Origin of the sequence: Agromyces sp. GXS1127, assembly GCF_050565425.1 — a bacterium.
Taxonomy (GTDB): Bacteria; Actinomycetota; Actinomycetes; order Actinomycetales; family Microbacteriaceae; genus Agromyces.
In genome coordinates this window covers 385341-440598 of sequence record NZ_JBOCIG010000001.1, presented here as the reverse complement: position 1 = coordinate 440598, position 55258 = coordinate 385341, and the positions used below count along the sequence as shown (strand labels likewise).

Here is a 55258-nt window from a genome sequence, read left to right as displayed (position 1 = left end):
CGCTCCTCCCGCCGAACGGGTCGACGAGGACGACCCCGCCCTCCTGCCCGGGGAACGGGCCGACGGTGAACGACGGAATCGTCGCGTCGAGCGCGTGCACCGAGTCGAGGATCAGCGCCGACGTTCCCCGGTAGAGCTCCGCCGCGAAGCCGGGCGATCCGTCGCGCGCCGGCGGCAGGTCGCGCACCTCCACGCGCCAGCTCCCATCGGCTTCGATTGCTGCGTCTACTCGGGGCGCGCGTCCGCGAAGCTCCAGCCACGCCGGGGCACCGACGGGTCCCCAAGGCGCTCGCATGGCGGACCCTGCGGAAGCCGGTCCGGGCGCGATGAGGTCTCCGGGCGATGCCACCGCACCGGGCGCGAGCAGCGGCTCGGCCGGGAACCGCACGCTCGCGGCGAGTCCGACGCGCGCCCACTCGACGGCCGGCAGTGTGAGGCGCCCGGTCCACTCGTCACCGCGACGAGCGAGCACGAGCGCGGCGACCTCCGGCCAGAACGCCGGCGGCATGTCCTCCACGACCTGCACGATGCGCGCCTCCGGCGGGCCACCCCCGAAGCGAGCGGTGGACACGTGAGGCGCCGCGACGTCGACCGTGATCCGTCCGCTGGGTGTGGCACTGGCGCTGATCCGCGGCAGGGCGGGCGCGTCGCTCGTGGGCACCGCGACGAAGGCGGGCTGGGTCGCCGCGAACGGCGTGGATGCCGTCTCCTTCACGATGCCCGCGGCGTCCGTCGTCGTCGCCACCGGCAGCGCACGCACCAGGATCAGGTCGTTCGACCCCGCCGGGAAGCGCAGCGTTGCCGTAGCGCGTCCGCCGACGGCGCGCACCGGGTCGGGCAGCGCGGCCGAGTACGCGCGCTGCGGGCCTCCGCCGGCCTGACGCAGCGTCTCGGCCCGCTCGTACCGGGGCGTGGTGCGGAACCCCTGCGTCGGCAGGCCGAGCGCGGCGCGCACGGCCGTCTCGTTCGCGAACAGGAATCGCACCGCACCGCCCTCGGGCACCCCGCTCGCCGTGAGCGTGATCGAGACCTCGGGGTCGGCGGTCGGACGCGAGGTCGGCATGAGTCTCGGGCCGATGCGCAGCGCGGGCAGCGGTCGCGGGTCGGCGACGACGACGGTGACGGATGCCTCGCTCGACCGTCCACCGTCCAGGTCGATGGCGACCGCGGTGAACCGGATGGTCTTCGATTCGCCGGGGCTGGTCTCGGGAGCGGGGACGTCGCGGAAGGCGCGCAGTCCGTCGACCTGGTGCATCGCCGTCAGTTCGATCGGATCCTCGGACACGCCGTCGACCGTCCACTGGATCCGGTCGACCGGCACGCTGCCGGGCAGGCCGGTCGGCTCGAACCTGATCGAGAGGCGCACGTCCCCCGTCGACGCGAGTCCCGTCGGCGGTGACGAGCCCGGCGTGTACCACGCCTCGAGCGTGCAGCCTCCGGGGGTGGGGCGCGGCGGGGGGCCGCCGGTCAGCTCGACCGGGTCGCTCCAGCGGCCGGTCCAGTCTCCGGCGTGCACGCGCCAGGTGACCTCGGATGCCTCGTCGCCGGCTGCGACCGGCACGGTCGCCGTCACCGTGGGGGCGCCCTGCTTCGGCGGCCACGCGGCGCTCATGGGCGCCGCGACGTCGCTGTCATCGCCGACGAGCGGATGCAGCGTCCGCCGCTGGTCGGGACCGACCTGTTCGAGCGACACCGGTCCGACCGGCGCCGCGACGCCGCGCAGCGCGATCGACTGCCGCCAGCCGGTCTCGCCCGCGGCGGCATCGGCGTACCAGCTCGGGTCGCCCGACCGCGTGAGCTCGAGCGGGGCGGGCCGCGCGGCGGGCGTGGCGAGCGAGATCGCGATGGGCACGTTCAGGAGCTTCGCCTGCAGCGTTCGTTCGCCGCTCGGATCGGGGATGTCCTCGATGTTGTCGAGGAGCTCGCGCCATCCCCTATCGAGCGCCTCGTTGTAGAGACGACCGGGCTCGCCGCCGAAATCGGATCGCTCACCGGGCGGACCGTGGAACAGGCCCGGCGCCTGCGCCACGAGGAGCGCGAGGTCGTCGGGTCCCCCGCTCAGGTCGACCCGCACCGTGCCGGTGCGGGCGAGCCAGCGGCTCACGCCCGGGTCGATCGCGGCCATCGCGAGCGATTCCGAGGCGCGATGCCGCCCTCGCACCGGGTGCGGGCCGAGCTCGGGCTCAGCGACGATGACGAGGTCGTCCCGCGACGCATCGGCGGCGTCGTAGGCGCGTCGCACCCAGGCGTCCACCGAGGCCTCGGCACGCACGAGGCGATTGACGCGCGCCAGTTCGAAATCGGGACGGTATGGGGCATCGGGCGGGACCGGGGCGTACGGCACCGCTGCGGCGGGCGCCGCGGCCAGGATCCGGTCCTTCCAGCTCTCCTGGTCTCCGCCGTTGGGCAGGGCGTAAGCCGTGAACGCCCCCAGGTAGTCGTCGGGCAGCGCGTCGATGCCGACGCGGGTGGTCTCGACGACGGTGTCGGGATCGAGGAACCAGACGCGGATGTCGTCGACGCGCCCCTCGCCCGTGACGAGCACGCCGCCCATGGCGAACGATCCCACCCGGTAGGGCGGCTCGTCGACGGCGGCGAGTTCCACCGGCTGGCGGCTCGGCCCCATCGACGGCGCCGTGATGGCGACGCGCAGCCGTCCGTCGCCGACGACTTCGACCCAGCACGGTCGACGTCCCGACCAGCGGATCGGAAAGAGCGCCAGCGGGCTCCGCGGCGTGACCTCCGCCGGCAAGGGGCGGCTGCTCACCGCGGCCGTGTCGCCGTGCAGCTCGCCCGCCTCGAAGAGGCAGCGATGCAGCACGACGGGGCCGGCCGGGAGCAGGAACCCCCGTCCCAGGCTCGCCCGCCATTGCACGCCATCGGGGATGCGGTCGTCGCCGACCACGTTCGCACCCTGGCCCACGGCCTGCACCGGGTTCGCGAACTCCGAGACCAGCATCAGCGCACCGCCTCCGACATCAGGGCGCTCGCGAAGCGCGGCACGGGCTCCACGGTGAGTCGCCGGGTGAATGGTGCGCCCCGATCGGTCGCGGTGAGGCTGACGACCGTCGGACCGGCGAGCGCGATGGGCGCCGTCGAGAGCCACAACGCCCGGGTTCCCACCGTATTGGCGCGCCGGATCGTCAACTCGGTCGAGCCGATACGCGCCCCCTGCAGCGCCATCCGCCGCCCGCCGTCGCGGATCAGGGGCTCGGCGGACTCGACGAGGAGCCCTCGCGCCGCCCAGCCGCCGCCGTCGAGCCGGCTCCACAGCACCGCCGAGCGGGCGCCGCCGCCGAACCCGTCGAGCTGGATGCCGAGCTGGTCCAGCATCGACTCGAGCGCCGCGTCGCCGACCACCGTGCCCGGGCCGGCATCGGCGACGGTGCCCCGGATGGGCAGGTCGCCGGTCGCCCTGGCGCGCGCGACCGCCTCGCCCGACGGGGCGCCCACGAAGCCGAGCGACCCGATCAGCTGCGGCGGCCCCTCGTACGACGACGTCGAGAACGTGATGCCGGCGAGCTCGGGGTCGCCGGTCTTCGCGCGCTTGCCCTCCTCCGGGAAGGCGACCGAGAGCTCGTACGAGGCGTCGCAGGCGAGGGTGCCCGGCCATGCGAACTCGAGGCCATGCGGCGGCACGGCGCACCCGGCATCCGCATCGGTCTCGGCCACGAGCATGCCGAGCGAGGCCGCGACCTTGAGGATCACGCCCGTGATGACGGGCTCGGCGTCAACCGGTTCATCGGGCACCCGCGGCCGGTCGATTCGGCGCAGCACGAGCACGGGTTGCCGGCCGTAGGCATCGGCGAGCGCGGCGACGTGCACGGCGAAGAACGACGCGGTCGGGACATCCGCGGTGAACACGAACGACTCGCCCTCGGCGACGCTGTACCGGTGGAAGTACCGCTGGATGGAGCTGACGTCGAAGGTCGGCCGCGCGAGCACCTGGATCGCCGCGCTGACGGGTGAGCCGATCCCCTTCCACGGCGCGATCGCCGCCGAGACGCCCGCGCGTGCGGGTGCGGTGCGGAAGAACCAGTGCATCGTCCGCTCGGTGCCGGGCGGAGGCACGAACGCGCTGGGCACGCCGTCCTGCAGACGCTCCCAGCGCAGGGTGGCGCGGATACGGTACTTCGTGCCCGCCTTCAGGACGGTGCGCGTGGTCCAGGGCGTCAGGATCGCGACCTGATCCTTGGCGACCGCCTCGTCGGTCGCGGCCTGCGCCGCGTCGACCGCGTCCCTGGTGGCGTAGGCCAGGGCATGCAGGCCGAGCACGTCCGGCGACACCTGCCACGGCGGCTTCCACGTGACGGTCTCGGTGCCTTTCGGCAGGTCGAGGCGCAGCACGAGGAGCACGCCATCGTCGCCGAGCTCGTCGATGATCTCGACGGCGGCCACGTCCCGGCCGCCGAGCCCGGTGGTCTCCGGTGCGTCGATGCCCTCGACGAGTTCGCGCGACGGAGTGCGTACGAGCAGGTAGAGCGCCCCCTCTTGGAGGGGCTCGTCGAGCACCACCTCCAGCTCCTGCATGACCTGCAGCCGGTCGGGATGCGTCGGCGCGACGCCCATGGGCGCGCCGACCGACAGCGCTCCCGTCATCGTTGTGCCCTCGACCTCGATCGCGTCGAAGCGGTAGGGGCCGGATGGCGCGGCGATGCCGGGGATGTCCGCGTCGTGTCCGTCGACCCAGGTTCGCCAGCACGCCCGGAAGCCGACGGGCGACGAGAAGATGCGGAAGGAGAGCGGGGTGAGCGGGCCGTGGCGGCCGGGAACGTGCCATTCGCCATCGCCGTCGACCGTGGCATCCACCCCGAAGCTCCACGCCCGTGCCATGAGCGGCTTCCAGTTGCAGAGGCCCGTGATCGACTTGAGCGGATGGCGATCGGGCTTCTGGTACGTGGGGCTCTGGTGGATGAGCGAGACGCCGCGGCTCGTGGTGAGCAGTGCGAGTTGGCGCAGGCCAGAGGTCACGACGACGTCCTCGGCGGCGGCCTGCCACGCGGAGTTGTCGAGGCTGATGGTGTCGGCCACCACGCCCCCGTCGCCGATCTCCTCGAGCGCGAGGTCGGCGAGCACCCAGCGGAAGCGGTAGGTGCCCGACCCCGTGATGCCGCCGTTCTGGGTGCCGCCCGGCAGCGGCACGCCCGGCGCCTCGACCACGGGTGCCACCGGGAAGGTCAGGAGCGGGATGGCGTCGGGCCACACGGTCTCGACGTTCGACCAGCTGGGCGGCGCGGGATCCGGATCGGGTGCGGGCGGTTCGTGCTCGTCGACGCCGTCGACGTGCAGGCGGCCGATGCCGTCGGCGAGCGCGAAGACCGGGAACGGCCACTCGTCGTCGGCGGGGACGGGCGGCTCGGCGGGGTCGGTGTCGAGCGTGCCGATCTCGAGGCATCCGCGCAGGGTCGTCAGCCACAGGTCGATCGAGACGCAGACCTTGAACGCGACATCCACCCGCTCGTCCGGCCCGATCTGGATCGTGAGCTTCGTGTCGACGCCGACGCTGAATGGGCCGATGCCGGCGCGGCCGCGCAGGTCGGCGGTGACCCACATCATGAACGGGCGCGTGCCGATCCCCGCGACGAACGAGGCGCTCACCTCGGCCCAGAGCACGGGCCGCACGCCGAACGTCTTCGTGAAGCCGGCGCCCACGGCGACGGCGAAGCCCGTGAGGTCGCGTCCGCTGCCGCCGACGTTCGGGATGCCGTCGCCCCGGATCATGACGTAGCCCCAACCTCTGACCTCCAGGGGGCCGAGCCCCGGGAACACCTCCGCGCTGAGCGGTGCGGGGATGCGGTCGTTCAGCTGGTCGCTGCCAGCGTGCAGGAACCAGTTCTCGGGCCGATCGAAGCGGAACACGCCGACCACGGGCAGCGTGATCGACACGACCTTGGGGATGTGGTAGCTGCCGACGACGCCCACGACGATCTCACGGTCGGAGACGGCGAGCCCGCCGAACAGGGCGAGGCCGGCGCCGCCGCCGGCATGCTGCTCGAGCAGCGGCAGTTGGGCGGCGCGGTACCGTGCCACGAGGAAGTGGGCGTCGAGCGCGATCCGCAGCGCCGGGTCGGGCAGCGTGATGCCGAAGACGCCGAGCGCGTTGAAGGCGAACCCCGCGTCGGGTGCGGTGCCGACGACGACGCCGGCTCCGAGGGTGGTCGCCCCTGAGCGGGTCTCGAGCCCGTCCCACGGCTGCCACGTGCGCAGGTCGCCGAGCGGGTCCGCCGTGCCGAGCGGAGGCATCGCCGAGTTGGTGCCGAACGTCGCGGCGATCGTGTAGAGCGAGAGGCCGGTGGGGCCGAGCAGGATCGGCACGGGCAGGTCGACGCCGAGCGTGAACTCGTACCGGGTGACCCCGCCCTCGGTCGCCGTCCGGAACACGAGGAACCCGCTCACGCCGAGCGGGACGAGTTCGGCCCAGAGCACGACCTCGACCCCGTCGGCGAGCGAGATCGACCCGCCCGCCTCGACGAGGCCGGGCACCTGGACCGAGGCCTGCAGGCCCCGGATCCCGTACCGGACCGCACCGCCGTCCCAGGTCGCCCGCACGGTCGCCCCGCTGACGCGCACGGGGCCCAGCTCGTACGTGAAGCGCAGGTCGATCTCGAACCAGGTCGAGCCGCTGCCCGATCGGGTGCCGACGATCTCGAACAGGTTCGCGGCGGTCTCGACCGTCCAGCCGCCCGGGTCGAGGATCTCGGCGCGTGCGCTCGCGAAGTCGAGCCGCAACGCCTCCGCGCCGGGCTTCGACGGGTCGATGGTCGCGCGCAGGTCGCGCCACCGCACGCGCATCGGCCGGTTCTCATCCATGCCGATGCGCAGGAAGTTCGAGACGCCCCACGACCCGACCGACACCGAGCCCGAGACGTCGAGCCGAAGCGAGACGCCCTCCGAGGTCGCGGCCTCGATCACGGCCGAGTGCACGGTGTACCCACCTCGAGTCGTGACGGCCTGCGCGAACGCGGCCGCGGCGAGCAGTGCCGCGACGGATGCAGCGGTGCCGCCGATCTCGGCGAGTACCCCGGGTGCGAGGGCGACCATCGCCCCCGGCACCTTCGCGGAAGGGGAATGTGGCACGTGCACGAGGCCCTCCGCGGCATCCGATTCGACGCCGACGGCGAGCCGGAGCTCATCGGGCGCGTCGACCGGGCGCGTCGCATCGAGCCGGAGCCGGATGGACGCATCGCCCGTCGGCAGCGGGCCGAGCGGGCCGTCGGGCAGGTCGAAGGACAACGAGATCGAAACCGGCACGAGGTCGATGAGTTCGGGGCCCGGGCCGGTGCGCCAACTGATCGTGCCGGAGACCTCCGGATCGGGAGCGCGGAGCCGCACGGGCACCTCTGCGGTGATCGTCTGCCCGCCGAGCGCGAGGTCGGCCGGGATCACGAGTCCGCCGAAGAGCGGCACGTCACCGGGGAGCACGAACTCGACGTGCTGGTTCGGCCCGAGGGTGAAGCCTGTCGGCGCGGTCAGCCCGATGCCGCCCGGAAGCAGCATGCTCGGGCTGCTCGGCACGAGCCGCAGGCCGTTCGCGGTGATCGTCGTCACCCGTTGCGGCCGGCCCTCGATGACGACCGCACCGGTGAGCTGCACGGTGAGCGCTCCGGCGCCGGCTTGGGTGAGGCGCGCCCGTCGGCGAACGCCCGTGCCCGACTCGGTACGGGATGCTGCGGCGACGCCCGGCACCGGCTGGGATGCCGCACCCTCGAGCGTGAGCGTCATCCGGAAGCCGTTGCCCGCGCGGACGAGCGCCCACCGGACGGTGGTCCCGGACGGCAGCGTCGCCCCGAGCGCGCCCGGGATCGCCGCATCGGCCGTGAGGCGGGCACGCCCCGCCGGATTCGCGAGCTCGTCCAGCGAATCGAGCAGCAGTCGCGCGTCGTCGCCGAGCACGACACCGCCCGCCCAGCCGCTGCCGAGGACCTCATCCAGGAGCGTCATGGCGTCACGCAGGGCCGAAGAAGCTGAACACGAACTTCACCCGACGGTTCCGCCGGCGCTCCGCCTCGCTCGTCGGCGGATCGTGTTCGAGGATCGCCGCGCCGGTCGGGACGATGAACCACGTGACGGCGCCCGAGGAGTCCCACCAGTCGGGGCGGGGCGTCACGAGCTGGTCGGCCACCGCCTGCTGCAGCCATTGCCAGGCGAAGCCCGCCCGGTCGAACGACGCGCTCGATTCGCTCGCACGTCGCTGGTCGCAGCTGAGGCCGGGCGTGTCGTTGCGGTCGGAGAACCCGACCACCGTGAGCCCGGCGAACTGTCCGAATGCGCCGTCGGCCTCGACCGTCGATGCGATGCGCTGCACTGCCTCATCGAGCTGGTCCCGCACGGTTCCGGGCCCGACGGGATGCCGGTCGCGGACAGGGCCGAAGTCGACCTCGCCCGCGAGGTATCCGGCGAACTCGAGCGAGATGACGTTCATGGTGCGCTCCCCCCGGTCGAGCACCTGAATGATCCTCAGGATTCTCTCGTCCGCCAACCAACGCAATGCCCTCGTTCGCGGGGGATTTCGGTCATCCGCTTCGCCGGGCGTTCGTCGTCAGGCTGCGCCGCCCGGCCCTAGCGGGAGGCTCCCCGCGCGTCGGGTGGCGTCGCCGGTCGCGCGCGATACGTTCTCGCGCCGGAACGGTGCCCACTGCCGCACGCCGCATTCGGGTACGACGAAGGCCCGGCGCCTGATGTCAGGTACCGGGCCTTCACGCGGCGTTGGACGAAATTGGGCGGCCAAGGCGGATGCCGGGCGCCCAATGTCGTCCAAACGCCGAGGTGGCGCGCGGGCGTGGGAGTCCTACGCCGCCGACGCCAGGTCGACCGTCGCGTTCGGCACGGATGCCACGACGAACTCGCCATCGGCGGCATCCACCCGCACGCCCTCGCCGTCGCCGAGGGCGCCGGTCACGAAGAGGTCGGCGATGCGGTCGTCGATCTCGCGCTGGATCAGGCGACGCAGCGGACGGGCACCGTACTCGGGCTCGTAGCCGCGCTCCGCGAGGAGCGCCACCGCGGCATCCGTCACCTCGAAGCCGATCTCGCGCGCGGCCAGCCGCGACGACGTCGCGCCCAGCATGAGGCGCACGATCTGCGCGATCTCGTCAGACGAGAGCTTCTGGAACAGCACGATCTCGTCGATGCGGTTCAGGAACTCCGGCCGCATGGCCTCGCGCACCTTGCCCATCACCCGGGCACGCACGTCATCCGACGACGAGAACCCCGATCCATCCGCCGACGCCACGAAGCCGAGCGCACCCGACCGCGACGCGAGGAACTCCGAACCGAGGTTGGAGGTCATGATGACCACCGTGTTGCGGAAGTCGACCGTGCGACCCTGGCCATCGGTCAGGCGTCCGTCGTCGAGCACCTGCAGCAGCAGGTTGAACACGTCGGGGTGCGCCTTCTCGATCTCGTCGAACAGCACGATCGAGTACGGGTTGCGCCGCACGCGCTCGGTGAGCTGCCCGGCCTCGTCGTAGCCGACGTATCCGGGAGGGGCGCCGACGAGCCGCGACACCGTGTGCCGCTCGCCGAACTCGCTCATGTCGAAGCGGATGATCGCGCCCTCGTCGTCGAACAGCGACGACGCCAGCGCCCGCGCCAGCTCGGTCTTGCCGACGCCAGTCGGCCCGAGGAACAGGAACGACCCGACGGGACGGCGCGCGTCGCCCATGCCGGTGCGGTTGCGGCGCACCGAGCGGGAGACGGCGGTGACCGCGTCGTCCTGCCCGATGACCCGGGCGTGCAGCTCGCCCTCGAGGTTCGCGAGGCGCTCGCGCTCGCCCTCGGTGACGCGGTTGACCGGGATGCCGGTGGCCCGCGAGATCACGGCGGCGATCTGCGCCTCGTCGATGACGGTGCTGGTCGCGGCCGCGCCATCCGCCGAAGACGAAGCGGATGCCACGGCACGACCCTGCGCGGCCGCCTTCTCGGTCGCCTCGTCGAGCCGCTCCTGCACCTTCTCGATCTCGTCGCGGATGCGCGACGCCTCCTCGTAGTGCTCGGCGCGGACGGCCGCGTTCTTGTCGGCCTCGAGGTCGGCGAGGCGCTCGATGAGGGCGGAGACATCCACCTTCACGCCCAGCTTGAGGCGCAGGCGCGCGCCGGCCTGGTCGATGAGGTCGATGGCCTTGTCGGGCAGCACGCGGTCGGTGAGGTACCGCGCGGAGAGTTCGACGGCGGCGCGCAGCGCGTCGTCGGTGTAGGTGACGCCGTGGTGCTCCTCGTACGCGGGGCGCAGGCCCTGCAGGATCAGCACGGAGTCCTCGATCGAGGGCTCCGCCACGCGAACCGGCTGGAACCGGCGCTCGAGCGCGGGGTCCTTCTCGATCGTGCGGTACTCCTTGAGTGTGGTCGCACCCACGAGGTGCAGCTCGCCGCGGGCGAGGCGGGGCTTCAGGATGTTCCCCGCGTCCATGCCCTCACCGGCGCCGCCGGCGCCGACGACGGAGTGCACCTCGTCGACGAACACGATCAGCTCGCCCTTGTGCTCGGCGATCTCCTCCATCGTCCTGGTGAGGCGCTCCTCGAAGTCGCCGCGATAGCGGGTGCCGGCGAGCATGGCGGGCAGGTCGAGGGCGACGACGCGCTTGCCGAGCAGCTGCTCGGGCACGTTCTCCTCGACGATCGCGCGGGCGAGGCCCTCGACGATCGCGGTCTTGCCGACGCCGGCCTCGCCGATCAGCACGGGGTTGTTCTTCGTGCGGCGGCTGAGGATCTCGATGGTCTGCTCGATCTCGTCGGTGCGCCCGATCACGGGGTCGAGCTCGCCGTTCGCGGCGCGCTCGGTGAGGTCGAGGCCGAACTTGTCGAGCATGGGCGTGGCGGATGCCGCGGCATCCGTCTGCTCGCCCATGCCGCCCATCTCGGGGCCGGCGGACGGGTCGGATGCCACGTGCTCCCCCAGCCCGGCCGCGAGCGCCTCGGCGGTGACGCCGGCGCGCGCGAGCACCTGCCCGGCGGGGGCGTCCTGCCCGAGCACGAGCGCGAAGAAGAGGTGCTCGGGGTCGATGTACGTCGACCCGCTCGAGCGTGCGACCTGGTACGCGTGGAACAGCGCGCGGCTGGCCGACGGGGTGATGGTCGCCGCGTTCGCGTCGGCGGTGACGGATGCCGCGGGCAGCCGCGCCTCGGTCGCCGTGATGATGCGCTCGGGCGACGCGCCCACGCGCGTGATCGCCTGCGCGACGGACTCGTCCTCGACGATGACGCGCAGGATGTGCAGCGCGTCGAGCTCGGTCTGCCCGCGCTCGAGCGCGAAGCGTCCGGCACGCTGCAGGATGCTCTGGGTGCGCGAGGTCAGGAACCGGCTGAGATCGATCGACCGCGCCTGCCTGGCCTGCTCACCCGCGAGGTAGCGGCTCAGGAACTCGTCGAACGAGCTCGAGCCGGCCTCGTTGAAGTCGTCTGGCACCTAGGTCCTCCTGGGGAACTTGAGTTGGGTACGCTCAAGTTCAACGCGGGTCAAGCGCATCTATTCCTTATAGAAGGGATGCGTTGGAGGTCCCTCCGGGCACTCATGCCCTTCGAAGCAGATAGGCTCCACCCAGCGACCGGAAGGAAGACGTTGCTCAATCGCCAGAATCTTGAGTTGTTCAAAGGTGCGATCTCGTCAGCGACCCGTACAACTTCTGCCGCTGACGAAGCGCTCGTTAAGCGATTCATCGAACTGAGGCCCGGCCTGCTCGCTACGCTCGGATCACCTGTGAATCACCTCGTCACAGGCCGAAGGGGCGTAGGAAAATCAACGACGCTCGCGCTGCTCCAACAGCGAGTCGAGAAGCAGGGCGACTGGGTGATCTTCGTCGACGTTGAGACGCACAAGGACAGGGCCTATCCGGACGTTCTCGTGGAGATCATCCTCGAGATCCTGGAGGCTGTGAAGCCCCGGCCGACCAGCCTTGAGAAGATCCGCACGCTTCGAGACATCGGAAAGCTCAAGAAGGTACTCCGATTCCTTCGGGACGCTCCCGAAGAGGTGACCGAGACGTCCCAGACCGAGGAACGCGCGAAGACAGCTCGCGGGATCCGCCTCAGTGGGTCCGTTCAGCGCAGCTACCTGTCACTGGCCGGATCGTTGGGCGCTTCCAAGGAGGCATTCCGGTCTACGAGCCGGACTTCAAGTATCGTTAGACGCAAAGATGCATATCTGCGCGACATTGCCCCAGCCATCTCGCGCGTACTTGAGTCTGCCACTTCTATCGCAGGCAAGAAGAAGCTTCTGCTCGTCTTGGATGACTTTTACTTCATCGGCACCGAAACTCAGCCCCTCGTGCTTGATCACCTGCATGGCATCACAAAGAGGAGCAATGTCTGGCTAAAGATCGGCAGCGTGCACTCTCGTACGCGTTCCTATGTGGAGGGGGACCCGCCGCGTGGCATGCAGCCGCCGAACGATCTGCAACACCTTTCGCTAGATGTTGGGTTGGCCGACTTCTCGACCGCTAAAGCCTTCCTGGAGGACGTGACAAACGGAGTCTTGGCGGAATCCGGGCTCACGATTCGCGAGACACTCACCGACACGGCACGCGAACGCGCCGTGCTCGTTGCCGGAGGCGCAGTTTCACGCGACTACTTTGACCTACTTATCGCCGCCGCGGATGCCGAGTGGGAACGCGCGCAACGCAGGTCTGACAAGAATCGCGAATTTCGGATCGGCGCGGAGAGCGTTCAAGCCGCTGCAGGGCGAATGCTTGAGCGGAAGCAAACGGACCTTCGAAACGACGCAGGTCGAGATGTGGGGCGCTTGGAGTCTCGTTTCGCCGACCTGATCGGATTCGCTCGTGATCGTGACACATACTTCTTCCTAGTGAAGCGTTCGGACATCGATTCCGAATGGGGACGCGAAATTGTCCAACTTGAGGATCTACGCTTCGTGCACCGGATTATGGTGACGCGGCCAAACACCGGATCTATGCGTCGAGTCGACACGATCGTGTTCATGATGGACATTCCTGCACTCGTTGATACGCGAATGCAGAAGCTCCCCGTCGAATTCTGGAAGCCTCGACAAGCCGATGAACTTCGCAAATCCAGCTGGGTCTATTCTCCGGGGTGGACCTCCAGGGCCGGCCAATCGACGCGCCCAAAGCGATCGGCCGGAGACCACATTGAGGTCGGTGACGAACAGGTCGCGAACCACTCGCCAGAGGCATGATTGCTCGGCGGGAATCGACTTCGAGTTGGGGATTTCCGCAGGCACCCGAGACGAGATAGGTTGGAATTGATACTTTCAAGGATCGCCCGCTCGGCCGGGCTATCGGTCTGCGCCGGCTTCCTCAGCAGCGCTCCGCTTCGCCTCCGGTATCAGCTCATAAAGCGCCCTTGCCTTTCGGGGCTGCGTGATTAGCTCCTCGACGAGGGCATTCACTGCCCCGAAGATGGCCTCCACGATCTCAGCATCGTTACCGTCAAGATAGAGAACAACCAGGTCATCCTCGCCACCGTGGAGAGAATCATTTCCAAGGATTCTTGGCGCTGTTAGCACTTGCCACAGCGGCTCATTCACCTTTCCTTTTAGCTCCCCGATGCGTGTCTGGAGATTCTTCTTTCTCCCGCTCTGATCCGTCTCTAGGAGAAGCGATTCCAAGGCGGCGCGCGCCAGCGCTGCTGAGGCGCGCCTAGAATCTGGGAATACCTGCCGAGCCTCGTCGTACAAAGATCGCGCAGCTTGCGGCATTTCGGGGTGGGACGCTGGAATCGTTGACGAACGAGGATAGAGCAACTGCTCGCCGCGCCAGACGGACGGCAGATTGCAGGACGCACACACCGTGACATCCCAGTCGGAGCCTGTGCCTGGCCCGGCCGATTTGACCCCTGTACCATCAACCCGAAATGCCCCTGGCCCGTCGTTGAACATGAACGAGGTCTTGTAGGTTCCACTCCAAGCCGCCACCGTCAATGACTCACGAACGTGGTGGCTGTATGCGCGACATCTAGGGCACGTGAATCGCTCGGTGGATTCAATCACCTCTTCTACGGCTTCTGACATGGTCGCATCGTACAGCGATCGATCACGGCTTCGGGATGGCCTCCGACCAAGCCCGCCTTGCGTCGCGACCCTTGAGAATCTTGGGCGAACGTCCGGCTGCGCGATCGCGTTGTGTCCACTGGACCACTCGGCGAAGACGCATCCATGGGATGATCGGATTCTGCCAGCGGACGTCAATGATGACGCCTGCGGTCCGCGGGATTGGCATCCGCAACTCGTTCGTCTGCTGTGCAGATCCGAAATGAACAGTCTCAGGGTCGTACACAGTAATGGTCCACCCCCGGCCGGGATCGATCGAGGGAACCCAAGGTCCAGGCGAGTCGCCTGAACGCGCTACCCCCCGCCAATCCAGCCGCCCCTGACCCAGATATACGTTCCTGAGTGGACTCCAGCCCTTCGCATGAAAGACGTTCACGTCGGCCGAATCCGGGGTTGAGGCATGCGCTGTTATCCCCAGTCGTGGCCGGGTCAACCAGGTCGACAGAACTCCGTAGAAGGCAATAGAGGCGGCCAAGACGGTGAGGACGTCCGCTAGACGCCCGAGTCCCGTCCAGACTTCCAAGTTGCTCCGTTCACTCCGGACCAAACCTCGACAGTGGTGCCACCGACACGTTCAGCATGCAGCTTATCGCGCGCAGAAGAGGGTCGAGCAGGCCGCACGCGGGTGCCGTGCACCTACGCGATTACAGACAAGATCGACGCGACCGAGCTGGCTACGGCATGGCAGAGCGCGGCGTTCCAGAATCGCGCATCCGGAGTGCTCACCGACGTGGCACCCGCTGGCGCGATGTTCCCGCAGGGCGAGCTGGTGCCCGACATGTTCGACGCCTCAACCGCTCGGTTGACGCGTCGCGATCACTGATCCCGACACTCCGAACTCTCCGACGTATCAGAAGCTCACGTGTTGTTAGCCATCGCGGTCAGCCGACGGCGCAAATGCGCGTGTTACACGTCCGATCGCGGAGGGCAAGAGGCCCGCGACGACACCAAGAAACATCCAGATGAACGGCTCGCCAGCTCCTGCGACACCTCGGATCCAAGTGTTTGCCATGCGTACCAACATTCCGTCGCCCGGTTCAAGGACTGCCTTGGCGTATTGGCGAATGCCGAATTCGACGTTGTCTGGCGCCGCTGCGACGATCTCCTCTCCTGGTCCTGCATGCACGGCCACTTCATAGTCCGACGGCCCAACCGTAACGACCCGATCCTCCTGCAAGCCCTCCCCTGGAACGTTCAGGAGCAAGCCGCTGGTTCCACTATTCAGGACTAGCAATGACGAGTTCCCAGCGATGTTGGCCGCAGCATCCGCCTCACGCCACGAGAACTCAGTCATGAGGTGAATGGATTCGATCGGTTCGCCCTCGTCTACCGTGCAAGTGAGTTTGCCGGTATCCGGCGCCAACCAGTCTGCATCGAGCGTCGGAACACTTGTCTCGCTGCGCCCACTGATCGTTGTCCAGTGCGCGCAGTCCTCGGCGACGAGTCCGGAAGATGACGATGAAAAGGGGCCGAGGATCTCGTACGACAGCGGACCCATGAGTTGGAGGGGCTCTACTAGGCCATTCTCGGCAGGGGTGCAATCAGGCGAGGCAGTGGAGGCATCGACAAGTTCAGTCTGCACACCGTCGAACGATGTAGCGTCCAGCGCCCCAAGAGCCACAGTCGCCGCCCATCGGTCACCGGCGTCCCGTTCGATCGAAGCTTTCCACCCGGGGGTTCCGATGACGTGGAGGGCGTCGCTACCTGACTCATCTGCCTTCGTGATCACGCAGTCTTCGATTGCCGACGCGAAAGCTGCCAACGCCGTCTGGTCTGCGGTGCGCATGAAGATGGCCATCTCCACCGCCGGCTGGTCTGGCCAGTGCGCGCTCTCGACGGCTTGACTCCGCCCCGACGCGATACCGAACGCGATCATCGGCAACAACAGAAGGAGGATGACCGCGCCGCCGAGAATAACCAATGAGTTCGCACGGGAATGACGGATCTGTTCGCCACGCACCGGATCAGTTGTGGCCTTATCGGAGGTCCAAGTGGCTTCTCTGTTTCGCTCGTTGGTGTGAGCCTTGCGCGTGGTGGGGCGCGATCGCGCGGCGATCCAAGCGGTAACCCCCAATGCAACCGCAATCCCGGCCACTGTCCTCCGTCTTCCCAAAGGGTCCCCAATCGCCGCGTACTGCTCGTCTCGATACGAGACTGTCGTCGACTATGACAGGTTCGCGGCACGGGGGCCGTACGCGCGTTCCGCTATCTGCAGAGGGATGAGCACCGCCTCGACAAGCAGCGCCCCTGACTGGCCCACACGCCGCTACCGCCCCGGGGCAATGCTCTTCGACCGTGCCCCCGACGTCAGCGCCCCGGCGCCGCCGTCGACGCCCGCGGAATGAGCGTCGGCAACGCCATCCGGATGCCGCGATCCCCCTCCTCAGGCGACAGCAGCAACTGCAGCGCCGTCGAGGCGATCTGCTCGAACGGCGTGCGCACCGAGGAGAGCGCCACCGGCAGCCGCGAGACCAGCGGGATGTCGTTGTAGCCGACGATCGAGAGGTCGGATCCGATGCGGAGGCCGAGGCCGCTCGCCGCGGTGAGCACGCCCATCGCGAGGTTGTCGTTCGCGGCGAAGACCGCCGTGGGGCGGTCGGGGCGGTCGAGCAGGCGCATGCCCGCCTCGATGCCGTCGTCGACGCCGTAGCCGACCGAGAGCATGCGGGCGTCGTCGATCGGGAGCCCGGCCTCGCGGAGGGCGCGCTCCGCGCCGGCGCGGCGGTCACGGGCGCTCGAGGTGAACCACGGGCCGGTCACCATCGCGATGTCGCGGTGGCCGAGGTCGATCAGGTGGCGCGTCGCGAGGTATCCCCCGGTCTCGTCGTCGCCGAGCGATGAGGGGCTGATGCGGTCGGTGCGGAGCACGAGGACGTGGGGGATGTCGCGGGCGCGCAGTGAGGCCGGGAGCTCGTCGTCGAGGCGGGCGGTCGCGAGGATCACGCCGTCGACGTTGCGGTCGAGCAGGGTCTCGGTGGCGCGGCGCTCGTCGTCGGGGTCGTCGCCGCAGGTCGCGACGACGGCGAAGTAGCCGCGGCGGCCGGCGGCCTCCTCGATCGCCTGGAACATGAGGGCCATCACGGTGTCGGTCAGGCGCGGCACGAGCACGCCGATCGTCGCCGTCGCGCCGCGCCGGAGGCTCGACGCGAACATGTTGCGGCGGTAGCCGAGCTCCTCCGCGACGCGGCGCACGCGTTGCGCGGTCTCGCTGCGGGAGGCCGGCGTGCGGTCGTCCAGGATGCGGCTGACCGTCGAGATGCTCACGCCGGATGCCTGCGCGACATCCTTCAGCGTGACCGGCCCACCGGCGTGCGTGCGCTCCACTCTCGACCTCCTGCCACCGCGAGTCTACGGGCGAGCGGATGCCGCGATCGGGCGCCATGCGACGGCGCGCGCCACGCGGCATCCGGAATCGGGTGTTGACAGTCGCTCACGTCGTGAAGCATACTTGCAAACGTTCCCGCAAACGTTCCCGGTATCGTTTCCACACCGCGGGTCTCGACGAAGAGAAAGACAAGGAGTCGGACGATGGCACTCGACCTTCGCGGACTGAACCCCGCCCCCGTGACCCCGTTCACCACCGACGGCGACATCGACTTCGCCGCCATCCAGCGCCTGGGCTCGTGGCTCGGCTCGATCGACGGCGTGAAGAGCCTCGTCGTGCTCGGCCACGCCGGTGAGGGCACCTTCCTGACGGTCGAGGAGCAGCTCGACGTGATCCGCGCGTTCGTCGACTCGACCGAGGGCCGCGTGCCGGTCATCGCCGGCATCACGGGCGAGGGCAACAAGGTCGCCGCGCTCGAGGCCGAGCGCGCGAAGGCCGCCGGCGCCGCCGCCGGCCTGGTCTACCCCTCGCACGGCTGGCTGCGCTTCGGCTACCAGCAGGGCGCCCCGCAGAGCCGCTACCGCGAGATCTGGGAGACGAGCGGTCTGCCGTCGATCCTGTTCCAGTACCCCGACAACACCAAGGCCACCTACGACCTCGACACGCAGCTCGAGATCGCCGGTCAGGAGGGCGTGTTCGCGACCAAGAACGGCGTCCGCAACATGCGCCGCTGGTACACCGAGATCCCGGCCCTGCGCGCCGCGTACCCCGAGCTGCAGATCCTCTCGTGCCACGACGAGTACCTGCTGCCGACCATGTTCGACGTCGACGGCCTGCTCGTCGGCTACGGCAACATCGCCCCCGAGGCGCTCATCGAGCTCATCGAGGCCGGCAAGGCGCAGGACTACCCGCGCGCCCACGCCATCCACGAGCGCCTGCTGCCCGTCACGAAGAACGTGTACCACCGCGGCTCGCACATGGAGGGCACCGTCGCCCTCAAGTGGGGCCTCGTGCACCGCGGCATCCTCGACCACGCCACCGTGCGCACCCCGCTGCTGCCATTGCCGGATGGCGCGGACGCCGAGATCGCGGCGGCGTTCGCGTCGGCCGGCCTCGAGAAGGTCGGCGTCACCGTCTGATCCATGCGGCGGGGGCCCGAGGCATCCGGCCCCCGCCCAGCCCCACCCGGCCCCCCTCACCGATCTCGCCGCCCAGGCGTAGGATCGTCGCCGTCGAAGTGCGGCACCCGAGTCAATGACGACTGCGCGGCCAGGCGCCGCACTCCGAAGAAGGAGGCTCGCCATGAGTGAGCGAACCAAGACCCGCCACACCTCCACCACCCCGGGCACCGGGTACGGCCGCGTCTCGACCGAGTCGATGCGCGCCATCGTCGAATCGAGCGGCCGGCGCCGATCGTTCTGGCAGCAGCTCGCGCTGATCGGCCCCGCGTTCGTCGCCGGCGCCTGGCAGTTCGGCCCGGCAACCTCACCACCGCCGTGCAGGCCGGCAGCGGCTACCAGTACACGCTGATCTGGGTCGTCGTCGTGTCGACGGTCCTCATGATCTTCCTCACCGACATGAGCGTGCGGCTCGGCATCAAGTCGCCCGTGTCGCTCATCTCGTCGATCAAGGACCACCTGGGCACGCCCGTCGGCGTGCTCGCCGGCATCGGCGTGTTCCTCATCACGCTCATGTTCTCGGTCGGCAACGCGGTCGGCGCGGGGCTCGGCCTCTCGATGCTGCTCGGCGGCGCCCCGATCATGTGGACCGTGATCTGCACCGTCGCCGTCGCCGCGCTGCTGCTGTTCCGCAACGTCTACCGCGTGATCGAGAAGGTGCTCGTCGTCGCCGTCGCCGCCATGTCGGTCGCGTTCATCCTCAGCGCGTTCATCGCGAACCCCGACTGGGCCTCGGCTGCGTCGGGTCTCATCCCGACCGCGCCCGACGGCGCCTGGCTGCTGATCGTCGCGCTCGTCGGCACCAACTTCAGCGTCAACGCCGCGTTCTACACCTCCTACGGCACCAAGGAGCGCGGCCGCACCGAGGAGCAGTACCGCGACGTCACCATCGTCGACACCATCCCCGGCATCGTCGCCCCCGGCATCATGACCTCGCTCGTCATCGTCGTCGCGGCCGCCGTGCTCGGCTCGACCGGCGAGTCGGCGGCGACCATCGTCGCCCTCGCGGGGATCTTCGAGCCGCTCGCCGGGCCGGTCGGCTCCACGCTCTTCGCGCTCGGCTTCTTCGGCGCCGCGTTCTCGTCGATGATCGCCAACGCGACCGCGGGCGGCACCATGCTCTCCGACGGGCTCGGTCGCGGGGCCTCGTCGGGCTCGCGGACCGCGAAGATCGTGAGCGGCGCCATCCTCGCCTTCGGCGTCACCGTCGCGCTCGTCTTCCAGCAGGCGCCGGTGCAGCTCATCGTGATCGCCCAGGCACTGACGGTGCTCGTCGCGCCGGTGCTCGCGGTGCTCATCATCGTGATGGCGAACCGGCGTTCGCTGATGGGCGAGATGCGCAATCGGTGGTGGCAGAACGTGCTCGGGGTCGTCGGGCTGGTGTCGGTCGTGGCGCTGTCGGTGCGGCTGGTGATCAGCCTGGTCGGCGGGTAGGCGCGGGCGGATGTCGCCGCTGGGCGGCCGGGGGTGACCCCGGTCGCCCTGTTGCGTGGGCCGTGGTCGTGGGCGCGGGGGCGGGGGCGGGGGCGGGGCGGGGCGTGTCGGAGTCAGCCCCGGAGTCGGGCCCGAACCGCTCGCAGAGGCATCAGCGCCGTGCGGGTGCATGACGCCGCACGTCGGGCACTCCTCCTCCACAGGGGCTGATCGACGGTATTCATCCACAGGCAGAATCCCCGATCGTGGCAGATTTCCGGCGCGATCGGATGTCGGTGGGTGCCGGCAGGATGGAGTCATGGAACAGCCCCAGCGACTCGAGCCCGATGCCCCTCCGGCGTCGCGTGCGCTCCTGGCGTTGGAGCGAGATCTGGCGGAGCTTCGCGACGCGTGGCTCGGAGCGATGCCGGCGTGGGGGGCGATCCGCGGGTCGGCTCAGTTCGAGGCCGAGCAGATGGGCGATGCCGGGCTCATGCAGGTCGTCGACGGGCTCGCGAAGCTCCGGCGCGAGGTCGACGCACTGTTCGCGAGACTCGCCGCCGAGGTGACGAAGCGATCGGGCCCGGAGTTCGGGGAGATCGGGCTCGCGAAGGCGCAGGGCTTCCACAATCCGGTGCGACTGATCGCGGCAGCCACCGGCGGCTCGCGAGCCGACGCGCACCGGCTGATCGCGGTCGGCACCGCGACGGCCGAGCGGCAGGCGTTCAGCGGCGACCGGATGCCGGCGCGGCACCCGCACGTCGCCGCGGCCCTCGAGGCGACGACGATCAGTCTCGAGGCGGCATTCGCGATCACGACCATGCTCGAGCGGGTGTGGATGCGAAGCGACCCCGACCGGGCGCAGGTCGTGGAGCGCGCCCTCGTCGACCTGGCCGGGCGGGTGCCGCTCGAGACGCTCGCGCGCGGCGTCCGCGAGGCCGAGGCCCGGCTCGATCCAGACGGCGTGGAGCCTCGGGAAGACGAACTCCGGGCGGAGCGGTCGTTGACCATGCGGGAAGACCGGCGGGGTGTGGTGCACCTGCACGCCCGACTCGACCCCGAGAGCGCGGCGCCGGTCAAGGCGGCGATCGAAGCGCTCGTCAGCGACGCGCTGCGACGGCGCCGACCCGGTGAAGCCGCGGGCGGTCCTGATGGAACCGGAATCGGCGCCGGGGAGCTGCGCCCGGAAGGAGCTGCGATGGGCGCCGGGGAGCTGCGCCCGGTCGTCGACGATCACCGCACGATCCCGCAGATCCAGGCCGATGCGCTCGCCGCGCTCGCCCGTCACACCCTCGGCTGCGCGCAGACCGCGGCGCCACTCGCGAAGACCACCATGATCGTGCGCGTCGACCTCGACGCGATCATCGACGGGCTCGGCCACGCCAGTATCGACGGCCTCGAGCAGCCGATCTCCGCCGCCACCGCCCGCCGAATGGCCGCCGACGCCGAGATCATCCCCGCCGTCCTCGGCGGCGAGAGCCTCCCCCTCGACCTCGGCCGCGCCGCCCGCCTCTTCACGAAAGCGCAACGGCTCGCCCTCGGCGAACGCGACGGCGGCTGCGCCTCCTGCGGGCAGAACATCGGCTACGTCGAAGCGCACCACATCGACTGGTGGGAACGCGACACCGGCCCGACCGACCTCTCGAACGGAGTCCTTCTCTGCTCCTTCTGCCACCACATGATCCACCGCGACGGATGGCACATCCACGCAAGCCCGACCGACGTGTGGTTCATCCCACCACCCCACATCGACCCAGCCCAAGTCCCACGGCTCGGAGGCAAGGCGCGCTTCGCGCTGCGCGAAGATCGGGCGGCATGAGCGGCAGCAGCTCGAGCCCATGATCCTCGGCGACGTCGGCGTCACCGCTTGAGCCGGCGGTTTCGTCGCGCACGCCCGAGTCGGCGAGACGCTCGCCGTGGCTCGGACGCTGTGCGGGTGCATCATGGCGCGGCTGACGGGTTCCGTTCGGCGCGACTCGTGGAGGAGATCCGGCGACTAGCGTCGGAGCCGCGAGGCCGAACGGCACACGAACGTCGCCGGCCCACGAAGGGCGTCACCGCAGCGCATGCGTGCGATCGCGAACCCAGGCGGCGACCTCGTCCAGATCAGCCTCGCCCGACGCGACCCGCCGCAGGAACCGATCGGCCCCGACGGCGTCGCCGACCACGAGATCGACGCCGTTCAGTTCGAGGATGGCGACGGTCACGAACCACGACAGTCGCTTGTTGCCGTCGGCGAGCGGATGGTTGCGCATCACCGCGAGCAGGAGTGCCGCGGCCTTCTCGTTGAGCGTGGGGTGCACCTCTTCACCGAAGACCGGCATCGGCGCGGCCAGGGCCGAGAGCAACAGTCTGCGGCCGCGGGCGCCGTCCTTGAAACGGAACCCTTCGTCGTCGATGAGCGCCTCGACGTCGTCGGGATCGAGGTAGTCGACCTCGGGGGTCGGCGTCACCGGGAGAGACGCTCGAGCAGGTCCGCGTCACGAACGCGGACACGGTCGAACGCCGCCCTCGTCCGTGCCGACTTGTCGGTACGAGCCGCGAGGTCTTCGAGCGCGATCTGCACGACCTCGGTCTTCGAACGCCCGAACTTCACGGCCAGAGCTTCGAGGAGTTCATCGTGGGACTCGTCGAGCCGCAGGGTCATCGCCATGGCACGGTCCTGTCGTCCGACGCCGATGGTAGCGCGCGGTATCACGCTGATACCAGCCTCGCTCTCCAAGTGGCTGACAGTATTGGGTAGATCGAATATTCAGAGGTCGTCGTGACCGCAGGAACCCTCATCCGAGCCGCAAGCTCACCCAGCAGGCGCTCGGCCGGCGCGCCCGGCTGTCGCAGTCGCACCTGTCCCTGATCGAGCGCGGGCACCAGAACCCCTCGTTCGAGGCGGTCGAGCGTGCCCTCCGCGCTGCCGGGCACCGGCTCGTGTCGGTGCCGACCGTCCGCGACGACGCGGCGGCGATCGCCGCAGACATCCGCTTCGCCGTCGCCGACGCCGACGGTCGCCAGAGCACGGCACTGCGCCGATTCATCCAGCTCAACGACAATCTCACTGCGGAGCACGGCGCGGCCCGCTTCGCCCTGGCCATCTCACCGCCCGGGCCGACCGGCAGTCGCCAGTGGGATGCCGCGCTCGCCGCGCACCGCCTCGTCGCCGACAGCTGCCCGTGCCCGACTGGGCGGTGAGCTCCGAGCGCACGCTTCGACGCCCGTGGGTGCTCGGCGAAGGCCCCTACACGCTGACGCCGCCGCCCGACCGGGTGCCGCCCGAGTTCGCTCGGCGCCGGGTCCTCGTCGACGCCGACACGCTGGTCAGCGCATGACCCGCTTCGAACGCGATGACCTCGTCGTCGGACTCCGCCGACTGGTCAGCACGCTCACCGAACGCGGAGAACGCAGCGGCATCGGGATCGTGGGCGGCGCCGCGCTCGCACTCCGGTACTTCGATCGCGAGTCCACCGTCGACATCGACGCACACCTCATCGGCGCCCGCGAGGAGGTCCTCGATGCCGGTCGCGCCATCGCCGAAGCCAACGGATGGCCCGACGACTGGCTGGACGACCAGGCCGGGGGCTTCATCCCGAGCTACGGCCGCCCCGTCGCCGAATGGGAGACGCTCGACGACGACGGTGTGGTCGTCGAGCGAGGTCGCCTCCGCCGACGCGCAGCCGGCGATGACGCTCCGGGCGAACCGGCCCGGCCGAGATGACACCGACATCGCCAACCTCATGGTGATCTGCGGCGTCCGCTCGATCGACGCCGCCGAGGAACTGTACGAGGACGTCTCCTCCGGCGAGGTGCTGCCCGATCGAGCGGTGCGCATGGTGACGCGGATCATCGAAGTCGGCCTGCCGCCGACGCCGGTGCGGCCGTCGGCGCCCGAGATCGGCTGACCGCCGCACGGGAATAGGCCGGCCTCGCGCCCCGGGCCAGCGTGCCACTCGTGCACGAGAGAAAGCGCGTTCGAACCGTCGCCGAGGAGGCGCCGTAGCCACCCGCTGAGCCGCGGCATCCGCCCGCCGCCCGATACGCTCGGCGCATGCTCCCCGCGATCCTGCTGACCGTCATCCTCGCCGCACTCGCGGTGTTCCAGCTCGCGCTCGCGCTGGGCGCGCCGATCGGCCGGTTCGCCTGGGGCGGACAGCATCGGGTGCTGCCGACGAGGCTGCGCATCGGCAGCCTCGTGTCGATCGTGATCTACGCGGGCATCGTCCTGCTGGCGTTCGACCGGGTGGGCGCGATCGACGTCGTCCCGGACGTCGTGTCGCAGGTCGGCATGTGGGTCGTCTTCGGCTACTTCGTGCTCGGCATCCCCATGAACGCGATCTCGCGCAGCCGCCCCGAGCGGCTCACGATGACCCCGGTAGTCACCGCACTCGCGGTCCTCAGCCTGATCATCGCGCTGGGCTGACGCCCTCGGCGAACGTGAGGCGGCTGTCTCTCCTGCGGACAGGCCATCGGCTTCGTCGAAGCCCCCCATATCGACTGTGGGAACGCGACACCGGCCCCACCGATGAGCTGCCAGCGCCGGGTGCCGAACGCCGAGCCGCTCGGCCTCGTGCAGGAGGACGGTCGCTGGATCGGTGCCGACCGACGACGGCACGACTCTGCGACATCCAGCTCTGCAATCGAGCGGTTCGGGTGCCGCCGCCTGAAATGCATGAACGGGCCGCGCGACACATGCCGCACAGCCCGTTCGATCGTCCAGCATGCTGGACGGTGCAGGATCAGCCGACGCCCTCGAGCGTGTCGGTCTCGGTGTTGCCGATGTTCGCGATGACCTCAGGGCGGCTCTTCGCGAGGCGGAGATACCAGGCGATCGCGGCGATCATCGTGATGAGGAAGACGTACGGGATGACGTTGAGCGGCCACGCCGGCACCGGCCACACGTTCGCGAAGAACACGTAGCCCATGGCGACGACGGCGACGATCGCGCTGAGCCACACGAGACCGTTGCGCATCTTCTCGCGACGCGTGTAGACGACGCAGGCGATCGCGACGAGCGCGTACGCGACCATGTAGCCGTACGTGCCGTAGGTGTCGACCCAGACGACGATCTCCATGGGGTCCGCGCCGACCGCGAGCAGCACGAGGTCGAGCGCGATCGCCGCAGGACCGGCGACGAGCAGCACGCGGTGCGGCGTGAGGTGGCGGTCGTGGGTGCGGCCGAATCGTTCGGCGACGACGCCCTCCTTGCCCATGACGTAGATGATGCGCCCGACGACGTTGAGCGGAGCCACGACGACGGCGAAGAACGAAGCGCCGACGCCGAACGTGAGGATCGGGGCGAACCACGCGGGCATGCCGATCCTCTCGGCGATCGCCTCCAGCGGACTGGCGACCGTCGCGAGGTCCTCGTGGAGGATCGCGATCTGCGTGTAGGCCGAGAACACGTACAGGATGCCGACGGTGACGGCGCTCCACATGATGGCCCGCGGGATCGCGGTGTACGGGTTCTTCGCCTCGCGGCCGAGCGCGTCGGCCGACGAGAAGCCCACGAAGCCGAGGATGCCGAGCACCATGCCCGCGGCGACACCCTGGAACGGCACGCCCGCCAACGAGAACTGCGCAGGATCCCACGCCGCCGGCCCGGCCCAGACCAGGGCGAGGACGAGCAGGATGACGATGATCGTGACCGAGACGAGTTCGAGCACGAGCGAGACGCGTGCAGAGAGGCGGATGCCGCGGATCGTGAACAGGGTCGCGAGGCCGCCGAGCACGACCGCGAGCGCCATCGACCAGCCGAGGCCCTCGGCGGGGATGCCGATCAGTCGGAGGAACTGGTTCATGTAGGAAACCGCGCCGCCGAGCGAACCGGCGGCGATGCCCCAGCAACCGACGAGCAGCGCGATGCCGGCCAGATAGGCGCCGAACGGACCGAGGCCCTTCGCGACGTACGTGTAGAGCGACCCGGCCGAAGCGTGACGACGCGCGAAGACGGCAACGGTGTAGCCGACCGCGAGGATCACGATCGTGGCGAGCACGAACGAGAGGATGGTGCCGTTGCCGGCGCCGATGTAGATGCCGGCGGCGGTGAAGGCGATGACGGCGCTCGGCGCGATGTTGGCGGTCGCCTGGGCGGCCAGCTCAGGGCCGCTCATGACGCCGCGGCGGAGCCCGGCGTCGACGGGCGCCGCGGGGGCGCTGCCGGCCGGGACCGACGTGCTGGTGGGTGCAGACATGGTGGGGCTCTCCAGTGAGTCGAGGTCGGAGGTCAGGGGATGAGGAGCGTGCGGAGCGCTTCGCCGGATTCGAGATCGTCGAATGCCTGCGCAGCCTCGTCGAGCGGTCGGCGCGACGAGATCAGCGGATCGAGCTTGAGCTGGCCGTCCATGTAGCGGTCGACGAGCGCGGGGATGTCGATCGAGGGGCGCACCGAGCCGTAGTTCGACCCGAGGATGCGCTGATCGGCCTCGGCGAGTACGAGCGGCTCGAATGAAGCCGTGGCGCCGGTGGGGGGCAAGCCGACGATGACGGCGGCGCCGCCGAGTCCGAGCATGCGGATTGCCTGCTCGGTGGTCACGGTGCGCCCGATGGCATCGAACGCGTAGTCGACGCCGTCGGGGATGAGCTCGTAGAGCTGCTCGACGGCGTCGCCCTGGGAGGCGTCGATTCGGTCGGTGGCACCGAACTGCAGGGCGAGTTGCGTCTTCTCAGGCAGGACGTCGATCGCGATGATGCGCTCGGCGCCGGCGAGCTTGGCCCCCTGCACGACGTTCAGTCCCACGCCGCCGCAGCCGATCACGGCGACGGTCGAGCCGGGCTCGACGGCGGCGGTGTTCAGCACCGCGCCGACGCCGGTCGCGACGGCGCAGCCCACGACCGCGATGACGTCGAGGGGCGCATCGTCGCGCACCTTGACGGCGCCGGACGCCGGCACGACGACCTCCTCGGCGAACGACGAGACGCCCAGGTAGTGGTGCACGGGCTCGCCGTCGAGTGACAGGCGCGAGGTGCCGTCGAAGAGGACGCCCTTCGGTGCGACGACCGTGGCGACCCTCTGGCAGCGGGCCTCGTGCCCGGAGCGACAGTAGCGGCACTCGTTGCACGGCGGGACCCAGCTCAGTACGACGTGGTCGCCGACCGCGAGCGACGTGACGCCCTCGCCGAGCTCGACGACGACACCGGAGCCCTCGTGCCCGACCACGAGAGGTGCGGGCGCATCCCACTCGCCGCGCTTGACGTGCAGGTCGGAGTGGCAGACTCCGGCGGCGGCGATCTTCACGCGGACCTCGCCCGCCTTCGGCGCGGCGAGTTCGACGTCGGCGACCTCGACGGGGGTCTCCGGCTGGCGGAAGACGATGGCCTTCATGATGCTCCCTTGGATCGTTGTTGGGCATGGTGATGATAGGCAGCACCTCGACATCCGCTCATTGCGAGAAAGTGTGAATCGGATGCCTCGTGTTCGACACTTCGTACAATCGTCGGGTGGCACGACGACTCGACTCGGTCGCCGAACGACTCGGCGGAACACTGATCGCCGGACGGCTCGACGGTTCGGTACCGGTCGACGCGGCCGTGCCGCTCGACCGGTTCGCGGTCGTCGGGCATCCGGCGTTCGCGACCCTCGTAGTGGGCTCGGGGGCGTCGCTCGCAGAGGCGCTGCTGGCCGGCGATGCACGCGCGAGCGAGCTTGCTGACGCGGTGCCCGTGACGGTGCACGACTCCCCCGAGCTGCGCTCGACCCTCGCCGGCCAGCGTGTCACGGCGGTCGTCGGCGCGGATGTCTCGCCCGACGCCCTGCTGCCGACGCTCGTCGCGACGCTCGCCGGAGATCAGGCCGCTGAGGACCGCCTCGTCACGAGTGGGACGAAGGTGCTCACCCAGGTCGCCCGCCGCGGCGGAGCGAAGGCCGTGATCGCCGAGCTCGCGCGTCGCATCGACGGCTGGGCCGTGCTGGTGGACGTGCACGGTCAGGTCATCACGACGGCCGGCGCCGGCGGACTCCACGTGCAGGATGCGATCGCGGTCTCGTTCGACCGACCCGTGCGGGTACGGCATCCCGGCCTGCAGGTGCATCGCGTCGGTGACGGAACGGACCTCACCGCTCACCTCGTGATCGCCTCGCGCGACGGCTCGATGAGCCGGAACCGCGACCTCGCGTCGCAGGCAGCGGCACTCCTGGACCTGGTCCTCCGGACTCACGACCACACCGGCACCGAACGGCTGGGCCGCGCGGTCATGGTCGACACGCTCCTCGGCGGCGGCGACGAGGCATCCGCCCTGTTGCGCCGATGGGGCGTGCGGGAGCGCGCGCTCACGGCATTCGCGCTGTCGAGCCGCTCGAAGGCCATCGACCTCGAACGGCTGGTGACCAGGTGGCTCGATGAGTTGGGGGCCGTGCACGTCATGACGGAGCGGCAGGATCGGGTCGTCGGATTCCTGCGCGACGACCACGTCGACGCGTTCGCCGAGCGCGTCGCGGACTTCACCCACGATGGCCGCGACCCCCTGCGCCTGGGACTCGGGTCATCGGCGCCGACCGACGCGCTCGCCCGCAGCGCAGCCGAGGCCCGCCAGGCCCACGACGCCGCTGTCGCCGACGCGCACGCGATCGTCCGGTATCGGGCGATGCCCATCGTCGCCCACGTGCTGGAACGCCTCGACGCGGACGCGAGCGCGCGCATCGTCGACCTCCTCGAACCGCTGCGCGAGGGCGACGGCGCGCACGGCGAGCTGCTCCAGACGCTGCGCGTCTACCTCGCCGAGCACGGCGCGCTCGGGGCGAGCGCCGCGATCCTCGGCGTCCACCGGCAGACGCTCGCGACGCGGTTGCAGCGCATCCAGGAGCTCACCGGACTCTCGCTGGCGAGTGCCGACGACCGCACCGCGGCGTGGCTCGCGGTGCGCACGCTCGAGCACTGATGCCGATCGGCGCCGTCGACGCCCTCGTGCCACCCGCGATGAGCGGACCGAGTCGGGATCGCCCACGGGGCACGAGCCCTCAGGCCCGCGCCTGGGCCCACTCCTCGCCGTCGGCCACGGCGCGCCGCAGGGCCTCGCCCACCCACTCGCTCCCGCGGTAGAGGTGCTCCTCGCCGAGGTCGGCGAGGATGCCGCTCGCGACGATCTGGTCGAACACGCGTTGCTCGCTGACCACGAGCCCGAGCGAGGCGCCGACGCCATCGAGGCGGCGCACGTAGCGGCGCAGCACCTCGATGTGGGCCAGGCCGATCTGGTCGGTTCCGCGGAGCCGCACGATCACGACCGCGGCGCGCGACTCCGACGTGACGGCGGGCAGCTGGCGCTCGAGGGTCGGGGCGCTCGCGAAGAACAGGCTGCCGTACGGCTGGAGCACGAGGACCTCGCCACCGGCGACGCGGTCGGGTGGGTCGGTCTCGCGCATCCGGCCGTCGTCGGCGACCACGACGCGGCGCACCCGAAGTCGGGCATCAGCTCAACTGCGCAACCACGCCCACGCGGCATCCGGGTCTTCGAAGTACGCCGCCTCCCGAGCGTAGAACGGGGAGGCGAGATGGGCGAGGCGCTCCTCCCACTTCTTGTGGCCGACGATCGCCATGCGCGCGACCTTCTCGTGGAACTCGTGACCGAAATGGAGATCGGCACCCCACGCGCCGACCTTCTCCCACCGGAAGTCGGTGAGGTCGAGCATGAGCTTCACCGAGCCGTGCTCCGCGACGGCGGCCTCGACCGCCGGGGTCAGCACGTCGTAGTCGGCCTTCGTCACGTCGCCGGACACGATGAACCCGAGGGTGTCGCCGGTGCCGCGGTCGGACTTGGTGATCGTCATCAGGGTGCTCCGTTCTGTCGCCTTCCCCGCCAGCCTCGCGTGTGAGAGCGTCGGCGTCGAGGGGGCGTAGGTCCCGGGAGCGTGCCGAGGGCTGGAGCCACGGCGGTCAACGACGTCCGTCGACTACGAAAACGTCGTCGCGACGGTTGACTACGAAAACGTAGTGAATTCGCATCCCGCAGCGACCGCGAGGACCCGGCCGATGCCTGAGCTGACCGTTGAGCTCTACGGCGAGGATGTGGGCCGGATGAGCGGTGCCGACTGGCGACGGTTCGACTTCGAGACATCCGCCCCTGCCATCGAGCGCTTCGGCCTGGGCAGCACGGTGCTATCGGCATCTGTGCCGTTGGTGCCGATCGCGAGCCGGTCGCACGTGGCGCGGCGACGGTTCGACTTCGAGAGATTCGCCATCCCCGAGCCTCTGGATTAATGCGCACATAGGTGCGTATAGTGACGACCATGCCGCGACGACGCCCCGGAGTGCTCCTCCCGATCGAGCTCGCGATCCTCGATGCGGGCCTCACCATCCAGCCGCGCGAGGGGTCGTTCTTCGGATTCGCACTCGCCCGAACGCTCGCCGAACGAGACGGGTCCGCGTTGGTCTCCCACGGCACGCTCTACCGCGCCCTGAACCGCATGGCTGCGGCGGGGCTGCTCGAATCCGAGTGGGAAGCGCCCGAGCTCGCCGAGGCCGAGGGGCGGCCGCGTCGCCGCCTCTACCGCGTGACCGGGGCCGGTGAGGCAGCGTTTCGCGCCGCCGCACGCGGCGAGCAGCGCGGCACCGTGCAGCGCGGCACCGTGACCGGCGAGGCGCTCGCATGACCGGCCGGGACGACCGCGCGGTCGAACGCGCCGCGCGGGCCACACTGCACTGGACGCTGCGGTACACGGGCGGGCTCGACCCCCTCGTCGCGGCCGACCGGCAGCACGAGATCCTCTCCGACCTGCACGAGCAGGCGGTCTGGGCGACCGAGGCGGACATCAGTCAGCGCGCCACGGCGCGGTCGATCCGAGCGCGGATGCTGCGCGGCATCCCGGCCGACCTCGGCTGGCGGCGCGCGCAGCTCACCGGCCGCGAGGGCATCCGGTTCAGCCTGCCGCGCGCCGACGGGCTGCTGCTCGCCGCGGTGGCGGTCATCGGCATCGTCCAGGTCGCGGTCGGTGCGTTCATCACGGCCCGCCAGGTGCGCGCACTCCTGATCGACGACATCAGTTGGGTCCCGAACTCCGTCGCGCTCACCATCGCCCTCGGCGCGGTCGCGCTCATCGCGACCGCGCTGCTCTGGCATCGACGCACGCGGCACTGGGGTGCGGCGGTGCTCGCCGTCACCGGCCTCCTGATCTTCGCGCGGAGCGTCGAGGCGCTCTACTACCTCAGCGCGACCGCGCTCCTCGTGATCAACGGGGTGCCGTGGCTCGAACCGGCCGCCTACGCCATCGGCACCGGCGTCGCGATCCTCTGCATCGCCGCCGCCGCCCAGTGGGCAAGCCCGTCGCGCTCGGTCGTCGCCCCGACCGTCGAGGGCGCGCGCCTCGGAGAGGAATCCCGATGAACCTGCAGGACCTGCTCGACGACGAGCGTGAGCGTGAAGGCCGACGACAGCAGCGACGGATGCCGCGGCGCCGCGTCGCACTCCTCGTCGGCGCCGTCGGAGTGGCGATCGCCATCGGAACCGGTGCGGCGCTCACGGCAGCGGCCGTCGCCGAGATCACCGAGTTCGACGAGCTGTCTGCCGCGGCCACGGCGCCGCCGGTCGCGTCGCCGCTCGCGGTCGGGGCTGCGACCGACCCGCCGCCCGCGACGACCGGGCCCGATCAGAGTGCGACGCCGGCTCCGGCATCCGCCGCGGGCGAGGCATCCGCTTCGGCCGACGATGAGGTCGAACCGGCCCCGGGCGGCATCGCCACCATCCTCGGCTACACCGTGTACGACGAGACCTCCGACCTCGACCTCATCCCGAGGCCGTCGGCGGAGTTCGTCGAGGAGTGGCAGATCGATGTCGAGACGATCCTGATGCAGAGCCACCTCGACGCCGCGTGCATGGCCGAGCAGGGGTTCAGGGCCGCGTTCATCCCCGTGTGGCAGACGTGGGAAGGCGGCGACACCATGGCGGTGCTCGACGAGCTCGACGCCTTCAACGAGTCCCGGAGTCCCGAGTGGCGGGAGGCGTTCTGGGGCGCCGACGACCAGCCGCTCGGCGACGCCTACGACTGGACGCAGGCCGGATGCCACGGGGCATCCGTGCACTACACCGGAATGGACGACGCGAACTAGGCCGGCGCGACGGTCGCGACGCGGCCGCCACGCGTCATTCGCCCCATCGTCCCGTGCGCCCCGACCGGGACGGCGCCCGCCCCGCGGCATCCGCTCATCGCCTCTTGCGCCGCGCCCCCGCGCGCTGCCACCATGGCCGCACCCCTACCCCGCGGAGGCCCGCATGCCCGAGACCGTGTCCCTGCCGCGGAGCGCGGCGCTCTCGACGCTTCCCGGCGCGGCGGTGCTGCAGCGGGTGCGCCGGCTGGTCGGGTGGGCGATCGGCGCCGCGTTCGCGTACAGCCTGATCGGCGGGGCCGGGAAGTCGACCTGCCCCGGCGGGTTCACCGGCGACGGCGGCTACCTCGACGCGTCCGGTCAGCCGACGGATGTCGCGCCGTCATGCGTCACGGTGACGCTCGAGCCGTCCGGCTTCGCGTTCGCGGTGATCGCGATCGTGGTGTTCGTCACGATCGGCCGCGTGCTCCGCCACGCGGTCGATCAGCCGGACGCCATCCGTCGCCTCGATCGCGCGGTCGTCGGCATCGTCGTGTTCGTGCTCGCCTGGACGGTGATCACGCAGATCTCGTTCGCGGGCATCTCGCTCGAGTCGTGGGACGGCACGGGGCCGTTCTTCTTCGAGGGCACCGTGTTCGGGCAGATCGACGTCGACGTGTCGCCCATGCAGGAATAGCGTCCCGGAGGCGCGGGAGCGGAGGCCGGCGGTCCGGCGCCTGCCGAGCCCGGCGACCGCGCCGCGCCGCGGCTACCGCACCGCGTCCCGGACCGCGTCGAGCACCGTCTGGAGCGCCGGCGACGCCGCCTGACTGCGGCGGTGGACGGCCGACACCCCGCGGACGGACGCCGGTTCCGCGGTCGGGATCGCCACGAGGTCGTCGGGCAGCGCCGACCGGCCGAGGCGCGGCACGAGCGCGACGCCGAGGCCCGCGCGGACGAGCTCGAGATGGTTCTCGAACTCCATCGACTCGTGCACGATGCGGGGCGCGTTCGCGACGCCGTCGAAGAGGCGGCGCAGCCACTGTCGGCAGATGGTCGAGTCGAACGTCGCGATCCAGCGCTCGTCGGTGAGCTCGGCGGGCGTCAGCTCGGTGCGGCCCGCGAGCGGGTGCTCACGGCGCAGGATCACGTCCGCGACATCCGTGAACAGCGGCGTCTCGATGAGGTGCTCGGGCATCGCGAGGGCGACGCCGCCCCACCGGTGGACGATGCCGAGGTCGCGCTGGCCGGATGCCACGAGCGCGACGGTCTCCCACGGTTCGCTCTCGCGCAGGGGAACGCGCAGGTCGGGGTGTTCGTCCTGCAGCGTGGCGAGCACGGCGGTGAGCAGGCCGCGGACCGCGGTCGAGAACGCGCCGATGCGCACTTCGCCGGTGACGCGGCGCGCGGCCGCGGCATCCGGCCCCTCGGAATCGCCCGTGAGGTGCAGGTCGGCCTCGATGCGCTCGAGGTCGGCGAGCACGCTCGCCGACGAGGTGACGAGGTGGCGACCGGCATCCGTCAGCACCACCCCGCGACCGGCCCGCTCGAGCAGCGCGACCCGGGTGCCGCGCTCGAGTCGCTTGATCTGCTGCGACACCGCCGACGGCGTGAAGCCGAGGGCGTCGGCGGCGGCCGCGACGCTGCCGTTGGTGGCGACCGCGCGCAACGCGACGACGGCCTCGAGATCGATCATGCAGTGATGCTACCGATTCATGAGCAGAAATGGTCGCTGGTGTTTCCGGATACCGCGGGCGAACCTTGACCCGTGACGAGACGCGACATGCTGCTGGCGGCCCTGGTGGCGACGATGTGGGGCTTCAACTTCGTCGTCATCGACTGGGGCATGGACGGCATCCCGCCGCTGTTCTTCGTCGCGGTGCGGTTCGCGGTCGTCGCCCTGGCCGTCGTCGTCGTGCCGCGGCCGCTCGGAAGCTGGAAGACCGTCGTCGGCGTCGGCCTCTTCATGAGCCTCGGCCAGTTCGCGCTCCTCTACACGTCCATCGCGCTCGGGCTGCAGCCGGGCATCGCCGCGCTGCTGCTGCAGGCGCAGGTCGTGCTCACGATCCTGGTCGCCGCGCTCGCGCTGCGCGAGCGGCCGACGCGGCTGCAGGCCGCGGGCGTGCTGCTCGGCACGGTCGGGCTGGGGGTCGTCGCGGTCGGACGCGGCGGCGACGCACCCGCGCTCGCGGTCGTGCTGTGCCTGCTCGCGGCGCTCTCCTGGGCGATCGGCAACGTCGTGGCGCGCCGGGCCGGCCCGGTCGCGCCCGCACGGCGGTTCGGGGCGCTCTCGCTCACGGTGTGGTCGTCGCTCGTCGTGCCGCTGCCCGCGCTCGGGCTGTCGGCGCTCATCGAGGGCCCATCGGCGATCGCAGCGGGCATCGCGGCGTTCGGCTGGCGCCCCGCGCTGTCGACGCTCTACACCGCGGGGCTCTGCACGCTCGTCGGCTACGCGATCTTCAACGGCCTGCTCGCGCGGAACCGCTCGGCGTCGGTCGTGCCGTGGGTGCTGCTCGCGCCGGTCGTCGCGATGGCCTCGGCGGCGCTGCTGCTCGGGCAGGTGCCGAACCCGTGGGAGACGGTCGGCGGGGCGGTGCTCGTGGCGGGGGTGCTCGTGGCGAACGCGCCGGGGCGGCGGGGGAAGGCGCGGCGAGGTCGGGGCGGGGCTCCGGGTGTCGAGGCTACGGGCGGGGCTGGGGGTGCTGAGGCTGCGGTCGGGGCCGGGGGTTCGAGTTCCGCGGTGGAGGCGGCCGGGCCGCGGGCGAGGTGAGATCCGGCCGGAGGTCGGCGGTGCCGCATCCGGTCCGGGCAGCGGGCCGCGAGCGATGCGCCCTCGGGGTCAACCAGAGGGCGTGCCGGCGCGGCCCGCCGCGCCCCGGAACTCGTCGACTCGTCCTCCACAGACCTCTGTAGCGGCGCGTCATCCACAGGTGAATCCGCAGATCATCGCATATTTCAGCCCCGCTCGAATGTCGGTGGGTGGGTGCAGGATCGAAGTATGGAACACCCGCCGACCCCGCCGCATCCGCTCGGCGCGCTCGATGCGCTGGCGCGTGATGTCGCCGCGCTGCGCGCGGTCTGGGCCTTCTGCCACCACATGATCCACCGCGACGGATGGCACATCCACGCAAACCCGACCGCCGTGTGGTTCATCCCGCCACCGCACATCGACCCCGAACAGACCCCGCGACTCGGCGGGCGAGCACGCTTCGAACTCCGCGACGACCAGGCGGCGGCGTAACCCTGCCCGTGCGGAGCGCGGCCCCGGTTCACAGCCAACTCACGACCATGCATCACACTCAGCGATATATCGTTGACATATCGCGAGACCCGATCAGGGCCCCGGTTTCAGGGAGGTCATCATGAGCGATTCAGGTTCCTACACGGGCGGCGGCTTCGGCGGCGGCTCGGGCAATTGGGGCAGGGGCAACTGGGGCGGCGGCAACCCCGGCCAGGGCATCTGGGATGCCATGCAGGAACTGCGCGGCATGTTCGAGCAGAAGGTCGCACCGCGCATGGGCAAGGGCGACGTCCGCGCCGCCGTGCTCGCGCTGCTCGCAGAGAAGCCGATGCACGGCTACCAGATCATCAACGAGATCGCCGACCGGTCCGGCGGCGCCTGGAAGCCGAGCGCGGGCTCGGTCTATCCGACGCTGCAGCTCCTCGCCGACGAGGGCCTCATCACCGCCGAAGAGGAGGGCGGCCGCAAGACGTACACGCTCACCGATGCGGGCACGGTCGAGGCCGAGGCATCCGCGGAACGCACACCCTGGCCCACCTCGGCTGGCAGCAGCGGCGAGGGCGGCAGCGGCGGCTTCGGCGGGCGCGGACGCGACTTCGGCATGTCGGGCGCGCTGCCCAAGGCGGGCATCGAGCTCGCGCAGGCTGCCGCGCAGGTCGGTCGCAGCGGCACCCCCGAACAGGTCGAGCAGGCCGTCGAGGTCCTGCAGGACGCGCGCCGCCGCATCTACTCGATCCTCGCCCAGGGCTGACCGAGTGCCCTCGACACGTCGGCATCCGGCAGGCAGGATGCCCGATGTGGGGAACATGCGCGCCCGCTACCGACGCATCCTGCGGTTCGCGGCGCGGTACATCGTCCAGACGTGGTGGTACGAACTCGTGCTGCCCCGCTTCGGCCTGGCCGGCGTCGCGGCACGCGGACGCACCGCGCGGCTGACGCGCATCGCGGAACGCTTCCACGCGCTCGCCGTCGACCTCGGCGGCCTCATGATCAAGGTCGGCCAGTACCTCTCCTCGCGTCTCGACGTGCTGCCGCCCGAGATCACCCGCGAGCTCGCCGGGCTGCAGGACGAGGTGCCCCCCGTCCCGTTCGACGACATCCGCCGCCTCGCGGAGGCCGAGCTCGGCATGCCCCTCGACCGCGCGTACGCGTCGTTCGACCCGACCCCGGTGGCCGCGGCATCCCTCGGCCAGGCGCACCGCGCCCGCCTCTCCCCCATCGACGCCGCCGACATGGGCTACGACGACGCCGTCGTCAAGGTGCAGCGGCCCGGCATCGAGCTCGTCGTCGACGTCGACCTGAGAGCGCTGCGCCGCGTCGCCGGATGGCTCGACCGCGTGCGGTTCGTCTCGAACCGGGTCGACCTGCCCGCGCTCGTCGAGGAGTTCGCGACCACCAGCCTCGAGGAGATCGACTACCTGCACGAGGCGCAGAACGCCGAACGCTTCGCCGCGAGCTTCACCGACGACCCGCGCGTCGCCGCCCCCGAGGTCGTCTGGGAGCGCACCACGCGCCGGGTGCTCACCCTCGCCGACGTCACGGCGATCAAGATCAACGACCGCGCCGGCCTCATCGCGGCCGGCATCGACCCGAAGGACGTCGCGAACCGGTTCGCGGCGGTCATGTTCGACCAGCTCTTCCGCGACGGCTACTTCCACGCCGACCCGCACCCCGGGAACATCTTCGTCACCCCGGATGCCTCGGGGCCCGCGCAGGCCGGGACCTCGCCCGACTGGCAGCTCACGTTCATCGACTTCGGGATGATGGGCCAGGTGCCCGACGGGCTGCGGCAGGCGCTGCAGCAGCTGATGATCGCGGTCGCCGCGCGCGACGGGAAGCGGCTCGTCGCGAGCTTCCGCAGCGTCGGGTTCCTGCTGCCGACCGCCGAGACCGCGGAACTCGAGCGCGCCATGACCGAGCTCTTCGCCCGCTTCGGCGGCATGGGCTTCGCCGAGCTCGCCCAGGTCGACGAGCGCGAGTTCCGCCGGTTCGCGATCGAGTTCGGCGATGTCATGCGCACCCTGCCGTTCCAGCTGCCCGAGAACTTCCTGCTCATCATCCGCGCCATGTCGCTGACCTCGGGCATGTGCAGCTCCCTCGACCCGCAGTTCAACATCTGGGACGCCGTGGAGCCCTACGCCGCCCAGCTGCTCCGCTCCGAACAGGGCAACGTCGCGCGGGCGTTCGGCAGGGAGGCGCTGTCGGTGGCCGGCACCGTCTGGCGACTGCCCGGGCGACTCGACCAGGTCGTCGACCGCATCGAGCAGGGCCGGCTCGTCGCGAACTCACCCCGTATCGAGCAACGGATGTCGCGCCTCGAGCGCACCGCCGGCCGGATCGTCTCGGCGGTGGTCTTCGTCGGGCTGTTCCTCGGCGGCATCCTGCTCAGGGTCGACGAACCGGTCTGGGGCGCGATCCTGCTCTGGGTGTCGGCCGTCCCGCTGCTGCACGCGGTGTTCGCCGGGGCGTTCGGGCGGCGCGGGGCGGGGTGATCGGAGGCGCCGCCGGCGATCACCCGAGGAACCACGCCGGACGCGCTCGCCGACGGCCCCGTGCACCCGCCGTCAGGTCGCGGCATCCGCGCCGACGAAGTGCACGAGGATCGCGTCCGAGACCGCCTCTGGCGCGTCATCCGTGATGAAGTGCGACGCCCCGTCGATGAACGCGAACTCGAAGCGATCGGCGTAGCGGGCCGGGTCGCCGCTGAGCCGTCGCAGGTCGTCCTCGGTGTACGCGCCGTCGAGGCGGCCGAACGCGCAGAGCGTCGGCGGGCGCAGGCGCTGCGCGGTGTAGGCGCCCCTGGCGATGCGCATCGCCTCCGGCAGCACCATCCCGCGGTAGAGCGGGCGCACGGCGCCGTCGATCTCCGGGCGTCGCATCGGCGCCAGGTACGCCTCGACCGCGCCCGGTGCGAGTGGCCGGGCCGCGTACGCCGGGCCGAAGAGGTACGCGAACGAGCGGCCGGGCCGGTGCCATACGAGCGGCGGAAGGTGGCGAAGCGCGCCCAGCATCTTGGGGCTGAACGACATGAAGGGCGGCGGAGCGGCGAGCCAGACGAGCGCTTCGACCCGATCGGGGTCGGCGTAGGCGAGCTGCATCGCGGTGATCGCACCCATGTCGTGACCGACGAGCCGCACGCGGTCGAGGTCCATCGCATCGAGGATCGCGACGAGGTCGCGCACGCGGGTCTCGCGCTCGATCCGCGGACTCTCGGCGACGGTCCACCCGGCACCGCGCAGGTCGGGACAGATCACCCGATAGCCCTGCTCCGCGAGCCGCGGGCCGATCTCGCGCCACTGCCACCAGTGCTGCGGGAAGCCGTGGAGCATGACGACGGGATCGCCCTCGCCGACGACCGCGACGTGCGACGCGAGACCCGTGGTCGTGATGGTCAGGTGCTCGAATCCGGATGCCTCGGGCATCGGCGTGTCCATCGGGGAACCCCCTCCGCAGCAGCGGATACTCGTTTCATAGTGGAGCCACTAGGTACATAGTAGGTGCGAGATGGGACGGTGTCCATGCCGGGGACGAGGGAACGAGCGCTCGAGGCGGCGGTGCAGCTGCTCGGCTCGGAGGGCGTGCGCGCACTCAGTCACGCCCGGGTGGACGCCCGGGCGGGACTGCCTCCCGGATCGACCTCGAACTGGTTCCGCACCCGGCGGGCGCTGCTCGCCGGGATCATCGACCGGATGGCCGACCTCGAGCGCGCCGATCTCTCCCCCACGCTGTTCGACGAGCCGACGCCCGAGTCGATCATCGAGGGACTCAGCGCAGTCTTGCTCGCACAGACCGGCCCGTTCGCCGTGCGGACACGTGCCCGGTTCGCGCTGTTCCTCGAGCTCGGCGCCGACGACGAGCTCCTCGCGCCACTGCACCGCCAGCGCCGCGAATTCGAGCAGTGGGCCGACCGACTCGTCACCGCCGCCGGCATCCCCGACCCGCGCCCAGCGGCGCGCGCGCTCATGGCGCTCGGCGATGGCCTGATCCTGCACCGCCTCACCGTCGACCCGCAGCTCGACGTGCGCCCGGTCGTCGAGCGAGCCGTGAGGGCGCTCGCCGCGACGGCGTGAGGGCGCTCGCCGCGATGGCGTGAGTCGGGCCGGGACCCACGCGGGCGAGTGCCCGGCGGCCTTCGTCGCACCCCGGCACCGACGAGCTGTTCATGGTGCTCTCGGGCGGGGCTGGTGATCCAGCTGCGCGACGGCGACGTGGAGTTGGGGCCGGGGGACGTCTTCGTCGTCCCCCGCGGCGTCGAGCACTGCCCGAAAGCGGATGGCGAGGTCTCGGCGATCCTGGACCTTCGCGTTCGGCGACACCCCGGAATCTCGACGCAACTCCACGTTTCGCCCTTGATGTCGACGCCGATCGTGGTGTGGAACGTCAGCTCGTCCGCAGTCATGACGGCATGGTAGGCGGGCCGACCGCCGCGCTTCGGTTCCTCAGGTCGGCAGCTCGATCATGTACGAGACGATCTCGGTGATCCGCCCGTCGGCCGCGAAGTCGAAGACGTCGCACGACGCGACGACCGACACCTCGCCGTTCGCGTCGGTGTAGCGGGCGAGGCTGTCGACCACGACGCTCTCCTCACCCACCACCGATCGGAAGCGCTGGAACTCCGTGGTCACATCGGCGAGGTCGGCGGCCGTGCGCTCGATCGCCTTCGCGACCGCCTTCCGGCCGACGAGGGGGCCGCCGCCGACGGAGGTCCAGATCACGTCGTCCGCGAGATGCGGCAGGGCCACCTCGAATCGGTGCCCCGAGAACGCCCTGGCGATCTGCTCGGTGGTGAGGTCGGTCATGGTCTCCATGGGGCTCGCTCCCTCGCGCGGCATCCCGCGCCATCGCGGTTGACGAGATCACCCTCGTCCCGCCGGGCGTCGGCGTCAAGGGTCGACGGTCGGATGGCGCGCCGGCACTCAGTCCTCGCGCAGCGCCGCGCCGATCGCCTCGCCGAGCACGCGCGCACCCGCCTCGGACGGGTGCAGCCCATCCGAGCTCATGCCCTCGGCGAAGCGCCCGTCGGCCGTGCGCAGGCCGGCCGAGGCATCGACGAAGCGCCAGCCTCGGTCGTCGGCCAGCTCCTCGAGGCTCGCGTTGTACGCCTCGGCGGCAGCCGGGACGGCGGTGAAGGGCGGGATCGAGGCGACGAGCACGTCGTCGATGCCGACGGTGCGGACGATGCGGTCGAGGTTCGCCGCCGACACCTCGAAGGAGATGCCGAACGCGAGGTCGTTGGTTCCGGCGAGCACCACGAGCGCGTCCGCCTCGACGGGCGCGACCGACGCGGCCATCTGCTCGGTCGTCGCGCCCCACTCGGCCCAGCCGCCCGCGAACTCGACGCCGTCGGCGACCACGTACGTCGCCCACGATCCGGGACCGAGGTCGCCGGCGGCGAAGTCGGGACTGTCGGCGTCGGTGATCGAATCGCCGACCGCGGCGAAGGTGCCGCGCGAGACGGCGGTGGCGGATGGCTCGGCCGCAGCGGTGCGGCCGGGAACGCGATCGGGAGCGGGACCGGCCGGAGCGGAGCATCCGACGAGGACGGCCGCACCGGCCACGATCGCGACCAGCGTGCCCGCGCGCCGCCGGCCGGCTCGGGACGTGGTGATCGCGGCGACGGCACCTCGGGGCGAGGTCATGTCCGCCATCCCATCACGACCGCGACCGCGCGACCAGCGTCCCGGGCGTCCGGCGGCCGCTCGGACCGAATCGCGTGCCGCGTCCGATGCGGCGGCACTCCCGGCGCGATAGCGTGACCCGCATGGAATTCCTCCGCCACCTGGTCGTGCTCATCCACCTCGTCGGCTTCGCCGTGCTCTTCGGCGCCTGGGTCGTCGAACTGGTCAACGGCAAGCGCGGCATCACCCGCCTCATGCACTGGGGTCTCGCCATCGCGGGCGTCGCCGGACTCGCCCTCGCCGCGCCGTGGGGCATCGAGTACGACCTGAACTACGCCAAGATCGGCACGAAGCTCGTGATCCTCGTCGTCATCGGCGCACTGCTCGGCATCGGGGCGGGCCGTCAGCGGAAGACGGGCTCGGTGCCCGCGGGGATCTTCTGGTCGATCGGGATCCTGACGTTCGCGAACGCCGCCATCGCGGTGCTCTGGCGCTGATCGCGCGCTGACTCGTTCGTCCGTCGTCCGGACGGCTACTCGACGAAGCGCTGCACGAATGCGAGCGCCTCGTCGGCGACCTCGCGCCATCCGGAATCGATGGTCAGCGAGTGACCGCGGTCGGGGATCGTGATCTCCTCGGTCACCCCCGGATTGTGCTTGGCCTGGATCTTGTAGCTCGCGTGGGTGATGGCGGGCGGCACCGTGCGGTCCTGCTCGCCGCCGATGATGAGCAACGGGCCGCGCTCCGGGTTCTTCGAGTCGACCTGGGTCTCGCCGCCGAAGGGGTTGAAGTTCGCGAACGCCGCCTGGAACAGCGGCACGCCGGCGGCCGGGACGTGGAACTCGTCGTACAGCCGGCGTCCCTCCTCCTCGCTGAGCGCATTGACCCACGCGTACTGGAACTGCTCCCAGGTCAGCGACACCCCTCGGCCCGCGTTCGCGGGGTTCCCGAGCACCGGCGCGGCGGACTTCAGCGACGACGCCGGCAGCGGGAGTACGCCCTTGAACGGCGCGTTGTCGATCGACACGGTGACCGCGGCGACGCCCTCGCCGGCGATCTTCTGCGCGATGAGCCCGCCGAAGGAATGGCCGATCACGACGGGACTCCGGTCGAGCGCGGCGATCGCGGCGAGGTAGTGGTCGGTGACCTGCTGGACCATCTTCCTCGCGAACGCCTCGGGGTGCTCGCGCGCCTCCGCGACGGTGGCGGGGTCGTCCGGCCATCCGGGTGCCAGCGTGACGAACCCGTTGTCCTCGAAGAACTCGCGCCACGGCGCCCAGCTGCTGGAGAGCAGCCAGAGTCCGTGGACGAACACCACGGGCGTGCGATCGGATGCGTTCGCCCGTTCGATCTCGTCCTGTTCCCAACCCGCCAGCGTGGGGCGCTCGTCGCTCATGTCTCATCCTCTCGGGAGACGGCCGAGCACTGACGCCAGGCCGATGCTGCGCCCAGCGTAGGACCTCACGACCGCGTCGGCGAGACCCGTTCCTCCGCCGCCCGGGGCTCGCGGACGCGACGGGGACACGACAGACTCGCCCCATGGATCCCGACGGCATCGTCTGCGTTCCGGCGAACGAGGCGCCGTGGGCCGACCTCGAGGCGGTGCTCGGCAGCGTGGGCGCCTCGCGGCAGTGCTGGTGCCAGCGCTACAAGCTGCACCGGGGCGAGGCGTTCGCGAACTTCCCCGCCGAGGAGCGCTCGACGCGCCTGCGTGAGCAGACGCACGCGGGCGAACCCGGCGCGCCCGAGACATCCGGCCTCATCGCCTACGTCGACGGCGAACCCGTCGGGTGGTGCGCGGTCGAGCCACGACCTGCGTACCACGGCATGGTGCGCAACCAGAAGGTGCCATGGCAGGGGCGAGACGAGGACCCGGCGGATGCCTCGGTGTGGGCGGTGACCTGCTTCGTGACGCGGCGCGGCCGCCGTCGGCAGGGCATCGCGAGCGCGCTCGCGCGGGCGGCGGTCGACTTCGCCCGGTCGCGCGGCGCGCGGGCGCTCGAGGCGTACCCGATCGATCCGGCGAACACGATCTCCGACGAGCTGCACGTCGGCACGGCGGAGCTGTTCGTCGGCGCAGGGTTCGTCGAGCTGCTCCGGCCGACGACGCGCCGGTCGGTCATGCGGATCGAGTTCGACGGGTCGTGACCGCCGACCGCCGAGTCGGCGGACGTCGGCGATGAGGTCGGCGGCGATCCCGCGGCATCCGGATACTCGAACTTCTCGTCATCGCCTGAGCGCATCACGCCCTCCCTCCCGTCGACGGCCGGACCGCCCGCCGCCCGGCGTCCGGCGCCGGGCGGCGCCGGAGCGTCACGCGGGCCGAACGGGCTGCCGCAGCACCGTCCTCAGCTTCTCGGGCGCGGAGCGCCGCGGATCGCCGAGGTAGATCTCGTGGTGCGGGCCGTTGAAGGTGAGGCCGTGCGCGGGCATCCACTCGTGGTGCAGGCGGGCGAGCGTCGGCGCCTCGGCGGCGTAGGGGCCGACGTGCAGGATCTGCGCCGACGGCCCCTCGGTGATGGTCGTGAGGCGGAGCGCGTCGAGCGACGGCGACCCGCGACCCTTCGCGCGCACCGCCTCGACGGCCGCCGCGACCGCGGGCTCGTCGATCCAGTCGGGTTGGGAGATGAGCATCGTCCAGTTCCAGGCGTCACGGTCGTCCGCGGCGAATGCGGCCGGATCGTCCGCCCACCAGAGGCCCTCGAGCGGCGCGACAGCGACGTCGCGCCCGAGCTCCCTCTTGCTCGCGAACTTCACGGTGTACGCGACGCCGTACAGCGCTTCGACGGCCTCGGCGTAGGCGGGCGCGATGTTCGGATCGCCCCGACCGTCGACCGCGAGGTACTGCATCTCGGGCACGTCGACGAGCACGAAGTCCCTCGCCGACGGCGCGTAGAGCTCGCGATGCGCGCGCGTGACGTCGTACTTGGCGGGCGTCGCGCCATCCGGATTCGAGCCGTCCATGTCCGCAGGCTACGCCCGCCCGGTGACGGGCCCGCGCTCACCCCGCAGCGCGGCAGAGCCGATCGCGGACCCAGTCCGCGGCATCCGCCTGGGCCAGCTCACCGGTTCGCACCAGGCGCGCGAACTCGATCGCCTCGTCGCTCAGACGCCCGTCGGCGGAACCCGGCGGGTCGCGCAGGGCGACGGTCGTGAGCCAGCGGGTCAGCGGGCCGCCGATGCGGGCGGCGACGGCGACGGTGCCGGCGAAGTGGCGCGCCTGCCCGTCGGTGCGGTCGTCGACGTGCCGCCGGAATCCGCGGCCGCGCAGGTGGTTGCGGCCGCCGGATGCCGCGTCGAACACCCACAACGGCCCGCGACGCACGCCAGCGGCGCGGCCGAGCTCCCGCAGGAAGCGCCGGTTCGAGTGGCCGCGCGCGGCGAGGCGGTCGATCGAGTCGGCGAGGGCGGCGCAGGCATCCACCGGGTCAGGTTACGCGTCCGGCGCTGGACCGAGGCTCCCCATCACCCGGAGGTTGCGCTAGCGTGGCGCACATGCAATGCCGGTGAGCCGCCTCCGCTCGTTCCTCGACACCGCGCCGTCCGCCCGAATCAGCGCCCCCAGTGCGCCGCGCCAGACGGCGCATCGTTCCGCACCCAGCGCGCCCAGCGCGCCCAGCGCAGCCAGCGCAGCTCCGCGCACGAAAGGCTCACCATGCATGCACCCCTCCCCCTCGCCGGCCGCACCGCGCTCGTCACCGGCGTCTCCCGCCGTCGCGGGATCGGCTACGCCGTCGCGACGAAGCTCGCCGAGCTCGGCGCGAGCATCGTCGTCCACCACTTCCGCCCGCACGACCTCGACCAGCCGTGGGGCGGCGACGACCTCGACGCGGTGCGCGCCGGCATCCGCTCGTCGCTCACGCCCGGCGCCGCGATGGACGACCTCAACGCCGACCTCGCCGACCCCGCCGAACCGGCCCGCGTGATCGAGGCCGCGCGCGGGCTCACCGGCGACCTCGACCTCCTCGTCTGCAACCACGCGAGGAGCGGCGGCGACGGCGGCATCCTCGACATGACGCCAGAGCGGCTCGACGCGTTCTGGGACGTGAACACGCGCTCGACGCTGCTGCTCACCGCCGCGTTCGCACGCGCGAAGCGACCCGCGGCGCGGGCCGGCGCGCGATCCGAGCGGCGCGCCGACGCGAGCACCGCTGCGCTCCGACCCGGCGAGCGCATCCACCGTGATGCGCCCTTCACCGAACCGCAGGGACGCGTGATCTGGATGACCTCCGGCCAGGTCCACGGTCCGATGCGCGGTGAGGTCGCGTACGCCACGAGCAAGGCGGCGCTCGCGGGCGTCACCGCGACGGTCGCCGCCGAGCTCCTCGACCTCGGCATCCTGCTCACCACGATCGATCCGGGCCCCGTGAACACCGGCTACCTCGACCCCGAGACCGCCGACCGCCCGCTGGAGGGGCTCGAGGCCCACCTCGCGACGACGCCGTTCGGCCGCGTCGGTCGGCCGACCGACGTCGCCGAGCTGATCGGATGGCTCGCCACGCCGAGCGGCGCCTGGAACACCGGGCAGGTGATCACGAGCGACGGCGGCTTCAGCCTCCGATGAGGTGCACGACCTGCTCGCCGACGAGCACCGCCGCGAGCACGATCATGGCCGCACCCGAGACCCGCGACACGATGCGCATCGCCGACGGTCGGAACCGCAGCACGCTCCGCGCGCCGTACCCGACGACCGCGTACACCGCGGCGCACGCGGCGACGAAGATGAGGCCGAGCACCGCGAGCTGCACCGGGATCGGCCAGCTGCCGGCGGCATCCGTGAACTGGGGCAGCAGCACGACGAGCACGAGCAGGCCCTTCGGGTTCAACCCCGAGACGCCGGCGCCCTGCAGCAGGCGCACCCAGGGGCGAGCGGATGCCTCGGCCGGCGCGTCGCTTCCGGCGATCGCGTTCCCCGGGGTCGGGGCGCCGGTCGCGGCTTCGACCGGGGCACCGTCCGGCGCCCCGGTCGCGACGACCGCCGCCACGACCGGCGGTTCGCGCAGCACGCGGACGCCGAGGTACGTGAGGTACGCGGCCGCGGCGAGGGTCAGCGCGACGATGAACCACGGCAGCGCCGCGACCACGGCGCCGACGCCGACCGCGACCGCCGCGACGACGGCGAGGTAGCCGAGGAGGATGCCGGCGAGCGAGGGCAGGATCGTGCGCTCGCGGGTGCCCGCGGCGATGAGGTACGCCCAGTCGGGTCCGGGCAGGATCACCATCAGGGTCATCATCACCGAGCACGCGATGAGCAGTTGCACGTCCATGGGATGAACGTACGCACGACGGCGTGGAAGCCGCTGCTCGATTCCACCCCGGCACGCCGCTCACGTGGAAGAATCCACTCCATGGACGCAATCGATCGGAGAATCCTTGCCGAGCTCCAGCAGGACGGCCGCCTGAGCCTCACCGAGCTCGCCGAGCGGGTGCAGCTCAGCATGTCGCCGACGCACCGCCGGCTGCGCGCACTCGAGGAGTCGGGCGCGATCACGGGCTACCGCGCGGTCATCGACCCAGACACCGTCGGCCTCGGGTTCACCGCGCTCGTGTTCGTGACGATGGAGCAGACCGACCGCTCGACCGTTCCCGCGTTCGATGCCGCCGTCGCCGAGATCCCCGAGGTGATCCAGGCGCTGCGCCTCTTCGGCGACCCCGACTACCTGCTGCGCGTCGCGGTGCGCGACCTGCCCGCCTACCAGCGCCTCTGGGACGAGAAGCTCTCGGCCCTGCCCGGCACCCGCCGGGTCGCCTCGACGCTCGTCATGAAGACGATCGTCGACGACCGGCCGCTGCCGGTGTGAACACGCGGATGCCGCGGGGTCCCCCACCCCGCGGCATCCGATCGCCCCCTCGACCTCGCGCGACCCCTACCGCACGCTCTCGAGGAAGTTCCGCGTCCGCTGCCGCTGCGGCGCGTCGATGACGGCTGCGGCGGTGCCGGACTCGACGACGACGCCGCCGTCCATGAACACGACCTGGTCCGCGACCCCGCGGGCGAAGCCGATCTCGTGCGTCACGACGATCATCGTCATGCCGTCGCGCGCGAGCTCTCGCATGACGTCGAGCACGTCGCCGACGAGTTCGGGGTCGAGCGCCGACGTCGGCTCGTCGAACAGCATGAGCTTCGGGCTCATCGCGAGCGCTCGCGCGATCGCGACGCGCTGCTGCTGCCCGCCCGAGAGCTGCGCCGGGTAGTGGCGGGCGAAGTCGGCGAGGCCGACCCGGTCAAGCAGCTCGAGCGCCCGCGCCTTCGCGGCCGCCGACGGAACACCGGCGACGCCCGTCGGCGCCTCGGTGATGTTCTCGAGCGCGGTCATGTGCGGGAACAGGTTGAAGCGCTGGAACACCATGCCGATGCCGCGCCGCTGGCGGGCGATCTGCCCGGGCGTCATCTCGTGCGTCGCGTGCCCGGCCTGGCGGTACCCGATGAGCTCGCCGTCGACGATGATGCGGCCGCCGTCGATGGTCTCGAGGTGGTTGATGCAGCGCAGCAGCGTCGACTTGCCCGAGCCCGACGGGCCGAGGAGCACGGTCACGGTGCCCTCCGGCACCTCGACCGAGATGTCGCGGAGCACCTGATGGGCGCCGAAGCTCTTGCGCACCCGGCGGATCTCGACGAGCGGACGCGCCTCGGTTCGGGCGGCGGCAGCCGCAGGGGCGGTGATGGTCATACGACTCCGACCTCCTTGGTCACGGGCGCCGGGTCCGGCGCGGGCCGACGCGACGCGATGGCGCGGCGCAGGCGCTGGAACGGCGTCGGCGGCAGCGTGCGGCTCGCACCGCGGCCGTACCGTCGCTCGAGGTAGTACTGCGGGATCGAGAGCACGCTCGTCATGAGCAGGTACCAGAGGCTCGCCACGATGAGCAGCTCGACCTGCTTGAGGTTCTGCGACGAGATGACGCTCGCCTGCGTGTAGAGCTCGAGGACCGCGATGACCGAGAGCAGCGACGTGTTCTTCAGCATCGAGATCGTCTCGTTGCCCATGGGCGGGATGATCACCCGCATCGCCTGCGGCAGCAGCACGCGCCGGAACGTGTACAGCGGCGACATCCCGAGCGAGTACGCGGCCTCGCGCTGGCCCTCGTCGACCGACACCATGCCGGCCCGGACGATCTCGGATGAGTACGCGGCCTGGTTGAGCGTGAGGGCGAGGAGGCCGGCGGTGAACGCGCTGATCAGCAGGTTCGTGTCGACGGACCAGAACACGATGTCGGTGAACGGGATCCCGATGGCGACCTGCTCGTAGAGCAGGCCGAGGTAGCCCCACAGCACGATCTGCACGAGGAGCGGCGTGCCGCGGAACGCCCACACGTAGAACCAGGCGACCGAGGTCAGGACCGGGTTGGACGAGAGCCGCATCGCCGCGATCACGATCGCGAGGAACGTCGAGACGACCATCGCGATGAACGTGATGAGGAGCGTCAGCCCGACGCCCTGGAGGATCCGGGGGTCGACGAGGAACGTCGCGATCGCGTCGAAGTCGAGGTTCGGGTTGGTGGCGACGGATGCCGCGAAGGCTGCGACGAACAGCAGGACCGCTGCCGCGCCGACCCACCGCCACGGGCGGCGGAGCGGGATGGCGACGATGTCGTCGTCCGTCGCGTCGGTCGCCCCCGCCGGGCCGCCCGGCCCGGACGCGGTCGGCGCCGATCGGACGGCCGTCACGATCCCGCCCCGCGGTTCAGCTCGGCCGACTCGACCGCGTAGGCGCCGATGTTGTTGCGGTCGAGAACCTGCTGGTACGCGCCCTCGTCGATGAGCGCCTGGAACGCCTGTCGGATCGCCTCGGTGAGTTCGGCGTCGTCCTTCAGGATGCCGATGCCGCTGTAGACGGGCGCGAAGCCGGACGGGTTCTCCGGGTCGCGGACCACGTCGAATGCCTCGCCGTCCGAGGTCGTCGCCGCGGCGTACTCGGCGACGACCGCATCGGAGACGTAGGCGTCGGCCTTGCCCGCGCGGAGCGCGGTCTGCGCGTCGAGGTCGGACGGCAGCTCGGTCACGACGACGGGCGACGAGCCGCACTCCATCGCCCGGAGCAGCTCGCCCTGGACGGTCGCCTTCTGCACCGCGACCGTCCGGCCGCAGAGGTCGGACTGCGTCGTGATGCCGGCGGCGTTGCCCGCCTCGACCACGATCGCGAACCCGCCATGCGTGTAGTCGACGAAATTCAGCGTCTCCTGGCGCTCGGGGGTGTCGTTCATTCCGCTCAGGATCAGGTCGTTCTTGCCCGCCTGCAGCGAGGGGATGACCGAGTCGAACGCCTGCTTGTTGATCGAGACGTCGATGTCGAGCTTCTGGCCGAGCAGTCGCGCGAGCTCGGGGTCGAAGCCGACCTCGCGGTTCGTGTCGTCGTACATCGCCATCGGGGGGAAGGGGATGTCGACGGCGATGTCGAGGTGCCCCTTCTCGACGATCGCCGCGGGCAGCAGCGCCGCGATCTCGGGGTCGGCGGTCGTCGAGACCTCATCGCCGATGGGCACGTCCGGCCCGCCGGCGTCGGCGGCGCCCGCCGCGGCCGTGCCGAAGCCGGAGCATCCGGTGAGCGCGAGCGAGGCGAGGACCGCGGTCGCGCCGAGCAGTCCGGTGGTGGTGAGGGTGGTGCGCAGTGCCATGGTGGCTCCTTCGTTGGAGGGTGTGGCGTTCGGGGTGGGGTGGTCGGGGGCGGCGGGCAGGGCCGCCGGGCTCTCCGCCGGGCTGGGCGGATGGCTCCGTGCTCAGGCGAACGCGGGCGCCATCGCCGGCGCATGCGTCGCGAGCAGGTCGTCGTAGGTCTCGCGTCTCGCGACGAGGCGCGCTGCGCCATCCGCCACGAAGACGATCGCGGGCTTCAGCGCCCCGTTGTAGTTGTTCGACATCGTGTACGCGTAGGCGCCCGTCGCGGGCATGACGACGAGGTCGCCGACGCGGGCGGGCGGCATCGCCGCGCCGTCGACGAGCAGGTCGCCCGACTCGCACTGGCGGCCCACGACCTGCACGGTCTCGGTCCACGGCTCGAGCAGCCGGTCGGCGAGGATCGCCTCGTAGCGCTGCTGCGTGAGCGCGATGTCCATCTGGTCGGCGAGGCCGCCGTCGACCGCGACGAACGTGCGCCCCGTGCGCTTCACGGTCGTCGTGCGGTAGAGCGTGACCCCAGCCCGACCCACGATCGAACGCCCGGGCTCGATGAGCACTCGCGCGTCGGCGGGGAGGTTCGCGCGAGCGGCTGCCACGACGGCGTCGAGGTAGTCCTCGACGGTCGGCGCCTGCTCGTCGTACGTGTACGCGATGCCGAGCCCGCCGCCGACGTCGTAGGTGCCGAACGCGCCGACCGACGAGATCTTCGCGACGGCCTCGGCGAACTGGGCGGTATCGAGGATCTGCGAGCCGATGTGCAGGTGCACGCCCTCGAAGCGCATGAACCGGTGCGCCTGCATGCGGGCGATCGCACGCTCGGCCTGGTCGAGCGGGAGGCCGAACTTCGAGCTCGCGCCGCCCGTCGCCTGCGACGCGTGCGTCTTCGCCTCGACACCGGGGATGACTCTGAGCAGCAGCTTCTGCGGTCGATCGAGCAGCCGCTCGAGTCGATCCAGCTCGTCCTCGTTGTCGACGATGATCGTGTCGATGCCGGCCTCGAGCGCCATCCGCAGTTCGGCGTCGGTCTTGGCGTTGCCGTGCATGTGGATGCGCGCGGGGTCGACGCCCGCGGCGAGCGCGAGCCGCAGCTCACCGCCGCCCGCGACATCCACCGACAGGCCCTCCTCCTGCGCGATCCGGTACATGCCGACCGCCGGCAGCGACTTCGACGCGAAGAGCACCTCGGAGTTCGGCCAGCGGCTGCGCAGCCCATCGACGAAGCGGCGGATCTGGCGACGCAGGCCCACCTCGTCGTAGACGTGCAGCGGGGTGCCGAAGCGCTCGGCGAGCTCGGTGACGGCGACGCCGCCGATCTCGAGCACGCCGTCGTCGGTCGCGGTCGCCTCCTCCGGCAGGATGCGCCAGAGTTCGCCGAGGCGGGTGCCCGCTGGGGCCGGCCGATTGGGGGTCATCGTTCCTCCTTCGCGAGGCCCTGGTGCGCCGTCGCGGGGCCAGCCTAGGAAGATCGACCACGCCTGTGGTTGGAGATATCGGATAGCTTTGCCGCATGGATGCAGTGATCTCTCCATCTCCGTCCGTGGTGCCGCGCGTCACGGTCACCGAGCTCGTCGACCAGCTCGGCCCGGCGACGATGACCGCGCTCGGTCCCATCCCGGGGCACGAGGCCGTCACGGGCACCGAGTTCCTCGACATCGCCGACGAGGTGACGGATGCCGCGGGCACGCTGCTGCTCGCTCCGTCGACCGCCTCGCTCAGCACGGCCCGCATCGCCGCTCTGGCCTCTTCCGCCGCCGATCGCGGCGCCGTCGGCCTCGCGGTGAAGTGCAGCGCCGACCGCGTGCCGGCGCTGGCCGCGATCGCCGAGTCGAGCGGGCTCGCGGTCCTCCGGGTCGCCGACCGGATCAGCTGGCGCCTGCTCGACGCGCAGCTCACGCACCTGCTCGGCGAGGCCGACGCCGGCTTCGCCGGGCCGCAGGACCGCGGCGCCGAACCGCTCTTCGCGATCGCCAACGAACTCGCAGAGCACTTCGGCGGCTCGGTTGCGGTCGAGGACCTGAGCCGCAACATCCTCGCCTACTCGTCGGTGCCGGGTCAGCTCATCGACGAGCTGCGGACGCACGGGATCCTCGCGCGCCAGGTTCCCGCCTCGCCGTACAACGACGACCAGTACCGCACCGTGCTGCGCGCCGACCGGCCGATCAAGTACCCCCGCCTCGGCGACGAGGAGCCGCGCGTCGCCTTCGCCATCCGCGCCGGTGCGCTGCCGCTCGGCACGATCTGGGCGATCGACGCGTCGGGCGACGGGCCGATCACCGATGAGCAGGACGAGCGGATGCGTCGCGCGAGCGCCCTCGCCGGAGCCCACCTGCTCGACGACCTCCGCACCCACGCGACGAACCAGCGCCCGCGCGAGGATCGCCTGCGAACGCTGCTCACCGGCATCGACCTGACGGGCACCGAGTTCGCCGAGCTCGGCATCCCCGAGGAGCGCGGTGCCGCGCTCCTCGCGTTCGACGTGCCCGCCGCAGGACCGACCGCGGTCGCGCAGCTCCGCTCGACCGTCATCCGCCACCTCGTGCTGCACCGACCCGACACCGTCGCGGTCGCCCACCGCGGCCGTGTCTACGCCTTGTTCGCCGCCGGAAGCGTGGACGAGGCGGTCACGATCGCGGAGCCGATGCTGCCCCTCGTCGATCGCCTCGTCGGCGACGGCGTGCGGATCGCGGTCGTCGGCCCGGCGCACCGCTCGGGCGACGTCGCCGGCGCCCACGACCTCGCCGACCGCCTGCTCGAGGTCGCCGCGGCCGACGACGCTGGGCGTGCTCCGCGGATCGTGACCGTCGACTCCGTCCGGCCACGACTCGTGGTCACGCGCGTCGCAGAACTGCTGGCCGGCAACGACGAACTCAGGGATCCCGCGATCGATGCGCTCTTCGAGCGCGAGTCGACCCTGCCCGTGGCCGAGACGCTCCTCACCTGGCTCGAATCGTTCGGCAACGTCGCGCAGACGGCCGACCACCTCGGCGTGCACCAGAACACGGTGCGCCATCGGCTGCGGCGAGCGAGCGAGGAGCATGGCATCCGACTCGAGCGAGCCGACCAGAGGCTCGCCGCGTGGCTGCAACTGCGGGCGCGCTGACGGGCCCGGCGGGTCGGACGGGTCAGGCGGGTCGGACGGGGCCAGGCAGGTCGGCGGGCCAGGCAGGTCACGCGATCCGCAGCACCACGCTCCCGCGCTTCCGACCCGTGTCGACGTAGCGATGCGCCTCGACGATGTCGTCGAGGTCGTAGGTGCGGTCGATGACCGGGCGAAGGTCGCCGGCCTCGGCGAGCGCGGTGAGCCGCGCCATCCCCTCGGCGCCCATCGACCCACCGGCCTGGTTCACGAGGATGCCTCGACGACGGGGCCACAGCCCGGCGCCGATCATGCCGGGCAGGTCGGCGATCACGAGGAGCAGCGCGCCACCCGGACGGATGAGGTGCCGGACCCGTCGGAACGGCGCGTTGCCGACGCACTCGACGATCACGTCGTAGCGGGGCGCGGCACCGGCGGGCTCGGCGGCGCGTGCCGCGAAGTCCTCGCGGGTGTAGTCGATGACGTGCGCGGCGCCCAGCGAGCGGACGAGCTCGGCGTTGCGCCCGCTCGTCACGGCGGTCACCCGCGCGCCGCGGCGCGCGGCGAGCTGCACGACGGCCGTGCCGACCGCACCCGAGGCGCCGTTCACGAGCACCTCGCTGCCCGGCCCGATCTCGACGAGGTCGAGGTAGCGCAATGCGGTGTGGCCACCGAAGACGATGGCGGCGGCCTCCTCGAAGGAGAGGTTCGCGGGCTTGCGCGCGACCTCGCCGCCCTCGGGCACCGTGACGAACTCGGCGTGGCATCCGAAGCGCGCACCGCGCATCAGGATCACCTCGTCGCCGGGCACGAAGCGCGTCACCGCGGAGCCGACGACCTCGACGACGCCAGCGGCCTCCATGCCGAGCACCGCGTGCTTCGGGCGGCGGAACCCGAGCGCGGGGCCGACGACCGGGCCGAGTCCGCGCGGGACCTCGCGCGTGCGCAGGCGATGGTCGGCGATGCTCACGGTCGACGCGTGCACGCGCACGAGCAGTTCGTCGTCGGAGGGCTCGGGGCGCGGCCGGTCGAGCACGGCGACGACGTCGGGGCCGCCGAACCGGTCGATGACCGCGGCGCGCATCGTGAGGGTCTCGGTGGTGGTCATGATCGCTCCCTTACTTTGTAAGTCTTACGCCGTAAGATACGTCGTCGGCTCGGCCGTGTCCATACCTCGGGGAACGAAACCTCACGTTGTAAGGTGAGGAAATGGGAACCAGGGCGGCCGAAGCACGGACGCGAGCGCCGCGCACACCGCTCACGCGCGAGCGCGTGCTGCAGGCCGCCTCCGACCTCGCCGACCGCGACGGCCTCGACGCCCTCACCATGCGCGCCCTCGCCGACGCCCTCGGCGTCGAGGCGATGTCGATCTACCACCACCTGCCCAACAAGGGCGCGATCCTCGACGGCGTGATCGAGCTCACCTTCACCGAGGTCGCGACCGAAGCGCACGACCAGGGCGCGGTCCGGGCGCAGGCGGATGCCGCGGACTGGTCCGCCGCAGTCCGCGGCCGCATCCTCGGAGCGCGCCGCGTGCTGCTGCGACATCCGTGGGCCCCCGTCGTCATCGACCAGCGGAAGTCCTTCTCGCCCGCGATGGTGCGGCACGTCGACGGCATCGTCGGCATCATGCGCGAGGCCCGGATGTCGCACGACCTCATCCACCATTCGCTGCACGCGATCGGCAACCGCATCTACGGCTACGTGCAGGAGCTCTCCGACGACGGGCAGGCGCCGCCGCCCGGTCAGCTCGAGCAGATGCGGTCGTTCGCGCCGAACCTCGCCGCGATGCTCGCCGAGGTCGCCCACGTCGACCCCGAGTCGACCCTCGGCTGGTGCGACGACCAGACCGAGTTCGAGTTCGGGATCGACCTGCTGCTCGAGGGGATCGAGCGGCGGAGGGTCGCCGAAGCCGCCGGGTAGGCGGTGCTCACCTGGCGAGCGCCGCCTCCTCGTCGAGCCGCGCGAGCTTGTCGGGGTTCGCGACCGAGTAGAGGTGCGTCACCCGGCCGCCGTCGACCGTCGCGCTGATCACGCCGGCCAGTTCGCCGTCGACCTCGACCCGCAGCGCGGGCGCGCCGTTGATCCAGATCATCGTGGCGACCGGGTGGAAGCCCCACTTCTCGATCGCGCCCATGAGGTACGACACGAGCTTGCGTGCGCCGCGGATCGGGTGGCGGGCGGCGCCCTTGACCTTGCCGCCGCCGTCGCCGATCGAGACGACATCGGGTGCGAGCACGTCCATGAGGCCCTGCACGTCGCCCGTGTTGAACGCGATCAAGAGCCGCTCGACGACCCGCTCCTGCTCGGTGGGCTCGACCTGCATGCGCGGACGCCTCGCCGCGACGTGCTCCTTCGCCCGGTGCGCGATCTGCCGCACCGCGGCCGGCGTCTTGCCCACGGCCTCGGCGATCTCGTCGTACCCGAGGTCGAACACCTCGCGCAGCACGAACACCGCCCGCTCCGCGGGCCCGAGCGTCTCGAGCACCGTGAGCGTCGCGATCGAGAGCGACTCGGCGAGCTCGACGTCGTCCGCGACATCCGGGCTCGTGAGCAACGGCTCGGGCAGCCACTCCCCCACGTAGTCCTCGCGCCGCCGCGACAGCGTGCGCAGGTGGTTCAGCGACTGCCGGGTCACGACGCGCACGAGGTACGCGCGCGGGTCGCGCACCTCCGAGCGGTCGACCTCGGCCCAGCGCAGCCACGACTCCTGCAGCACGTCCTCCGCATCGGCCGCCGAGCCCAGGAGCTCGTACGAGACGGTGAACAGC

56 protein-coding genes and 1 pseudogene (2 of these 57 only partly in view) are annotated in these 55258 nt (G+C 71.1%); 30 read left to right on the top strand and 27 right to left on the bottom strand.

The genetic code is table 11. The features are described from left to right. The 4 genes from ACQ393_RS02030 to ACQ393_RS02015 form a co-directional block, all read right to left on the bottom strand. On the bottom strand, nt 1-2959 hold the 5' portion of the coding sequence (locus tag ACQ393_RS02030; protein ID WP_430645147.1) for a hypothetical protein. Its footprint begins 23 nt before the window's first position; only the first 2959 of its 2982 coding nucleotides appear in the window; it begins with the start codon at nt 2957-2959; the stop codon falls past the left edge of the window. Further along, nucleotides 2959-7941 (bottom strand): hypothetical protein, encoded by a 4983-nt coding sequence (locus tag ACQ393_RS02025; protein ID WP_430645146.1) that lies wholly within the window; start codon nt 7939-7941, stop codon nt 2959-2961. Before ACQ393_RS02025 ends, ACQ393_RS02030 begins: the two co-directional genes overlap by 1 nt. Before the next feature lie 4 nt (nt 7942-7945). Beyond that, nucleotides 7946-8446, bottom strand: a complete 501-nt coding sequence (locus ACQ393_RS02020; protein WP_430645145.1) for a hypothetical protein — start codon at nt 8444-8446, stop codon at nt 7946-7948. A 342-nt stretch (nt 8447-8788) separates the two neighbouring features. Next, nucleotides 8789-11404, bottom strand: a complete 2616-nt coding sequence (locus tag ACQ393_RS02015) for an ATP-dependent Clp protease ATP-binding subunit (RefSeq protein ID WP_430645144.1) — start codon at nt 11402-11404, stop codon at nt 8789-8791. Nucleotides 11405-11557: 153 nt separating this feature from the next. Here ACQ393_RS02015 and ACQ393_RS02010 point away from each other — a divergent pair, with 153 nt between their 5' ends. Beyond that, nucleotides 11558-13147, top strand: a complete 1590-nt coding sequence (locus ACQ393_RS02010) for a hypothetical protein (RefSeq protein ID WP_430645143.1) — start codon at nt 11558-11560, stop codon at nt 13145-13147. Between the two features lie 99 nt (nt 13148-13246). Here ACQ393_RS02010 and ACQ393_RS02005 read toward each other — a convergent pair whose 3' ends face one another. Then, entirely contained in the window at nt 13247-13981 is a 735-nt protein-coding gene (locus ACQ393_RS02005) for a DUF4145 domain-containing protein (protein ID WP_430645142.1), read from the bottom strand. A 664-nt stretch (nt 13982-14645) separates the two neighbouring features. Here ACQ393_RS02005 and ACQ393_RS02000 point away from each other — a divergent pair. Further along, nucleotides 14646-14843 (top strand): hypothetical protein, encoded by a 198-nt coding sequence (locus ACQ393_RS02000; protein WP_430645141.1) that lies wholly within the window; start codon nt 14646-14648, stop codon nt 14841-14843. A gap of 45 nt (nt 14844-14888) precedes the next feature. Here the strand turns inward: ACQ393_RS02000 and ACQ393_RS01995 are convergent, their stop codons facing one another. Together ACQ393_RS01995 and ACQ393_RS01990 are read right to left on the bottom strand one after the other, a co-directional pair. Further along, nucleotides 14889-16115, bottom strand: a complete 1227-nt coding sequence (locus ACQ393_RS01995; protein WP_430645140.1) for a hypothetical protein — start codon at nt 16113-16115, stop codon at nt 14889-14891. A 212-nt stretch (nt 16116-16327) separates the two neighbouring features. Continuing rightward, nucleotides 16328-17344: a LacI family DNA-binding transcriptional regulator gene (locus ACQ393_RS01990; protein WP_430645139.1), complete on the bottom strand. Its 1017-nt coding sequence runs from the start codon at nt 17342-17344 to the stop codon at nt 16328-16330. A gap of 204 nt (nt 17345-17548) precedes the next feature. Here ACQ393_RS01990 and ACQ393_RS01985 point away from each other — a divergent pair, with 204 nt between their 5' ends. The 4 genes from ACQ393_RS01985 to ACQ393_RS01970 all read left to right on the top strand — a co-directional run bounded on the left by ACQ393_RS01985 (nt 17549) and on the right by ACQ393_RS01970 (nt 21755). Beyond that, nucleotides 17549-18484 carry a dihydrodipicolinate synthase family protein gene (locus ACQ393_RS01985; protein WP_430645138.1) on the top strand — a complete coding sequence of 312 codons (936 nt, stop codon included), beginning with the start codon at nt 17549-17551 and terminating at the stop codon, nt 18482-18484. Nucleotides 18485-18647: 163 nt separating this feature from the next. Continuing rightward, the gene (locus ACQ393_RS01980) at nt 18648-18875 is read left to right on the top strand and encodes a hypothetical protein (RefSeq protein WP_430645137.1); all 228 of its coding nucleotides are present in this window, start codon (nt 18648-18650) and stop codon (nt 18873-18875) included. Then, complete coding sequence (locus ACQ393_RS01975) at nt 18842-19957, top strand: Nramp family divalent metal transporter (RefSeq protein WP_430645136.1); 1116 nt, start codon at nt 18842-18844, stop codon at nt 19955-19957. The genes ACQ393_RS01980 and ACQ393_RS01975 overlap by 34 nt, the downstream gene beginning before the upstream one ends. 298 nt (nt 19958-20255) lie before the next feature. Continuing rightward, on the top strand, nt 20256-21755 hold the full coding sequence (locus ACQ393_RS01970) for a DUF222 domain-containing protein (RefSeq protein ID WP_430645135.1): 1500 nt from the start codon (nt 20256-20258) through the stop codon (nt 21753-21755). A gap of 235 nt (nt 21756-21990) precedes the next feature. Here ACQ393_RS01970 and ACQ393_RS01965 read toward each other — a convergent pair whose 3' ends face one another. Beyond that, entirely contained in the window at nt 21991-22389 is a 399-nt protein-coding gene (locus ACQ393_RS01965) for a type II toxin-antitoxin system death-on-curing family toxin (protein WP_430645134.1), read from the bottom strand. Then, nucleotides 22386-22589 carry a hypothetical protein gene (locus tag ACQ393_RS01960; RefSeq protein WP_430645133.1) on the bottom strand — a complete coding sequence of 68 codons (204 nt, stop codon included), beginning with the start codon at nt 22587-22589 and terminating at the stop codon, nt 22386-22388. Before ACQ393_RS01960 ends, ACQ393_RS01965 begins: the two co-directional genes overlap by 4 nt. A 95-nt stretch (nt 22590-22684) precedes the next feature. Between ACQ393_RS01960 and ACQ393_RS01955 the strand changes: the two are divergent. From ACQ393_RS01955 to ACQ393_RS01930, 6 genes and pseudogenes are all read left to right on the top strand, one after another. After that, nucleotides 22685-22840, top strand: a pseudogene (locus ACQ393_RS01955) (helix-turn-helix domain-containing protein); the annotation flags it as partial. Nucleotides 22841-22867: 27 nt separating this feature from the next. After that, on the top strand, nt 22868-23122 hold the full coding sequence (locus ACQ393_RS01950) for a hypothetical protein (protein WP_430645132.1): 255 nt from the start codon (nt 22868-22870) through the stop codon (nt 23120-23122). After that, a complete protein-coding gene (locus ACQ393_RS01945; RefSeq protein WP_430645131.1) occupies nt 23119-23259 on the top strand; it encodes a hypothetical protein in 141 nt (46 codons plus the stop codon). The genes ACQ393_RS01950 and ACQ393_RS01945 overlap by 4 nt, the downstream gene beginning before the upstream one ends. Continuing rightward, a complete protein-coding gene (locus tag ACQ393_RS01940; RefSeq protein ID WP_430645130.1) occupies nt 23256-23645 on the top strand; it encodes a DUF6036 family nucleotidyltransferase in 390 nt (129 codons plus the stop codon). The genes ACQ393_RS01945 and ACQ393_RS01940 overlap by 4 nt, the downstream gene beginning before the upstream one ends. Continuing rightward, nucleotides 23611-23829 (top strand): hypothetical protein, encoded by a 219-nt coding sequence (locus ACQ393_RS01935; RefSeq protein ID WP_430645129.1) that lies wholly within the window; start codon nt 23611-23613, stop codon nt 23827-23829. Before ACQ393_RS01940 ends, ACQ393_RS01935 begins: the two co-directional genes overlap by 35 nt. Nucleotides 23830-23975: 146 nt before the next feature. Next, nucleotides 23976-24347, top strand: coding sequence for a hypothetical protein (locus ACQ393_RS01930; protein WP_430645128.1), 372 nt, complete (start codon nt 23976-23978; stop codon nt 24345-24347). 316 nt (nt 24348-24663) lie between these two features. On the opposite strand, the gene ACQ393_RS01925 is transcribed toward ACQ393_RS01930, so the two are convergent. Then, nucleotides 24664-26037, bottom strand: coding sequence for an APC family permease (locus tag ACQ393_RS01925; RefSeq protein ID WP_430645335.1), 1374 nt, complete (start codon nt 26035-26037; stop codon nt 24664-24666). A gap of 113 nt (nt 26038-26150) precedes the next feature. Beyond that, nucleotides 26151-27248, bottom strand: a complete 1098-nt coding sequence (locus ACQ393_RS01920; protein WP_430645127.1) for an alcohol dehydrogenase catalytic domain-containing protein — start codon at nt 27246-27248, stop codon at nt 26151-26153. Between the two features lie 116 nt (nt 27249-27364). Here ACQ393_RS01920 and ACQ393_RS01915 point away from each other — a divergent pair, with 116 nt between their 5' ends. Next, the gene (locus tag ACQ393_RS01915; protein WP_430645126.1) at nt 27365-28801 is read left to right on the top strand and encodes a PucR family transcriptional regulator; all 1437 of its coding nucleotides are present in this window, start codon (nt 27365-27367) and stop codon (nt 28799-28801) included. 79 nt (nt 28802-28880) lie between these two features. On the opposite strand, the gene ACQ393_RS01910 is transcribed toward ACQ393_RS01915, so the two are convergent. Continuing rightward, the gene (locus ACQ393_RS01910) at nt 28881-29282 is read right to left on the bottom strand and encodes an STAS domain-containing protein (protein ID WP_430645125.1); all 402 of its coding nucleotides are present in this window, start codon (nt 29280-29282) and stop codon (nt 28881-28883) included. A gap of 51 nt (nt 29283-29333) precedes the next feature. Continuing rightward, complete coding sequence (locus ACQ393_RS01905; RefSeq protein WP_430645124.1) at nt 29334-29687, bottom strand: STAS/SEC14 domain-containing protein; 354 nt, start codon at nt 29685-29687, stop codon at nt 29334-29336. A gap of 202 nt (nt 29688-29889) precedes the next feature. Here ACQ393_RS01905 and ACQ393_RS01900 point away from each other — a divergent pair, with 202 nt between their 5' ends. The 5 genes from ACQ393_RS01900 to ACQ393_RS01880 all read left to right on the top strand — a co-directional run bounded on the left by ACQ393_RS01900 (nt 29890) and on the right by ACQ393_RS01880 (nt 32635). Next, the gene (locus ACQ393_RS01900) at nt 29890-30117 is read left to right on the top strand and encodes a hypothetical protein (protein WP_430645123.1); all 228 of its coding nucleotides are present in this window, start codon (nt 29890-29892) and stop codon (nt 30115-30117) included. Nucleotides 30118-30146: 29 nt separating this feature from the next. After that, a complete protein-coding gene (locus ACQ393_RS01895) occupies nt 30147-30509 on the top strand; it encodes a PadR family transcriptional regulator (protein ID WP_430645122.1) in 363 nt (120 codons plus the stop codon). Then, complete coding sequence (locus ACQ393_RS01890; RefSeq protein WP_430645121.1) at nt 30506-31240, top strand: hypothetical protein; 735 nt, start codon at nt 30506-30508, stop codon at nt 31238-31240. Before ACQ393_RS01895 ends, ACQ393_RS01890 begins: the two co-directional genes overlap by 4 nt. Next, nucleotides 31237-31962, top strand: coding sequence for a hypothetical protein (locus ACQ393_RS01885; RefSeq protein WP_430645120.1), 726 nt, complete (start codon nt 31237-31239; stop codon nt 31960-31962). Before ACQ393_RS01890 ends, ACQ393_RS01885 begins: the two co-directional genes overlap by 4 nt. A 163-nt stretch (nt 31963-32125) precedes the next feature. Next, nucleotides 32126-32635, top strand: coding sequence for a hypothetical protein (locus ACQ393_RS01880; protein WP_430645119.1), 510 nt, complete (start codon nt 32126-32128; stop codon nt 32633-32635). A 72-nt stretch (nt 32636-32707) separates the two neighbouring features. On the opposite strand, the gene ACQ393_RS01875 is transcribed toward ACQ393_RS01880, so the two are convergent. Next, entirely contained in the window at nt 32708-33634 is a 927-nt protein-coding gene (locus ACQ393_RS01875) for a LysR family transcriptional regulator (RefSeq protein ID WP_430645118.1), read from the bottom strand. Between the two features lie 72 nt (nt 33635-33706). Between ACQ393_RS01875 and ACQ393_RS01870 the strand changes: the two genes are divergently transcribed. From ACQ393_RS01870 to ACQ393_RS01855, 4 genes are all read left to right on the top strand, one after another. Beyond that, on the top strand, nt 33707-34708 hold the full coding sequence (locus tag ACQ393_RS01870) for an EamA family transporter (RefSeq protein WP_430645117.1): 1002 nt from the start codon (nt 33707-33709) through the stop codon (nt 34706-34708). 228 nt (nt 34709-34936) lie between these two features. Continuing rightward, on the top strand, nt 34937-35179 hold the full coding sequence (locus tag ACQ393_RS01865) for a hypothetical protein (RefSeq protein WP_430645116.1): 243 nt from the start codon (nt 34937-34939) through the stop codon (nt 35177-35179). A gap of 121 nt (nt 35180-35300) precedes the next feature. Beyond that, nucleotides 35301-35930, top strand: a complete 630-nt coding sequence (locus ACQ393_RS01860) for a PadR family transcriptional regulator (RefSeq protein ID WP_430645115.1) — start codon at nt 35301-35303, stop codon at nt 35928-35930. Between the two features lie 37 nt (nt 35931-35967). Beyond that, nucleotides 35968-37671, top strand: coding sequence for an ABC1 kinase family protein (locus ACQ393_RS01855; protein ID WP_430645114.1), 1704 nt, complete (start codon nt 35968-35970; stop codon nt 37669-37671). 72 nt (nt 37672-37743) lie between these two features. Here ACQ393_RS01855 and ACQ393_RS01850 read toward each other — a convergent pair whose 3' ends face one another. Beyond that, nucleotides 37744-38613 (bottom strand): alpha/beta fold hydrolase, encoded by an 870-nt coding sequence (locus ACQ393_RS01850; RefSeq protein ID WP_430645113.1) that lies wholly within the window; start codon nt 38611-38613, stop codon nt 37744-37746. An 84-nt stretch (nt 38614-38697) separates the two neighbouring features. Here ACQ393_RS01850 and ACQ393_RS01845 point away from each other — a divergent pair, with 84 nt between their 5' ends. Next, a complete protein-coding gene (locus ACQ393_RS01845) occupies nt 38698-39249 on the top strand; it encodes a TetR/AcrR family transcriptional regulator (RefSeq protein ID WP_430645112.1) in 552 nt (183 codons plus the stop codon). Nucleotides 39250-39363: 114 nt separating this feature from the next. After that, the gene (locus ACQ393_RS01840; protein ID WP_430645111.1) at nt 39364-39591 is read left to right on the top strand and encodes a hypothetical protein; all 228 of its coding nucleotides are present in this window, start codon (nt 39364-39366) and stop codon (nt 39589-39591) included. 27 nt (nt 39592-39618) lie between these two features. Here ACQ393_RS01840 and ACQ393_RS01835 read toward each other — a convergent pair whose 3' ends face one another. Both ACQ393_RS01835 and ACQ393_RS01830 read right to left on the bottom strand, forming a co-directional pair. Further along, entirely contained in the window at nt 39619-39987 is a 369-nt protein-coding gene (locus ACQ393_RS01835) for a nuclear transport factor 2 family protein (protein ID WP_430645110.1), read from the bottom strand. A gap of 108 nt (nt 39988-40095) precedes the next feature. Beyond that, nucleotides 40096-40818, bottom strand: coding sequence for an SGNH/GDSL hydrolase family protein (locus ACQ393_RS01830; protein ID WP_430645109.1), 723 nt, complete (start codon nt 40816-40818; stop codon nt 40096-40098). Between the two features lie 122 nt (nt 40819-40940). On the opposite strand from ACQ393_RS01830, the gene ACQ393_RS01825 reads away from it, so the two are divergent. Beyond that, complete coding sequence (locus tag ACQ393_RS01825; protein ID WP_430645108.1) at nt 40941-41294, top strand: Fe-S protein; 354 nt, start codon at nt 40941-40943, stop codon at nt 41292-41294. A gap of 35 nt (nt 41295-41329) precedes the next feature. Here ACQ393_RS01825 and ACQ393_RS01820 read toward each other — a convergent pair whose 3' ends face one another. Further along, the gene (locus ACQ393_RS01820; protein ID WP_430645107.1) at nt 41330-42193 is read right to left on the bottom strand and encodes an alpha/beta hydrolase; all 864 of its coding nucleotides are present in this window, start codon (nt 42191-42193) and stop codon (nt 41330-41332) included. A 143-nt stretch (nt 42194-42336) separates the two neighbouring features. Here ACQ393_RS01820 and ACQ393_RS01815 point away from each other — a divergent pair, with 143 nt between their 5' ends. After that, a complete protein-coding gene (locus ACQ393_RS01815) occupies nt 42337-42945 on the top strand; it encodes an N-acetyltransferase family protein (RefSeq protein WP_430645106.1) in 609 nt (202 codons plus the stop codon). Nucleotides 42946-43110: 165 nt separating this feature from the next. Here ACQ393_RS01815 and ACQ393_RS01810 read toward each other — a convergent pair whose 3' ends face one another. Together ACQ393_RS01810 and ACQ393_RS01805 are read right to left on the bottom strand one after the other, a co-directional pair. After that, nucleotides 43111-43761, bottom strand: coding sequence for a GyrI-like domain-containing protein (locus ACQ393_RS01810; protein ID WP_430645105.1), 651 nt, complete (start codon nt 43759-43761; stop codon nt 43111-43113). A 37-nt stretch (nt 43762-43798) separates the two neighbouring features. Beyond that, the gene (locus tag ACQ393_RS01805) at nt 43799-44221 is read right to left on the bottom strand and encodes a hypothetical protein (protein WP_430645104.1); all 423 of its coding nucleotides are present in this window, start codon (nt 44219-44221) and stop codon (nt 43799-43801) included. Nucleotides 44222-44452: 231 nt separating this feature from the next. Between ACQ393_RS01805 and ACQ393_RS01800 the strand changes: the two genes are divergently transcribed. Next, a complete protein-coding gene (locus tag ACQ393_RS01800) occupies nt 44453-45361 on the top strand; it encodes an SDR family oxidoreductase (protein ID WP_430645103.1) in 909 nt (302 codons plus the stop codon). Here the strand turns inward: ACQ393_RS01800 and ACQ393_RS01795 are convergent. After that, nucleotides 45348-46064, bottom strand: a complete 717-nt coding sequence (locus tag ACQ393_RS01795; protein ID WP_430645102.1) for a LysE family transporter — start codon at nt 46062-46064, stop codon at nt 45348-45350. The two genes, ACQ393_RS01800 and ACQ393_RS01795, sit on opposite strands and share 14 nt — an antisense overlap. Before the next feature lie 81 nt (nt 46065-46145). Here ACQ393_RS01795 and ACQ393_RS01790 point away from each other — a divergent pair, with 81 nt between their 5' ends. Next, entirely contained in the window at nt 46146-46598 is a 453-nt protein-coding gene (locus ACQ393_RS01790; RefSeq protein WP_430645101.1) for an Lrp/AsnC family transcriptional regulator, read from the top strand. 66 nt (nt 46599-46664) lie between these two features. Here the strand turns inward: ACQ393_RS01790 and ACQ393_RS01785 are convergent, their stop codons facing one another. The 4 genes from ACQ393_RS01785 to lysA all read right to left on the bottom strand — a co-directional run bounded on the left by ACQ393_RS01785 (nt 46665) and on the right by lysA (nt 50823). Beyond that, nucleotides 46665-47468, bottom strand: a complete 804-nt coding sequence (locus tag ACQ393_RS01785) for an amino acid ABC transporter ATP-binding protein (protein ID WP_430645100.1) — start codon at nt 47466-47468, stop codon at nt 46665-46667. Next, nucleotides 47465-48463, bottom strand: coding sequence for an amino acid ABC transporter permease (locus ACQ393_RS01780; protein ID WP_430645099.1), 999 nt, complete (start codon nt 48461-48463; stop codon nt 47465-47467). Before ACQ393_RS01780 ends, ACQ393_RS01785 begins: the two co-directional genes overlap by 4 nt. Next, nucleotides 48460-49410: a transporter substrate-binding domain-containing protein gene (locus ACQ393_RS01775; protein WP_430645098.1), complete on the bottom strand. Its 951-nt coding sequence runs from the start codon at nt 49408-49410 to the stop codon at nt 48460-48462. Before ACQ393_RS01775 ends, ACQ393_RS01780 begins: the two co-directional genes overlap by 4 nt. 102 nt (nt 49411-49512) lie before the next feature. Beyond that, nucleotides 49513-50823: a diaminopimelate decarboxylase gene (gene lysA, locus ACQ393_RS01770; RefSeq protein WP_430645097.1), complete on the bottom strand. Its 1311-nt coding sequence runs from the start codon at nt 50821-50823 to the stop codon at nt 49513-49515. A 95-nt stretch (nt 50824-50918) separates the two neighbouring features. Between lysA and ACQ393_RS01765 the strand changes: the two genes are divergently transcribed. Then, nucleotides 50919-52511 carry a PucR family transcriptional regulator gene (locus tag ACQ393_RS01765; protein ID WP_430645096.1) on the top strand — a complete coding sequence of 531 codons (1593 nt, stop codon included), beginning with the start codon at nt 50919-50921 and terminating at the stop codon, nt 52509-52511. A gap of 67 nt (nt 52512-52578) precedes the next feature. Here the strand turns inward: ACQ393_RS01765 and ACQ393_RS01760 are convergent, their stop codons facing one another. Beyond that, entirely contained in the window at nt 52579-53595 is a 1017-nt protein-coding gene (locus tag ACQ393_RS01760; RefSeq protein ID WP_430645095.1) for an NAD(P)-dependent alcohol dehydrogenase, read from the bottom strand. A gap of 101 nt (nt 53596-53696) precedes the next feature. Between ACQ393_RS01760 and ACQ393_RS01755 the strand changes: the two genes are divergently transcribed. Further along, nucleotides 53697-54410: a TetR/AcrR family transcriptional regulator gene (locus ACQ393_RS01755; RefSeq protein WP_430645094.1), complete on the top strand. Its 714-nt coding sequence runs from the start codon at nt 53697-53699 to the stop codon at nt 54408-54410. Between the two features lie 7 nt (nt 54411-54417). On the opposite strand, the gene ACQ393_RS01750 is transcribed toward ACQ393_RS01755, so the two are convergent. Continuing rightward, nucleotides 54418-55258, bottom strand: the 3' portion of a protein-coding gene (locus ACQ393_RS01750; protein WP_430645093.1) for an RNA polymerase sigma-70 factor. It continues 113 nt past the right edge of the window; the window shows 841 of its 954 coding nt (coding positions 114-954); the start codon falls outside the window, past its right edge; the stop codon is at nt 54418-54420.

Excerpts from the sequence above, each read along its gene's own strand:
- ACQ393_RS01985 (WP_430645138.1), top strand. The coding sequence starts at position 17,549 with ATGGCACTCGACCTTCGCGGACTGAACCCCGCCCCCGTGACCCCGTTC.
- ACQ393_RS01815 (WP_430645106.1), top strand. The coding sequence starts at position 42,337 with ATGGATCCCGACGGCATCGTCTGCGTTCCGGCGAACGAGGCGCCGTGG.
- ACQ393_RS01855 (WP_430645114.1), top strand. The coding sequence starts at position 35,968 with ATGCCCGATGTGGGGAACATGCGCGCCCGCTACCGACGCATCCTGCGG.
- ACQ393_RS01925 (WP_430645335.1), bottom strand. The coding sequence starts at position 26,037 with ATGAGCGGCCCTGAGCTGGCCGCCCAGGCGACCGCCAACATCGCGCCG.
- ACQ393_RS01790 (WP_430645101.1), top strand. The coding sequence starts at position 46,146 with ATGGACGCAATCGATCGGAGAATCCTTGCCGAGCTCCAGCAGGACGGC.
- ACQ393_RS01905 (WP_430645124.1), bottom strand. The coding sequence starts at position 29,687 with ATGACGATCACCAAGTCCGACCGCGGCACCGGCGACACCCTCGGGTTC.
- ACQ393_RS01785 (WP_430645100.1), bottom strand. The coding sequence starts at position 47,468 with ATGACCATCACCGCCCCTGCGGCTGCCGCCGCCCGAACCGAGGCGCGT.
- ACQ393_RS01935 (WP_430645129.1), top strand. The coding sequence starts at position 23,611 with ATGACGCTCCGGGCGAACCGGCCCGGCCGAGATGACACCGACATCGCC.
- ACQ393_RS01940 (WP_430645130.1), top strand. The coding sequence starts at position 23,256 with ATGACCCGCTTCGAACGCGATGACCTCGTCGTCGGACTCCGCCGACTG.
- lysA (WP_430645097.1), bottom strand. The coding sequence starts at position 50,823 with ATGACCCCCAATCGGCCGGCCCCAGCGGGCACCCGCCTCGGCGAACTC.
- ACQ393_RS02005 (WP_430645142.1), bottom strand. The coding sequence starts at position 13,981 with ATGTCAGAAGCCGTAGAAGAGGTGATTGAATCCACCGAGCGATTCACG.
- ACQ393_RS01825 (WP_430645108.1), top strand. The coding sequence starts at position 40,941 with ATGGAATTCCTCCGCCACCTGGTCGTGCTCATCCACCTCGTCGGCTTC.
- ACQ393_RS01810 (WP_430645105.1), bottom strand. The coding sequence starts at position 43,761 with ATGGACGGCTCGAATCCGGATGGCGCGACGCCCGCCAAGTACGACGTC.
- ACQ393_RS01865 (WP_430645116.1), top strand. The coding sequence starts at position 34,937 with ATGGAACACCCGCCGACCCCGCCGCATCCGCTCGGCGCGCTCGATGCG.
- ACQ393_RS01800 (WP_430645103.1), top strand. The coding sequence starts at position 44,453 with ATGCATGCACCCCTCCCCCTCGCCGGCCGCACCGCGCTCGTCACCGGC.
- ACQ393_RS01820 (WP_430645107.1), bottom strand. The coding sequence starts at position 42,193 with ATGAGCGACGAGCGCCCCACGCTGGCGGGTTGGGAACAGGACGAGATC.
- ACQ393_RS01890 (WP_430645121.1), top strand. The coding sequence starts at position 30,506 with ATGACCGGCCGGGACGACCGCGCGGTCGAACGCGCCGCGCGGGCCACA.
- ACQ393_RS01900 (WP_430645123.1), top strand. The coding sequence starts at position 29,890 with ATGCCTGAGCTGACCGTTGAGCTCTACGGCGAGGATGTGGGCCGGATG.
- ACQ393_RS01765 (WP_430645096.1), top strand. The coding sequence starts at position 50,919 with ATGGATGCAGTGATCTCTCCATCTCCGTCCGTGGTGCCGCGCGTCACG.
- ACQ393_RS01795 (WP_430645102.1), bottom strand. The coding sequence starts at position 46,064 with ATGGACGTGCAACTGCTCATCGCGTGCTCGGTGATGATGACCCTGATG.
- ACQ393_RS01895 (WP_430645122.1), top strand. The coding sequence starts at position 30,147 with ATGCCGCGACGACGCCCCGGAGTGCTCCTCCCGATCGAGCTCGCGATC.
- ACQ393_RS01885 (WP_430645120.1), top strand. The coding sequence starts at position 31,237 with ATGAACCTGCAGGACCTGCTCGACGACGAGCGTGAGCGTGAAGGCCGA.
- ACQ393_RS01860 (WP_430645115.1), top strand. The coding sequence starts at position 35,301 with ATGAGCGATTCAGGTTCCTACACGGGCGGCGGCTTCGGCGGCGGCTCG.
- ACQ393_RS01755 (WP_430645094.1), top strand. The coding sequence starts at position 53,697 with ATGGGAACCAGGGCGGCCGAAGCACGGACGCGAGCGCCGCGCACACCG.
- ACQ393_RS01760 (WP_430645095.1), bottom strand. The coding sequence starts at position 53,595 with ATGACCACCACCGAGACCCTCACGATGCGCGCCGCGGTCATCGACCGG.
- ACQ393_RS01920 (WP_430645127.1), bottom strand. The coding sequence starts at position 27,248 with ATGAAGGCCATCGTCTTCCGCCAGCCGGAGACCCCCGTCGAGGTCGCC.
- ACQ393_RS01850 (WP_430645113.1), bottom strand. The coding sequence starts at position 38,613 with ATGGACACGCCGATGCCCGAGGCATCCGGATTCGAGCACCTGACCATC.
- ACQ393_RS01875 (WP_430645118.1), bottom strand. The coding sequence starts at position 33,634 with ATGATCGATCTCGAGGCCGTCGTCGCGTTGCGCGCGGTCGCCACCAAC.
- ACQ393_RS01845 (WP_430645112.1), top strand. The coding sequence starts at position 38,698 with ATGCCGGGGACGAGGGAACGAGCGCTCGAGGCGGCGGTGCAGCTGCTC.
- ACQ393_RS01930 (WP_430645128.1), top strand. The coding sequence starts at position 23,976 with ATGCTCCCCGCGATCCTGCTGACCGTCATCCTCGCCGCACTCGCGGTG.
- ACQ393_RS01835 (WP_430645110.1), bottom strand. The coding sequence starts at position 39,987 with ATGGAGACCATGACCGACCTCACCACCGAGCAGATCGCCAGGGCGTTC.
- ACQ393_RS01910 (WP_430645125.1), bottom strand. The coding sequence starts at position 29,282 with ATGCGCGAGACCGACCCACCCGACCGCGTCGCCGGTGGCGAGGTCCTC.
- ACQ393_RS01960 (WP_430645133.1), bottom strand. The coding sequence starts at position 22,589 with ATGGCGATGACCCTGCGGCTCGACGAGTCCCACGATGAACTCCTCGAA.
- ACQ393_RS01830 (WP_430645109.1), bottom strand. The coding sequence starts at position 40,818 with ATGACCTCGCCCCGAGGTGCCGTCGCCGCGATCACCACGTCCCGAGCC.
- ACQ393_RS02025 (WP_430645146.1), bottom strand. The coding sequence starts at position 7,941 with ATGACGCTCCTGGATGAGGTCCTCGGCAGCGGCTGGGCGGGCGGTGTC.
- ACQ393_RS01980 (WP_430645137.1), top strand. The coding sequence starts at position 18,648 with ATGAGTGAGCGAACCAAGACCCGCCACACCTCCACCACCCCGGGCACC.
- ACQ393_RS01880 (WP_430645119.1), top strand. The coding sequence starts at position 32,126 with ATGCCCGAGACCGTGTCCCTGCCGCGGAGCGCGGCGCTCTCGACGCTT.
- ACQ393_RS01775 (WP_430645098.1), bottom strand. The coding sequence starts at position 49,410 with ATGGCACTGCGCACCACCCTCACCACCACCGGACTGCTCGGCGCGACC.
- ACQ393_RS01970 (WP_430645135.1), top strand. The coding sequence starts at position 20,256 with ATGGAACAGCCCCAGCGACTCGAGCCCGATGCCCCTCCGGCGTCGCGT.